The following is a 57671-nucleotide window of genomic DNA, read 5'->3' as shown; positions in this document are numbered from 1 at the left end:
TTGTTTGACACCACCGAACGGTGCTACTTCATTTGAAATCAATCCTGTGTTAATGCCGACCATACCGTATTCCAATTGTTCAGCAACTTTATAAATACGACCGATATCGCGGCTGTAGAAGTACGATGCTAAACCAAATTCGGTGTCATTGGCCATGGCGATGACTTCATCGTCGCTGTGGAAACGGAACACCGGAGCCAAGGGACCAAAGGTTTCTTCGCGAGCCACGTTCATTGCCTGCGTTACGCCCGACAAAATAGTTGGCTCAAAGAAAGTATGACCTAAAGCATGACGCTTGCCGCCTAATTCTACTTTTGCGCCTTTAGCGACCGCGTCAGCAATATGCTCTTCCACTTTAGCGACTGCATTCTGATCAATCAAGGGACCTTGGTTGACGCCAGCAATAGAACCATCACCGACATGCAATTTCTGTACCGCGACGCGCAGCTTTTCGACAAACGCGTCATACACCTTGTCTTGCACATACAGACGATTGGCACAAACACAAGTTTGACCAGAATTACGGAATTTGGAGGCCATCGCACCTTCCACGGCGGCATCTAAATCGGCGTCATCAAACACGATGAATGGCGCATTGCCGCCTAATTCGAGCGAGAGCTTTTTGACTGTATCGGCCGATTGGCGCATCAATAGTTGACCAATTTGGGTCGAGCCAGTAAAGGTCAATTTACGCACGATAGGGTTGGCTGTCATTTCGCCACCAATTGCGGAAGCTTTTCCAGTGACCACGCTGAAGATACCACTTGGCACGCCAGCGCGGTGCGCTAATTCAGCTAAAGCTAATGCGGAAAACGGTGTTTGTGCCGCTGGCTTTAATACCATCGGGCAGCCGGCTGCCAAAGCTGGTCCGGCTTTGCGGGTAATCATCGCGGAAGGGAAATTCCACGGTGTGATCGCAGCGCAAACCCCGATTGGGTCTTTGGTCACCATCAAACGGCGACCATGCGCTGGCGTTGGGATGGTTTCGCCGTAAATACGTTTACCTTCTTCGGCAAACCATTCTAGGAACGAAGCCGCGTAGGTGATTTCGCCTTTGGCTTCGGTCAAGGATTTGCCTTGTTCTGCGGTCATGATGGCAGCCAGATCGTCTGAATTGGCCAGCATTAATTCAAACCATTTTTTTAGAATGGCAGAACGCTCTTTAGCCAACAAACCGCGCCACGCTTTGAATGCAGCATTGGCGCCATTAATCGCGCGACGCGCTTCTTCGGCGCCCATATTGGGGACAGTTCCTAACAATGCACCGGTGGCAGGGTTGGTGACTGGGATGGTTTCACCGTTATCCGCGTCGCACCAAAGACCGTTTACGTAGGCTTGCTGTTTTAACAGACTTGGATCTTTTAAATTCAACATGATCAACTTTAACTTTTAAAAAGAAATGAACGTATTTACTGGCTTAATTTACCAAACTCACTCGCTTAAGCAGTTTGTAGCGCGGTATCTAAAATGCCTAACGCTTCCGTCAATACGTCATCCTGAATTGTGAGCGGGAATAGGAAGCGAATTACGTTGCCATACACGCCGCAGGTCAACAACAGCAAGCCTTTTTCGAGGGCAATTGCTTGTACTTTTTTGGTGAATTCTGGGTCGGGATTGCCGGTTTCTGGATTGTGGAATTCAATCGCAATCATGGAACCGTAACCGCGCACTTCGGCAACACGTTTTTTCAAACTTGGATTTTTTTCGGCAGATGCATGCAATTGATCAGTCAAACGCTTACCCAGCGCATTAGCACGGTCGGCTAATTTCTCTTCTTCAATCACTTCTAACACAGCTAATGCCGCAGCGACTGCTAATGCGTTACCGGCATAGGTTCCGCCCAAGCCACCGGGATTGGGGCCGTCCATGATTTCTGCTTTGCCGACCACACCAGCCAAGGGCATACCGCCCGCCAAGCTTTTGGCAATCGTCATCAAATCGGGGATGACGCCGTAATGTTCCATGGCGAATAATTTACCGGTACGTGCGAAGCCGCTTTGGATTTCATCCGCGATCAATAAAATGCCGTGTTGATCGCAAATTGTGCGCAGTGCTTGCATGAACGCGACTGGCGTTACGCAGAAACCGCCTTCGCCTTGCACTGGCTCAATAATGATCGCCGCAACTCTGCTCGGCTCGATATCGGTTTTGAATAAGGTATGCAAATAATGCAGCGCGTCTTCTACCGAGACGCCATGCAATGCGTTCGGGAATGGTGCGTGATAAACATCGCCTGGGAACGGGCCGAAACCGATTTTGTACGGATCAACTTTACCGGTTAATGCCATGCCCATTGAAGTACGTCCATGGAACGCGCCGGAGAATGCCACGATGCCTGGGCGTTTGGTGTAGGAACGCGCAATTTTGACGGCGTTTTCGACCGCTTCTGCACCGGTGGTGAAGAACGCAGTTTTCTTAGCATGCGTGCCCGGCGTTAATTTATTAATTTTTTCAGCCAAATCAACGTAGATGCCGTAAGGCACGATTTGGTATGCGGTGTGTGTGAATTGCTCTAATTGCTGCTTGATCGCGGCAACAATTTTTGGGTGACGGTGACCCGTGTTCAATACAGCAATGCCACTGGCGAAATCAATGTAACGCTTGCCTTCGATATCCCATATTTCAGAATTCTCAGCACGTGCCGCATAAAAATTGCACATAACGCCAACCCCGCGTGGTGTTGCAGCGTCTTTACGGGATTTCCATTCTTGATTCGAGTTCATTGCTTTTCCTATGTGTTTGTTGAGCGCTCAACGATGTTATTTAACGGGGTTATTACAGACAGCCAGACTTGCTCTGACTAATTAGATCACCGATTGTTGCGGAGGAACTGCGGATAAATCCAACTGAAGACAAACAGAAGGTCGCTAAGAAAGCGGCATTGCTTTGCGCTTTTATTACCGCTTTCTTCCGACTGTTTGCTTTACTACTAATTACTTGTTACTAGACATTACTTAGAACTTCGCCGACAAACTTAAACCAATCTGACGCGGTGCAATGCGATAGACCAATCCACCCGCTTGTGCTTGCTCAACTGGCTTTTGAATGACTTCGTTGTTGTTCGCCAAATTCTTGATAAACAAAGTTGCTTCCCATTCTTTCCAGCTCACACCGGTGCTGATGTCAAAGGTGTGGTACGAAGGACGGTTAAAGTCAGGATTAACATTACCGTTTGGCAAAAACGCTAAGCCGCCATAACTTGTGCCAACAAAGTGCGCCGCACCGCGAACAAAGCCAAAATAGTCATCCGAAATGTCATAGCTGTAAGTGGCAGTTAAGGCTAAGTTAAAGTTCGGTACACCTGGAATCCACGCACCTTTGACCGCACCTGGGATACCACTATCTGCGCCTGTGCTGTCATCCAACGTTGCATGGGTATATCCACCAGCCACATCCAGCAAGAGACTAGAAATTGGTTTGACCTTTAGTTCAACTTCACCACCGTAAGAGGTAGCTGAGCCAACATTGACGTCATAAGCAAAACTACAAGCTAACTCTAACTCCTGCTGAATATTTTTCCATTTAACGTAAAACAACGAAGTATTCAACTGAACGGTATTGTTGAGGAACCGTGCCTTGTCACCCACCTCATAGCTCCAAAGTGAATCAGATTTATATCCTGATGGATTTGGACCCGGAAGACCACACTGGACGTAAGGTACAGCGGAGTTAGCCCCACCAAGCCGGAAACCTTCAGCGGCTGTTGCAAACACTGAGTTGGTTGGCGAAACCTCCCAAATCACAGCAAGTTTGGGGGTCGTTTTACTACCACTAACTGAGGCCGCGTTGAGGGTTGGCGAATCACCTTGATAAAACAAATCTTGAAAACTAGAAAATGTTTGTTGAGCACGCAGATACCGAAGGCCTAGAGTCGCATGTAATTCTGGCGAAAAATAATAGTTTGCCTCACCAAAGATTGACTGCTGGGAATCGTGGTATTTGTACGTACCAGTCCAAGTGTTGTCATTTGGGAAGCCTTCACTATTATTCGTCACACATGCAAACGCTGAACAATTACCCTGCGCATCAGGCACGTTCCAAACGCCAGGCAGCACAGTAGGATCGATGTTTGCGGCCTTAAATGCGCTCTGAATTCCATACACGAAATCATTTTCGTGGATCGTCGTGAACCCATTTGCGGCATACGCACCGACTAACCAAGTGAAGGGATTGCCGCCTTTTTCATAGGGCTTGGATGCGAAGCGCACCTCTTGTGAAAACTGCTTAACTTGGTTGTCCAAAGTAACGGCCGAGGGCAAACCTTCAATCGTTTGTGCTAATGGAGTAAGGCCACCCGAGGCAGCAGGCGCCATGTACCCATTTGCCATTTGCCAGCTATTAGTAAAAGTTCCATCCTGAATACGTGTAAATTCACGCTTAAAATAGCTCGCAACATAAGTTAAATCGCCCAGACCAGTGCTGTAGTTAATCGTTAAACTTGGAACAGTCAGCGCATCAGAGCCGCGCTCATTGGTCAGTTTGCTGGTTTGGAATTTCTGCAGAGGAACCGGATTGCCGTTGGTATCGGTAACGACATTCCCGCCAACGATCAAATTACCGTATGAAACATCGGTATCACCAGTTTTTACTTTTTGGCTGATGATACTTGGCAAAATCGTTAAATCTTTGGTTGGGGTCCATTTGAAACCAACTTTTACAACGCCGTTATCCTGCCAGTTAATCCCTTTGTTGACGACGTTTGCATTGGTATCGACTTGGTTAATGTAGCCACCAATATGCTCGGCTTCAACACCAACACGAATCGCTAATTCACCGGGAATCAAGGGTTTATTTAACACAACGTTACCGTTGTAATTCGGAGTGTTGGCACCTTTGGTTTGAGAAGCTTCAGTATAAAACTCGGCTGAGTCTTCCTTGGTATTAGGTTGGTTAGTGATGAATTTCACCGTACCGCCCATCGAGCTTGCACCGTACAACGTTCCCTGCGGGCCGCGCAAAACTTCAACGTGGTCAATATCAAAAAACTTTGGCTCTGGCGTACCCATGGAATACTGATTAGCCTGTGTCATGGACACATCGTCTAAGTACACACCAACGGTTGACGAACCTGCGGAGGAGGAAATACCGCGAATTTGGATATTCGACAAACCTGGACCATCGCCCGCATCGCCACCGCCACCAGCGCCGGAGAAAGAAATATTGGGGATCGAACGTGTTACGTCGGCATAATCAGTAATGTGCTGCGCAGTGAGTTCATCGCCGCCGATAACGCTCATACTAATCGCGACTTTATTCACGTCTTCTTTACGCTTGGTCGCTGTTACCACGACTTGTTGAATACCGGTTTGTTTCGACGCAGCAGACGCCGCCGCCGCGCCAGTTAGCTTGGCCTCAGGAGTAACATCGGGAGCCGCTTGTTCGGCCACTGGTGCAACTTGGGCATCCATATTTCCTGCTGGCGTTGCTGCTGGCACTGGTGGAGTAACTACTTCCTGTGCGCTAATTGCTCCGGCCATGAATGTGGATGCTACGGCGATCGCGATCGTTAATCGCTTGGTGCGAAGTTTCATATCTATTGGTCTCCTACTACGTAATGGTTGTGCTTCGAATTTGGCGTCGCTATGCAAAGCCTTGTTGTTAACTTATACATCCGCCCGGTATCTTGACTTGCCTGTTATGCGTATCGGAGAATTCTCTCCAAGCAGCTAAACAGATCGACTATTTTTTTACCAGAACCATTTTTGATGGGCACACTTCGTGTAGAAAATTGAAAAGACGCACCAGATTTTGGTGTGAATTGAACGACTTAATCAGGGTCTCTGACTGTAGCCGCCGAAGTGTTGATTTGTCTCTTCCATAATCGCCATGTCCATGTGGATCGTTTTTATTGAAACCATTCTATTCGGCAAAATTTTGCCCATAAATGTTTTGTTCTGAATGTCAAGTTACCAAATTACGCAAGTAATTAAAGGCTGCATTCTGGTCGCACAAACGCGGTTTCAACTGAGCGAAAAAGGCTGGGATAGTCGATGGTGGTGCACTAGCAAGAGGCGTTCCACTTGCAAAGAGTCCGCTTTTAAATGATGGTAGAAAATTTGTTTTATTGCACGTAAAAACGTTGCCAAAACAATGTTAACTATTCTGTGGCTAGCGGGAATTACTCAGGGAGTTCTTGAAACAACGGATTATATTTAATAGCGCATGAAGCAAGGAAAGATCGAGGCCGACTTGATGCCTCTTTGCTTGACCAAAATGGATTGATCATCAAATTGGTGCAATCGTAAAACCTGCGGCACACAATCCTTGCACCATTTTGGTATTAAATCCAATCATCCTAATCGGCAATCGGGATAGTCTGCTTCGATGCAGAGACGTTGCCATTGTCGTCCACGATAGCAAAATCGATGTCCAAACTGTTGTTTTGCGGATCGGGCAGCAGGTCTATCTCGGTCGAAAATTGCTGAAAAGGTGGGATCATTTCCACAACCTTCTGTTGAACGTTAGAGTTTTGTTTAATTTGCAATGCGCTAATTGTCGCAAAATACGGTGTTGGGTTATCGATGACTAATTGCCCGTGCTCACCACTTTTTTTAATCGAACAATACAAACTTTCAATCAATTTTGAGATTGGCAATGATAGTTTTTCAGGCCGATAAAAGACTTTCATCTGAGTGCGTATCGCCAACACTAACGACGTTGAAGCAGATTCCAACAGCGGCGAATTGGGTGGGATTTCATACAAATTGAGCCAAAATACCGATTCCCTGTCTTGCGGCAGTGATTCACCCGAATACACCAAGCGCAAGCTAAATATCTCCTTAGGCGCCATCGTAAAAACTGGGGGCATGGTAAAAATAGGTGAATCGGCCTCCTCCGGAACCCGGTCGGCATTTCCGTCATCTACCCACGCCTGCACCAATATTGGATAGGTGTTTTGATTAGATAAGCGCAACGATTGTTCGCGGTAGCCGTCTTTAAATACGACTCGGGTGCCATCGGTAAAAATGCCAGCTTCCGACGGCGCAGAACTGAGTAATAAAGAAATTAATAGCACAGCGCGCCGTATCGGGGCTTTTAAAATTAACGCCGCAAAATTCATCAATATTCCATATCGTAATTACTGGACCCGAATAATGAATTGAGCACTAGCCGAATATTTGCCCGAATTCATAACGGTTTTGCCGGGGAGTTTTTTAAACGTGGCATTAAAGTTTTGGGTGAAATATTGGTAGCCGCTGGCGTCAACGCCACCGCCAATGGCGTTAGTAGTTACTCCATACCAGCCGTCTGCGTTGCTACCAGTGTTGCTGGCCGGATTATATAAGGCGAAATTTAAAGGGGTTCCGCTCGCCGCCCAGGTAATCTGAGTCCCAACATTGGTAGCGACTGCAGAATCTGTGCCGTAACCATCCGACAGCAAATACGTTACCGCCGTTGAACTACCCGAAACGCCCAATCCTTGCGCTAACGCACTTTGCTGATTAGCGTTTTGAATGGCAAATCCCATCGCGATCTGACCCACGCCGGTTCCAGACACAAAAGCGCTTGAGCCGGCGATGGAGTTGCCTTGAAATTGGCATTTAAACGAAACACTGAACGGTTGTGTTTGGACTATGCCATTATTTAACTCGGTGACGGTAATACTCGGGAAAATGACATTGGGCGTATTGACTATCGTGCTTCCGCAAGAGCCAACGTTGGTTGAATCGCTGCCGTTACCAAGATTAAAACGCCCGACATAAGCAGGGGGGTAAGAAGTGCCATTGTTAAATACGCCATCTGCTTGGGCACCAGGCGATCCCGACCACTTAAAAACATAAACGGCATTGGCGGCGATTTTGCAGGGACTTTTAATACTCGCCCATGTAACTTCCGGCAAATAACTTCTATTATTGATCCTAAACATTTCCGCTTTAAGTGAACTAAAGTTCTTCACTTTCACCAGCACATAACCAAAGCTGTCGGTATCTAATCCTGTAAGTCGATGCGATGCCCACCTGTTCTGCACCACTTTGCCAGAATTAATATGCGTTAGCCGCAAACCCAATTCAGGTAAGCGGGTGCGGTAAGCACCTGGAACCCCTAACTGATCGCCATCCGGGTTTTGTCCAGAAAAGCCTTGGCAAGCTGTGATCACAGCTGCAGCATCCGTGGCAAAAAATTCAAAAAGTCCTTTCGCTACCTCATCAGAGGTGCAGCGAAATAAAACTTGTTCGGGCACATACGGACTAAATCCTCCGGGCGCCATTTCGGTGGAAGACCCGACACCAGCAAAGAGTAAAGTACCGAATGGTTGAAATAGGGTGGAGCTTAGGTTGTACGAAGGCGGCACTACCCCAGATGCCGTTCCGGTTCCAAGACCCGTAGGGGCCATCGTTCCTACTTCGTTTCTGCGACCATTGGTTGTAGGCTCCACATAGACCGAAGTCTTATACAGAATATTGCGGGATGCCACAGGGTTCTCAATCCTATAACAATCCGCATACACCTGGGAGGGGAAGGTTGCTGAGATTGCAACGATAACAAATAATCTTGCCAGCCAACGCAGGTAGACTTCCTTATTTTTTGCTAATACGAATGACATAACATACTCCATAGCCATTATTGAAACAAATACCGCTTAATTTACAAGCCGGGGCAGAACATCAAACAAAACATCTAAAAAATCCTACGTTCTAAACACCTCAATGATTGAACAATCAGAACGACATAGCGATGTTCATGTGGTAGTCGATCTGCTCAGACCGCGGGACTTTTCTGTGAAGATTGCTACCAGCCCGATATCAACTGGAATTGCAATCTCATTGCACGCGAATAATGAATTGTGCTGTTGCCCTATACTTGCCGCCATTAAGAACCGTTTTTCCGGGCAACTTCTTAAACTCTGTAATGAAATTTTGGGTATAAAAACGGTATCCATTCGCATCCACACCACCCGGGCTAATTTGACCAATGTCTGCATTTTGAGTCACGCCATACCATCCATCCAAATTACCGCCCGTTTTATTAGCGGGACCATATAAGGCTAGATTTATTGGCGCGACATTTGTTTCGGCGCCATACCCGTCAGATAGAAGATAGGACACAGCAGTGCTGCTGCCAGCCACAGCTAAGGATTGCGCAAATGCCGCTTTTTGGTTGGCAATTGGAATCGCAAATCCCATTGCAGTCTGCCCTGAGCCGGTTCCGGAGACAGCGGGGCTAGCATTGGCGATCGAGTTGCCTTCATATTGACACTTAAACCTAATGCTCAGTTGCTGTGTCCGCGATTCATTGTTATTGAGCTCTGTAGCCGTAATACTCGAAAAACTAATATTCGGACTACTAACCAACTCAGTCCCACATGAGCCAACGGTAGTGGCCGCAGAACGACTTTTCCCCAAATTGAAATGACCAACATAAGCCAGTATGTAAGAGCGGGCATCGGCTAGAGCACCCTCCACTTGTGTGCCCGGTGAAGTGGGCCACTTAAAAACAATCAACGCATTCATGGTATTCAAACAAGCCGTTTTTACATCATCCCAAGTCGCTTCTGAAGCGTAACTGCGGTTGTTGATACGAAACATGTCGCCGCGGAGCGGACTAAAATTTTTCACCTTAACTAAGATATAACCTCGACTATCCGTATCCAAACCGACTAATCGATGCGCCCCCCATTTGTTTTGCACGATTTTTCCCGAGTTAACATGGGTTAGCCGCAGTCCCATCTCTGGAAAATGGGTCCGGTAGGCGCCGGGCACGCCAAGCTGTTCCCCATCTGGATTAGCTCCCCCCAAAAGGCAAACAAGCAGCCTTATCAGGCGTTACATTAGTAGCGAAATATTCATATAATCCCTTCGCTTCCTCGCCCGGTTCGCAGCGCCAAAGAACGCGCTCGGGCAAATAAGGAAGCGTTCCAGGGAATGCCATCTCAAGTTGAGAACCGACGCCGCTAAAAAATAATGAACCATACGGTTGAAACAGGGGCGAACTAAGATTGAACGAAGCCGGCACGACGCCAGAACCCACGGCAATTCCTAGAGGACCTGTGGTCTGAACTGCAACACCGTTTTCTCGTCCGTTAGTTTTGGGCTCGACATATACGGTGCGCCAATATTTGGGATCGCGCGACATAACCGTTTCTTCAATCCGGTAGCATTCGGCGTGAACAACAGTCGGCAAGAGGGTTGATGCGATTAAAGCGGCCACAACGCAAGCGGTGATTTGTCGCCATTGTTGATTTCTTGTTAGTACCAAAACTGACACCTATAACTCCTATAAAAATATGACGTACAGCAAAATTTTACGTACTGGCGCGGTGAATTCGAATCAGCTTAATTCGGTGTTTCACAAACCGCAGTAATTCGAACAATGGGTTCGTCTGATTTCGGTAAATCATTCAAGTTGTAAGGAACGGAACAATGCTGTCCATTGTCTGCGCCCCATTTCACGGTCAACTTTCCCTGCTTGTTTCCAGCTCGCGCATAAATCTTCCCGCCCTGACCGACCATGCCAACATTGATGTTGTCCTCGCCAAAAACCGACGAACCAAGCGGCAATTGCGACCCGTCAGCTAAGGTGGTTTTGATCAACACGGCGCGGCCAATTTTGGTCTCAAATTTGAATTTAATAGATGCTCCAGCATAAGGTGCAGACTGTTGCTGCACACCGCTAAGTTCGGCATTGCTATTGATTCCCTGAGAATCCAGACTCACTTCGTTATAGCGATATGGAATCAAATTCGGCACAATCGCGTAGCCAAACCGATCGATACTCGCTCCCATACCGTTTCTAACCAGGGCACCTTGCGCGCCCTCGGCTTCAATTAAACCGAATGTCTCACCCAAATACGGCCCCAAAGTAACTCCCCCCGAGTGGACAACTGCGGCACCGCGCATATTTAAACCGGCTTGCCAGTAACCCTGACCGAGCGAATAACTGGCACCTATACCGGCTAACGAAAATTGTTTTTGGACGTTCATGCTCGTTGAGGTGCTATGGCTACCGTTCTGCTTAGTGACATTAGCGGACAATCCATAACTGACCGTTTTGGCTTCATCTAACGTGCCTGAGGTCGAGGTTTGATAGCTCGTATTACCACCAGTTTGACTGGTCACGGAGCTAGATAAATAGATGGGATTGCTGACAGACCCAAGCGGAATTGAGATCGATAAATTCACCATATTGGTCGCTGGCCCATCTAAGTTATTGGCGATCACGGCGCCCGAACCTAAGCCATTGTTGTGCACTAAACCGGTCTTTTGTCGAGACAAGGCGATGTTATAACTCACCGATTTGAAATTATTGCTGTAACTGAGCTGATATTGAGTATCGCGCTCTCTACCTGAGTAATACTCATTGACTCCGGCAGATACGGAGAGCTGCCCATAAGTCCCCAAACCTTGACCAATACTGAGCACATATTGATTACGTTGCTGATAGGTGGAAGAGCTCCAAGTATTGCCTTGGGCATTAGCACTGCGTGCGCCTAAGACATCTACCAAGTCGCGGTAACCATTAGTGGAATAGCGATATCCAGCCAGTGCTAACGTGGTTTGAGTAGGTTGAATCGTGTGGCTATAGGTCGCCGAAGTGCGCCAACCATCAATTCGACTGTTGTTGGCATCGCGGGCTGCTGAGTAAATAGCATTTAGGCCCAAGGCACCGACTGGACTTCCCAACACAATACCTGCTAGGGCTGATTGGTAACCAGACCCGAAGCGAAGACCGGCGTTGGCAGTTAAGGAATTGGATAAGCCGCGTTGATAAGTTCCGTCAATAAAATACGGCGAGACGCCTTCTATCTGAGTAATTTTCCCCAACGATATGCTGTATTTCGATGTACCTTCGCGGATGGACTCAGGAACAGCGGAAAAAGGTACCGTAAACGTGGAAATTCGCCCGTCCGCTTCGGCAACCTCGACTTGTAAATCGCCCTGAAAACTTGTCGGATGCAAGTCCTTAAACTCAAACGGACCGGGTGCAACAGTTGCCTGAAACAATTCGTTTTTGCCCTGCCGGATCGTCACGCGCGCGTTGGTTAATGCAACACCTCGGACGACGGGAGCGTAACCTTGCTGCGAATCGGGCAGCATGCGATCGTCGGTTCTAAGCGTAATACCTCGAAAGCCTATGCTACTAAATAATGCGCCGCTACTATGGGTATCGCCCAGCGTTAGTTCTGATTGCAACGACGTTAATGAACGCTGCGCATACGAACTAATCGTTTGCCACTTTCCGGCACTTTGTGTTTGTCCTTCTTGGTAACTGTAATTGCCAACTTGCCGCAAACGCCACATGCCGATATTAAATCCGGAATTAATTCCAAGATAGGTTGAGCCATAGTCCATTGTGCGATAGTGATTCATATCGTAATTTGCAAATAGCATCGATTCGCCGGCGTCTAAGTCGGCTTCATTCACAAATCCGGGTGGTAAATTTTTCATCAAGGCTTGCGGGATCGATAGATCAACACGCAATGTGCTGACCGTAAAATGTACCGCGGCACCCTTAATACGCCAATCAACGGGTAAGCAACGCGTCGCATCGGAGGAGCCGTCATTACCAAGCAAAGTTATGCTTGCCGGCAAAATACCAATGCCGATTAAATAGGCATCTGTCAGACATGGATAAACTTCGTTTTTGTCCGAGCTGACAAAATCAATTGTTTTGCGTGATTGAAAATTCCCGTTCAAAAAGACATCGATTGTGTATTTACCGGGGTCAATATAATTAGGTCGATTAAATCGATCAATGTTGTCCGATCCTATCGAAGTTCCCAAGAGCAAATCACTGTTGAAGTCGTAGCTAGTCGTCACTGCGGCGCTATTCGTCGCGCTGTTATTTGGTGCGTCTAATGTAATGGGGGTCGCCAGCGCCGATGACACTGAGAGCAACCATAAACTGCCGGCTAACGCATTACTCGAAATACTTTTCAGTCGTTGAGATATAGATTGTTCCAGCTCTTGTTGCAAAAAATTTCTCACTGTGCCAACCCCTACAGTCATTACTTAATCGTCGGTAAAATCTCGTACTCGACTTGTTTATTACCGCCAAAATCGTCCACATAATTCAGTTCAAGTTTTATGGGAAATTTCGGTACTTCTCCGGGGTTTTGAATCAGCCAGTTTTTTTCGGTGTAGGGCGCAATCATTTCCACGGCGATATCATGGGATTTCTCTTGCTTAACAACACCCTTGGTTAAGGTAACGAAGTAACCAGACTTATTCTTGGCCGAGATGCGCCAATCTTTGCCTTCTTGTTCAAGGCTGAATTGCAATTGCTTGATCGACTGCTCGGCTGAGCCATCGATAGTTTTGGGTCGGAAAAATAATTTAATGCGATTGCGTAACAGAATCAGCATTTTATTTTGGTCCTCCTCGCCAGAAGTGGCCGGTGGAATCTGCACCGAATTGAAATAAAAAATAGATTCGCGGTCGGTCGGTAACTCCTCCCCTGTAAATACAATCCGAACGGTTTGGCGGGATTTCGATTCGATCCGAAACATCGGTGGTGTCAGCACAAATGGGGCGTCCGCGGTCGCAGGAGTCGAACTTTCGTTACCGGTATCAACCCACACTTGCATGACACTCGGCACCTCATCAGAGTTAGTGAACTCGATACTCTTTTGAAAATCTTGCGATGGATAAATTATGCGCGTGCTACCAAGCACTACACTGCCAAAAGCTGGTACAAGCTGGGCACAAGCCAAACTTAAAACAGCAAATTTTTCTTTCCATGTTTTTTTCATTTTCTCCCCTGATGACTTAACTGGGTAATTTTTGTGTTTAGAAAATCGCCGTCAACCCGATGCCAGCTCATGAGCTCAGCGGCAGCAGTTTTATAAACGGGCAATTAAAGCTGGTGATTTATCGGCTGCGTATTTCGTTGCTGGTGTGTGCTTTGATGACTTCATCGATTGCTCCGACCCTGAGAGCGAAGCAATCGCCCTCAGAGCAGGTTCTAGCTTTTTACAACACTTAAATTACCTCAAATTATTGGTAAGAAATCGCGTACTGTACCGACGACTTAACCAATCCTTCACCCGCACTGCCACCTTCAGCAACATAACGAACACCAAACTGTGAAGTGGCTGTGCCATTAGCGATCACTACCGGTACATTGACACCTGCCGCGCTGGTCAACGCCAGAGTACCGCCGTTGTTGTATAACTGCATATTGACGTTATTGGCTTGACCTGTGGTCAACAAGTTCTTTAAGTTTCCACTTGCAGTGATTGCGGTCGGTACCAACTTAATATTGGCGGTGCTTGAGTTGTCGCAACCACTCAACGTCATCGTGAAAGGGGTTGGGATGGCAGTGGCGCCTGGCGTCGCCAAATCGGCCACCTTAGCCGGATTCAAAGCGATTTGTGGGCTTGACGTGTTGCCGTTGACTGCAACATTGCAAGTCAGGTTGGTAATTTCGCCTTCAAAATTTAATATGGGCGATGCGGATTGCGCAAAGGCGAATGCTGGAGCCAATGCGATTAATAGTGCTGAATATTTCATGGAGTTTCCTTTTCTACGCTTGATTTGATCGGGAATTGGTCAATAATTTACTGAATTCGCGCAAGTACAATCCCCGCTTTAAATTTGCAGTGGCAAATCGCTTGTAGCGATGGATCGAATTATGCGAATCGGCGCGATATGCAGGCTCTGCCTACGAAATCAGTTATAGACAAAGCTGTATGTTGCGGTACCTGCCACTTTGCCAGCTGAGGCGAGCCCCTCGGAAATGTATTGGACACCGTAGCTAACAGCCCCAGATTTATTAGCCGCTGGTCCTGTTAATGCGCCACCGAGCGCGGTATTGGTACCGGATGTAAATATAATAGGTTGCCCTTTATCTCCAGTTGGACTTACGGAAGTCAGTTGCAAGTGCACATTGTTCGATGAAGCAGTATTCTTGATGTTTTTGCCGTCGCTCAGTTGTCCTGGTGTGAATTTGGTAGCGAAATTACTATTTGAAGTCGTGCAACCAGACAAAGCCATATCAAATTTTGTCCATCCAGCCGTTGTACCGATGCTGGTAAATTCGTTTTTACCCTGGGACGGTAGTCGAATAATTGACGCACCAGAAGAACCATTGATCGTTACGTTGCATGTCGACTGTGCTACTTCACCAGTAAAAGTGATGGTGTTCGAACTTTGCGCGAAAGTACATAACGGCGCGCAAACTAATACAAGTACTGCGTATTTCATATTTTTCTCCATACATTAAGCGTGATTAAAAAATCAACCAAATTAAGGCGTCCCTTAATTTCGGGTGATTTTCGTGTAAATAAATGCAATAGTCAATTAAATTAATTAAAGGTATACATAAAAAGACAATATTAACTTTAAGAAAATTTTCTTTACGCTTATAAAATTTGACTAGTCGACACCATAACTTATTGAATTTATAGATGAATTATGATTTTTTAGCTTCACTCAATCGCTGGTTTGGCTGTGGTTTTTATACATCTAAATTGATTATTCAAGTGTTTTTAATGCAACGAAATATTGATTATTAAATCAATGGCATGAATACAATTTTGCAGTTCAGTAGCGGCGTATTAGCAGGTTATCTAGACTAAGAGTAGCCAGCAGTAAGTCAATATTTGCGAGTAATAAGCGGGAATTCGCTTAAATTGGATGGTGGGAGATTTCAGACAAATCAAGTTGGGACCCAAGCGAGACTAGCTTGGGGGCCCAAAAATTTAGAAAGTTGATGAGAAAAATTACTTTGTACAGCGATTCAAAGAGGTCAGCAGATCTAAACCGCATGACATTTTGTTGCGTATTAGCAGACCAAGTCCTCGGTGTCCGCGCTAGGCAACTTAACCTTTACGCTCAACAATGACGTAGTGTTTTTTCATAGGTTCAAGAACTTCAAATACTCCTCTAAAATTCGCGGGGATCACTAAGGACTCGCCTACTCCGGCATCACTGGCATTGCCAGCTTGATCGATAATACGGCAGCGGCCTTCGGTGACGAAAAAGAATTCATCCTCGCGTGGGCCAAATTCGATCCGCCAACTTCCTACTTCACTCGCCCAAACACCAGAGAATACTTCGCCGGTGTCGTTGGTGAAATGATTCCATGTGGTGCGCAGGGGGTTGCCTTTTTGCGCTCTCTCTGGCCGTGGGTAATCTTGCTCTGCGGGCGTAATTTGCTGAGTAAATAGGATGACTTTGGACATCATTTTTCCTTTAAATAAAAGTGGCGGCGGATCAAGTTACTACAATGACATTGGCCGATGTTGCAATTAAATAATTAAATCTATGAATTTTGTCCCGGGACAACAACAAAGAAATATTGCAATTGAGCATTTTAACTATCGGTGTTACTCTCATTATTACCTAATTATCGATGTTTAATTGCGAAATTATGAAACCAAAAAATAGACCAATGATGGGACAACTAAGCGATATGGACATTCGCTTACTGAGGATTTTCAAAAGTGTGGTGGATTGCGGCGGGATGGCCGCGTCTGAACTGGAATTAAATATCGGTACATCCAGTATTAGCCGTCACATTAAAGATTTAGAAATTCGTTTAGGTTTGACATTATGTCGACGTGGCCGGGGCGGATTTTCGATGACGGTTGAAGGCGAGCAGATTTATCAGGAAACTCTGCGCCTACTCAGTTCAACCGACCAATTTCGCAGCAGCGTGGACGATATTCATCGGCGTATGGGTGGTCAATTAACGGTCGCGGTACACGATAAAACCGCGAGTAACCCAGCGGCCAAAATTTACGAAGCCATTGCGCTATTTTCTGAACGCGCTCCCGAAGTGTCGTTGAATATGCACGTGGCGTGCAGCAATCCGATTGAACGTGGTGTATTGGATGGGCAATTCCAGATTGGGATTATTCCCGATCATCGTAGCTCGGACAGTTTAAGCTACGCCAGCTTGTTTGAAGAGACCATGTTGATGTATTGCGGAACCAAACATCCTCTGTTTAATGCGTCACAAGACAATTTAGATTGGGGCGATATTTCCACTCATAATTTTGCCTGCCTTGGCTACCATTCGCACAACATGGAGATCAGCCATCAAATGCGTTTATCACGCAAAGCAACTGGCTTTGATCAAGAGGCGATTGCGACGCTGATTTTATCGGGCCATTATTTAGGTTTCTTACCCGATCACTACGCAGAAACGTTTGTACAGCGTGGGCAAATGAAGGTGGTAAAGCCCGATCAATTTAATTACAAATGTAATTTTGTGGGCATGATGCGCCGTTCGCCGCAGCCATCGCGTGTGAGCCAGGCATTTTGGAATTGCTTGCTAGAGGCGCATGGACGGCCGACGCTGAACTAATCTCAGCTTGCCGTGCTGAACTTGGACTGCGAGCTATCGCTCACTACTTTCTTTAATGGATTTTAGCGAAAAAAAAGCACTCGATCTACACCGAGTGCCTTTCATCTTTCTACCTTATTGCAGCATTAATGTGCCACAGCACCCGCATTAAATTGATACAAAATCGCGCCGTCAAATACCGTGGTTTGAACGGGAATTTCAGCTAATTTGTCTGGTGCTGTCGTCAGCGGATTGCGTCCTAGCACGACTAAATCGGCTCGTTTGCCTACCTCAATGGAGCCAGTCGTTTTTTCTTGCTTGAGCGCTTTGGCCGCGTTGATCGTGTAGGCGGCGAGCATCGTATCAAGATCGACGCGCTCGTCGGGATTTAATACTTGACCAAAATATTTAGAATCGTGATTGGTATTTTGGCGCGTTACTGCCGCTTGAATCGCTGACAGCGGTGTGTTCGGCATGGGATTGCCGGGAGCTGCATCGACTGGCCAGTCGCTCGCGCCTGCAATGGTTGCGCCCGCTTTTTTAAGGCTACCGGCTGGATACATGTGATTGAATAATTCTGGTGCGATATAGGGTTGTACCGCTTCGATCGAATATTCTTCTGGATTGGCCCAATACAACTGCATGTCGGCGTACACATTCAACGCAGCGAAACGCGGGTAGTCGCTCGGATCGATCACCTGTAAATGGGTGATTTGATGCCGATTATCGTTTGCGCCGTTGTTGTCTTTGGCGAGTTGGAATGCGTCGAGCGCGGCGTGGGTTGTGTAGTCACCGATCGAATGCACATGCACGGTGAAACCGTCTTTGTCTAATCGCGTGACGTAGTTATTTAAGGTCTCGGTTTTAAAATAACGTCCACCATAATTGGTTGTTGGGTTGCCTTTGCCGTCTAAATACGGCGCGATCATGGCGGCGGTTTGGGTTGGGTATTCAATGACGCCATCAGAGAAAATTTTCACTGCATCCGCACGGATGAGCGGATGTCCTTCAAAGTGTGCGCGAATGGCGGCTAAACGTTGGTATTCTGCTTCGTCGTCGATAATGCTGGAACGCAATGTGGCGCGAACCCGCATGCGTAATTGGTTGGATTTTTCTAGCGCCTCATAAACTTCCATTTCTGGCGCGCCAGTCCATGCATCTTGCACCGACGTAATGCCTTTAGAGCGAATTAAATCGAGTGCTTTAATCGACAAAGCGATGCGTTGCGCTAATGGCAGTTTTGGCATGACTGCTGTGACGAACTCTTGCGCATCGTCTTTTAAGAAGCCGGTTGCGTGACCTTGCGCATCCCGCTCAATTTGTCCGCCGCTTGGATTCGGAGTGGCATCATTAATTTTGCTCAATTTCAACGCGACGCTATTAATCCAAGCGGTGTGCCCATCGGTGCCGAACAAAACGACAGGACGTTTGGCGCTAATCTTATCGAGGTCGGCAGTAGAGGCGACGAAGTTACTTGGATTGACGTTGATGACTTCAATCCACGCGGACGGTGATGGATTTTTTTCCTTGGATAGGCATTCTTTGATTACTTTGGTGGCAATCGCAGTGATGGGCTGGGCGACGTCGTCAGCCGAGCATTTGCCTAAGTTTTCTGCACCTTGAATGGGATGAATATGAGCATCGATAAAGCCCGGCATGAGCGTTTTGCCATACAAATGCACTACTTTGGTGCCGGTGCCAATATACGGCTGCACGTCCTGATTGCTACCCACCGCAACAATCGAATTCCCGCTGATGGCCACGGCGTGCGCGACCGTGCGCTTGTCGTCCATGGTCAACACATTGCCATCCATAAAAACTAGGCTGGCTGTTTCAACTGCACGCGCTGGGGGCGCAATCAAGCCGCCCACCAACGTCATACTGCTCAGAGCAAAAAGCACTGCTGCTTGCATGGGTGTCCGCATTTTATCTTCCCTTTGATCGTTATTCGATTCTTTGAAAATACGTGAAACCGGTGGGTGTGATGTTAGGCTTGTGGCGCCAAATATCGTCTTTCCCAGGCCGAAATTTCGTTCAAGAAGTTTTGGTATTCCAACTCTTTAACGGAAACAAAACCTTGTACGAAGTTAGCACCAAGCAAGCGCCGTGCCGACGCGCTGTTGGTCATTTGTGCCAGCGATGCTTGGTAACCGCGCGCTAAGTCGTGGCCGTGCTCGTAGCCGTTGCCGACGATAGGTTCGCTCGGTGTTAAACCTTCCTCCAGCCCCGCCAAGCCCGCGGCCAACGTGGCAGCGATCGCTAAATACGGATTGGCATCCGCACCAGCGATACGATTTTCCACCCGACGCGCTGCTGGGCTGCTGATTGGAATACGCAAGCCAGCTGTGCGATTGTCGACACCCCATTGCAGATTGACGGGCGCTTGGCTATTTTCGACAAAGCGGCGATAGGAGTTAATGAATGGCGCATAAATCATCATCATGTCTGGGATATACGCTTGCAAGCCGCCGATGTAGTGGCGGAATAAAGCGCTCTCAGTTCCGTCTGCGTTGCTGAAAATATTTTTGCCCGCCGCATCGACCACACTTTGATGGATGTGCATCGAGCTACCCGCTTGACCGCTAATTGGCTTGGCCATGAACACGGCATTAATCCCGTGTTTGATCGCGATTTCTTTGGCGGCATATTTGAACAAGAACGCTTGATCGGCCACGTCGACTGGGTCGCCGTGCATCAAATTGATTTCGTATTGCGATTCACCTGATTCGTGAATCCACGTGTCAGACACCACACCCAAGATATCCAAGGCGTCGCGGAATTCATCCCAGAATGGCGCGAGTTCGTTGAGCATGTTTAAGCTGTAGGCCGATTGACCCACTTCTGGGCGACCACCGCGTGATACGGGCGAGACCAAGGCTTGGTTGGGATCCACGTTGGCCGCGGTTAAATAAAATTCGATTTCTGGTGCAACCACCGGCGTTAAGCCTTTGGCCTTATAACGCTCGACGACTTGTTTCAAAATAACGCGTGGATTGAATTCGCAGGTATCGCCATTCAATTGAGTGCAGTCGTGAATCGCCATCGCACGCGGTACTGACGACCATGGCACCAATTTAATCGTTGAGTAATCCGGCACCATACGCACATCTGGATCGGCATCGGGGAACACGGGATCGTATGAATACTCGCCAGTAATCGCTTGCATATTAATCGCTTCGGCAATCCGCAATTCAGCCGCCGCGGCAAAGCTGTGTGCAGGCATTAATTTACCGCGCGGGTAGCCCGACACGTCGGCGAACAAGCATTCCACTTGCTTAATGCCGTGTTGATTAAAAAACGCGGTGAGCGCTTCTTTGCCTGGATAGGTGGTGCTGAATTTGGTACTCAAACGAATCTCCTTTGTGCCATTGAGCGCTCAATTAGGCGGACTTGCCCGATGACGTTGTTTGGCTTTGTAATTAGTGCGCGCACTAAAAGTTACTTTGATGAATGATTTTATGGGCGCAGTCCACTCCCGAAAATGTCTGTTTAGGCATGTTCAGTTGTATTTTGTGGAAAGTATGAAGGTTGCTGGCGCAAATTTAGGGCAAAAAAATAAGCGATTGCTCGCTTATTTTTTCATTGAGATCACAAACCCAGCTTTTGATTGCGTAACACACACAATAAATCGGCTGCGATATGGGCGGCTGCTAGCGCGGTAATTTCGCTCTGATCGAATGGCGGCGAGACTTCCACCACATCCATGCCAACCAAATTAACGGGCCCCATGCCACGGATAATATGCAACGCTTGCGCTGAACTGAGTCCGCCCGGCACCGGCGTACCGGTGCCCGGTGCGAAGGCGGGGTCGAGGCAATCGATGTCAAAGGTTAAATAGGTGGGATTTTTGCCAACAATCGATAGAATTTTGTCCAAGGTAGCTTGCGCGCCATGCGTGTGCACCCACGCGGCATCCACAATATTCATGCCCATAAAATCATCGTTCCACGTGCGGATACCAACTTGAACCGACGTTGCGGGATCGATTAAGCCTTCTTTGATCGCTTTATAAAACATCGTGCCGTGATTGAGCGAATCGGGCTGATCGTCTTCCCACGTGTCGCAATGCGCGTCGAAGTGGATTAGGGATAAGGGCTTACCAAATTTTTCAACATGGGCTTTAAGCAGCGGATAGGTCACGTAATGATCGCCACCAAAGGTGAGCATCTTCGCGCCGCTTGCCAGAATCGTACGTGCGTGCTCAATAATCGATTGAGGAATAGTGAGCGGATTGTGCGCGTCGAACCAGCAATCACCGTAATCAATCACGGCCAACTCGTCGAATGGATTAAAGCCCCACGGATAGGGCGACAGTTCGGCCAATTGCACGCTCGCAGCACGCACAGCCGCTGGGCCTTGGCGCGCGCCAGAACGGAAAGTGGTGGCTAAATCGAGCGGGATTCCAGAGACCGCCACATCGACGCCGGTCAAATCACGGGTGTAATTGCGGCGCATAAAACTGGCGACACCAGCGTAGGTGTTTTCTATTGTTGAGCCGTATAAGGATTTGCGACGAATGGCGCCATCGCCTTTGATATTTTCATCCATGTATCACCAGTAAAAGTGTGTTGTGCCGCCCGCCTATTTAGTCGGGCGTGCCCTGATTTGTTTAACGGTTCTGACTTGCTTGGTAGTCACGGCATGCAGCACCGAAGGCACCAAACAATTTCATCGAATGCGGGTTGGAGGTAATTTGCCATTCGGGATGCCATTGCATTGCCAAGGTAAAGCCCGGTGCCGTTGCAACGCTGTAGGCCTCGACCAAACCATCGTCCGCCACCGCCTCCACCTGCAGACCCTCGGCCAATTTATCAATGCCTTGGCCGTGGACGGAATTCACCATCATCTCGGATACACCTTCCAAAATGTGCGCGATGCGGCCATTGGGAATAATGTTGATGCTGTGGGCTGGCGCGTATTGCACTTCGATCGGCGCGGTTTTATCTTCGCGGTGGTCCATAAAACCTTCGACTTCATGCACCGCTTGATGCAAGGTTCCACCTAGCGCTACATTGACTTCTTGTGTGCCGCGACAAACCGCAATTAACGGAATCCCTTTTTGAATCGCCATGCGAATCAACGGCAAGGTCGTTGCATCGCGTGCAGGGTCAAGCGGCAACGACGGATCTAACACCGACTGGCCAAAAAAATCCGGATGCACATTGGACGGCGAACCGGTCAACATCACGCCATCGGCAATCTGCAGCACCGTTTCCCAATCAATCTCGTCACCCAAGGCGGGCAACACCAGCGGCACACAATCCGCCCCGCGCACCACCGCGTCAACATATTTCATCTGCGCGACATGATAAGGATGCGCCCCAATTTGTCGGGTGCACGCAGGAATGAGTACGATAGGTTTAGTCATGATGGCGATATAAATAACTGCTTACTTTTTTACAAACTCGACGATCAAAAGCAAATGACCTGAATCAGGTCATTTTTTGTCGTCCCCAACGAACTTGATTAGCCCGTTTATAAAATCAACACATACGGTAGTGGCCGCAATGCACGGGTGTTGCTGTCGCTCTTGAGCCAACGAGCCGCCGCGCTAGCGCCGGCCCGAGCTCACCGATTACAACATCTCTTTTAACTGGTAATACCACATACCTAACACCTGAGCCGCCGTGCGCATGAACTGTCCACTAGGGAAATTGTGATGCTTAATCTTGCCAAAGGCATCAAACCGTTCCGATTGGCCCGCAATCGACTCCGCTACCACCTTACCTGCGATGCCGGTCAGGATTAAACCATGACCTGAGAATCCTTGCAGGTAATAGATATTATTTTCCACGCGTCCAAAGTCCGGGGCGCGGTTCATCGAGATATCCACAAATCCACCCCAGGCATACGGCACTTTTAAGTCGGACAATTGCGGGAATACATCCAACATCCGCGCGCGCATGCTTCCGACTAAATTGATCGGTGTAGCGGTGCTGTAACTAACGCGACCACCAAACAACATCCGGTTATCCGCTGTGGGACGGTAGTAATCCAACACAAAGTTCGTGTCACAAACGGCTGCCCGATTTTTGATTAAAGCGTCGCAGCGCGCTTTGTCCATCGGCTCAGTCGCAACGATGTAAGTACCGACCGACATAATGCGTTTATCCAACTCTGGCGCAACCGCGTCACCGTATTCATTCAAATACACGTTACCGGCCAAGACAACGAAGTTACAACGCACACTGCCTTTGGCCGTTTTTACTACTGGCGCCGCGCCGCGCTGCATACTCACGACCGGTGAATTTTCAAAAATTTGTACGCCAGCAGCTTTGGCGGCAGCGGCAATACCTAGCGTGTATTTAAGCGGGTGGGCGTGACCTGAATTGGCGTCGTAAGCACCGCCTTTATAACGATCACTTTGAATCCACTGACCGATTTGATTTTTGTCGATATGTTGCATCGAATAGTTATAGCGCTGCTCCAAACTATTGACCCATTCCGCTAATTCGCGCGCTTTTTTGTCGGTCACGCCTACGCTTAAATAACCGGGCGTAAAATCACAATCGATATTGTATTTAGCAATGCGGTCGCGCATTAATTGCATCGCTTCGACCGTCATCTGCCACAAACGCTGGCCTTCTTCTAAAGGCAGTTGCTGCTCGATGGCCTCGTCACTCGAAAAGCCGACCAAGGCTTGTCCACCATTGCGACCAGAAGCGCCCCAGCCGACTAATTGCGCTTCCAAGACCGCGACCGAATAACCGCGCTCAGCCAATTCTAAGGCCGAAGACAAGCCAGCCAAACCGCCACCGACCACGCACACGTCCACCGAGATATCCACATCCAAAGCGGGTAAAGGCGCATTGCGCGTGACGCTGGCTTCGTAAAAGGAATCTTTGGTGAGGCGGGTTTCTTTATGCTTATGTTTCATGGTCGTCGTTAGGGTAAAAGGTTAAAAAAATTAAGCTAGGTTAATCCAAGTGGTTTTTAACTCGGTGTATTTGTCGAGTGCGTGTAAGGACTTGTCACGGCCATTTCCGGATTGCTTGTAACCACCGAATGGCACGGTCATGTCGTCGTTATCGTACTGATTCACATGCACCGTACCAGCGCGCAGGGAGCGAGCGGCGTGATGCGCTTTGCGAATGTCGGAGGTCCACACACCGGCTTGCAAACCGTAGGCGGTGTTATTGGCTTCGCGAATTGCGTGGTCTAAATGAGTGAAGGTCATAATCGATAAAACGGGTCCGAAAATCTCTTCGCGCACAATCTTCATCGATGGGTTGACGTCCGCAAAAATCGTTGGCTCAACGTAGTAGCCACCCGATTCAGTACGAGATTGATGACCACCAGCCAACAGCGTTGCGCCTTCGGCTTTGCCGGAATCAATAAAGCCCATCACGGAATTGAGTTGAATATGATCGACAATCGCGCCCATGACGGTGTTTGGATCCAATGGATCGCCCGGCACGAAAGACGGAATTAACGCCAAGGCTTTAGCGATAAACTCATCTTTGATCGATTCTTCGATGAATAAACGTGAAGGCGCGTTGCAGCTTTCGCCTTGGTTGAAATAGATCGAGCCAATGGCGGATTCAACCGCTTCATCCAAATTCGGGCAATCGGCGCACACGATGTTAGGCGACTTGCCACCTAATTCGGTCCAGACACGTTTTAGGTTAGATTGACCTGCGTATTCCATGATCTTTTTGCCGATGCGAGTGGAACCGGTAAAGCCGATGCAATCCACGTCGTTATGCAAAGCCAAAGCGCTACCTGCTTCATGACCGAAGCCGGGCAAGACGTTAAATACGCCGGCAGGAATGCCCGCTTCTAAGGCGATTTCAGCTAGGCGCAATGCGGTTAATGGTGATTTTTCGGATGGTTTTAAAATCACGCTGTTACCCATTGCCAAGGCTGGGGCAATCTTCCATGACGCCATAATCATGGGGTAATTCCACGGCACAATAGCCGCCACAACGCCGACAGGTTCGCGTGTAATTAAGGCCAATGTTTGATCGTTGGTTGGTGCGATTTCGTCGTACACCTTGTCAATCGCTTCGGCATACCATTGCACGCAACGGGCGGTGGACGGGACATCAACCGACAAACTGTATTTGATTGGTTTGCCCATATCGAGAGTTTCGAGCAAGGCTAATTCGTCGCCATGAACGCGGATCAATTCGGCAAATTTGAGCATGACTTTTTTACGCTCGGAAGGAGATTTACCGGCCCAACGTCTGTCGTCAAACGCAGCGCGCGCAATTAAGACTGTGGCATCCACGTCGGCGCTATCGCAACGGGCGGTGTCGCCAATTTTTTTGCCATTGACCGGTGAGATATTGTCAAACGTTGCGCCCGATTTGGCAGGTACGCGTTCGCCGTTGATAAAGGCGCGGCCATCAATCTTGATTGTTGCTGCACGTTCGTGCCAGATTCCGTTGCTCATAGTTGTTCCTTTGTTGCGTAAATAGATGCTCAGTAAAACGACGATTTGAAGCTGCTGTTAATTGGTACTCAGGTAGCACAGAGAGAAAGGGCAACCATTTGGCTGCCCCACTACTTCACTTACTACCAACTGGGATTGATGCAACCCCGATAAAACTGTATTGAATTTAGTGCTTGAACGCGGCCGAGATTTCTTTCTGACGCAATCGTTCTTTACGCGCCATGTGCAGGCTCGACAACACCACCGCAATCGTCACCACCAAAATAGTCAGCGCCGCAACGGTATTAACCCGTGGGTCCAATCCCAAGCGAGCGCGCGAGAAAATCACGATAGGCATGGTGGAATAACCCGGACCAGTCAAGAAGGCCGACACCACCACGTCATCTAAGGACAAGGTGAAAGTCAACAACCAAGCCGATACCAATGCTTGCGAAATATTAGGCAACGTAACCAAACCAAATACTTGATAAGGCTTGCAGCCCAAATCCATCGCTGCTTCAGACAAGGATTTACTGATTTCACGTAAGCGCGATTCGATCACCACAGCGGAATAAGCCACGCCCAACACGGTGTGTCCAAAAACCAAGGTTGGCAAGCCGCGCTGCGGAAATCCAAAGGCGTTTTCACAGCCAACCAACATTAACAACAAGGACAAACCGATAATCACTTCTGGCATCACCAACGGTGCGCTGGCCATACCTTTAAACAAAGCGCGACCATTAAACTTGCGGTAGTTGTTCAACACAAACGCGGTGAACGTTCCCAACAATACCGAGAATGAAGCTGACAATGCAGCGACCTTAAACGACAAGACAAAACCAGAAATAATTTCGTGGTCATCCATCAACGCTTCGTACCAATGCAGGGTAAAACCCTTCCACATCATGTCTTGCGCTGAATTGTTAAACGAATACACGATCAACATAATGATCGGGATATACAAGAACAAATATCCCAACGAGAGCCATGTCCGGCCAAACCAACGATATGCGTTCATTAGCGCCCCTGTTCTTCTTCAGATTGATATTTGTTGAGAATAACCATCGGCACCAAGATCAGCAAAATCACCACCACGGTAACCGCTGACGCCATAGGCCAATCGTTATTACTAAAGAATTCGTCCCACATCACGTGACCAATCATCGGCGTGCCAGGACCACCCAACAAATCAGGAATCACAAATTCACCCACACAAGGAATAAACACCAACATCGAACCGGCAATAATGCCCGACTTAGACAGCGGAACGGTCACGCGCCAGAAGGTGTTCCACGGCGTCGAACCAAGATCAGCCGCCGCTTCGATAAAGCGCACATCCATTTTGGATAAGTTGGTAAACAACGGCAAAATCATAAACGGCAGATAGGAATACACCATCCCGATCAACAACGAGAACGGTGTGTTCATCATATGCAATGGCGCATCAATCGCACCAATCGACATCAAGAAATTATTGATCACACCGTTGTTGGACAACATGCCTTTCCACGCATAGATACGCAGCAAAAACGAAGTCCAAAATGGCAGCATCACCATCATCATTAAGGTTGCGCGGGCCGATGAACTGGCGCGGGCCATAAAGTAAGCAAACGGATAGCCAACTAATAAACACAGCACCGTGGTAATCGCGGCGAACTTAATCGAATTCAGATAAGTGATGATGTACAAATCATCTTGGGCCAAAAATAAGTAATTGGTCAGCTTAACTTTAATATCAATCACACCATCAACGTAGGTAAATAAAGTACCTAACGGATCGCTGATTTCCATCTCGGCAAAACTGATCTTCATGACGATCAAGAATGGCACCAACGAGCACAGGGCTAACCAGAAATACGGTACGCCAATGACGGCGGTGCGTCCGGAGAACCATTTTGGTTTGGAGAATTTTTTCACGGTCAAGTCATCCTTAGCGAGTCAACACTACCATCGCATCGTCACTCCAGAAGGCGTACAGCTTATCGCCCCATTTTGGATGGAATGCGCCATGGCGCGCCGAGTTGCTGACGTTGGCCTTAATTACGGTGCCGCTGGCTAGCTTGATGTGGTACACGGTGTAGCTACCTAAATAGGCCAGCTCAACCACTTCGCCATGTACGTAGTTGTGCTCTTGATCTGGCTTCTCAGCGCTGACCGAAATTTTTTCAGGGCGAATCGCTACCGACACCGACATACCTAATGTGCCGGTAATACCGTGACCGACGTAGTGGCGGCATTCTGGTGTTTTGATGATGACGTGATCGGGTTCATCGACTTCGACGCTACCATTGAACATATTGACGCTGCCGATAAAGTCAGCGACGAAGCGGCAGTTTGGCGTTTCGTACACATCGTTAGGCTTACCGGTTTGCAGGATCACGCCTTCGCTCATCACCGCAATGCGTGACGCCATCGTCATCGCTTCTTCTTGATCGTGGGTCACCATGACGCACGTCACGCCGACTTGTTCAATAATGTTGACCAGTTCTAACTGCGTGCGCTCGCGCAGTTTTTTATCTAACGCGGCTAATGGTTCATCGAGCAATAACAACTGCGGACGTTTGGCCAAGCTACGTGCCAATGCCACGCGCTGCTGTTGACCACCGGACAATTGATGCGGCTTGCGCTTGCCGAACGATTGCAACTGCACCAAGGCCAGCATCTTTTCTACGCGATCAGCGATTTCTTCTTTCGCTACACCTTCGCGACGCAAACCGAAAGCGATGTTATCCCACACAGTTAAGTGCGGAAACAAAGCATACGATTGAAACATCATGTTGATGGGGCGGTGGTACGGCGCATCGGCCACGATGTTTTTGCCGTCTAATAAAATCTCGCCAGAAGTTGGTGTCTCAAACCCCGCCAACATGCGCAAGAGTGTTGATTTGCCGCAGCCCGAGCTACCAAGCAAGGCGAAAATTTCGCCTTTATTGATGCCGACCGAAACATTATTGACCACGCGATTATCGCCAAAGTCTTTGATCAAATTATTGATCACCAAAAACGGTTTGCCCGTTCCAGATGCTGGTGCAGATGCCGCGCCTGACGTTGAAGTATCAACAGAAGTTACTGATGCCATAAATGCCCTGTGAAGTTTGCTTGCGCACTGTGCTGCGCTTAGTCCAAATATATTTTTTAATTTAACTGCTAAGGAACAGCTTTTCTGGCGCTGATTGGAGCTCGCCAGAAAAGCGTTTTACTTCAAGTTACAGCCCGGTTTTGAATTGGGTAAAAGTACGCGCTTCCACTTTACGAATCAGGCCACTAACTGGTTCTGGTGGCGTCATGCGTTTTTTATCTTCTTCGGTCAAGAACACCGTTTTATTCTCCACAACCTCTTTGGTTACATACTTAAGGCTGTTGATATTCGGATTGGCGTAAAACACTTTATTGGTCAAACTAGCGTGCACTTCTGGGCGCATGATGTAGTTCATCCAGATCAACGCATTATTTGGGTGCGGCGCATCGGTTGGAATTGCCATCGAATCAAAGAACAATACCGCGGTGGTGCTTGGGATTAAGGCTTGAATATCGTTGCCGTTTTTCGCAGCAATAGCACGATGCCGCGCAATATTAATATCGCCCGACCAACCCATGACCGCGCACAGACCACCGTTGGCTAAATCATTGATGTAGCTTGATGAGCTAAATAAGCGAATATAAGGACGCACTTTTTGCAGCATCGCGCCGGCTTCTTTAAAGTCGGCTGGATTTTGTGTGTAGGCTTTTTTGCCGACATACACTAAGGCAGCAGGCAGTACTTCGTTACCGGAATCCATGAATGAAATGCCACAGCTGGCCAATTTCGAGGCGTACTTCGGATCAAAAATCAAATCCCACGCATTTTTTGGCATCGGCATGTCGCCCAAAGCGGCTTTGACTTTTTTGGTGTTGATACCCACCGTGGTGTAACCCCACAGCCAGTTTACTAAATGATCATTGTTTGGATCGAGCTTGCTCAGCGCGGATTGGACGATCGGATCCATGTTGACCAAGTTTGGCAATTTGCTCTTGTCGAGCTTCATGAACAAGCCGCCTTGGATTTGCAAGCCAGCGAAAGTGTCGGATGGCACGACGATGTCGTAACCGGTTTTGCGTGCGACTAATTTGGCGTGCAGAATTTCGTTCGTGTCAAACACATCGTAACGGACTTTGATGCCGGTTTCTTTTTCAAAATTTTTGATCGTGTCTTCAGAAATATAGTCCGACCAGTTATAGACGTTGAGGACTTTTTCTTCTGGCGCTTGGGCAGCGGCGGAACCGGATAAGGCCAAACTAACGACGGAAAGACCCAGCATTGCGGCTAGCATTTTAGAAATTTTTTGAGGAAATTTCGTCTTGATGCGCGCACTCAGGCATCGTGATAATTTTTGTACTTTCACACTTGTCTCCAATCGACTCAAAATTAAAATGAACAATGATCTTACCTTAAGCAATTCGTGTGCCTAGCTGGCTTTCACGGCGCTGTTATTGTAAGGCTGTTCCTGCATAGTGCCAAACCCAATCTAGTCGCGAATCGGCCATTTTGAGGGTCGATTTCGATAGACTAGTTCAATTTATTTAACACCTGTGCGCTATTTCAATTTTGCGTCATTATTTAGGTGGGAGCCGATAAAGCTCGTCGCTTGCGCAAATAACCTAAAATCATCCATCGTGGCTGGCTATAATCTGTTTTAATTTGATGGGCGCCGCCCGTGGACTTTCCGTTGAATACAACGTAAGTTTCTATACTGAAATGATTCTGAGTCGATTCTAAGCGGGGCACAAACTCCCATGAATGACTAATTAAGAATGTTTAGTTGTCGAATTCCGAAAGAAACTTGTCCGCGTCGCTGCCCCTTTTCTTGCGATAAATTCATGACTATTTTAACGACCGAGCGCCTGCGTTTAGAGCCGTATCAGGACAGGCATCTGGAGGGATTATTTCGGCTCAATAGTGACCCGGCTGTGATGCGCTATATCACTGGTAAGCCGCTTAGCTTGGAAGAAACCGAGCAAACATTGGCAAAAATAAAGCAACGCTGGAACGATTTTGGTTTCTCTTGGTGGGCGTTTATCGAACTCAGTAGCAACGAAGTAATCGGTGCTGGTTGTATTCAACACTTAGCGCAAGCGCGCGAAAACCCGTTGGAAGTTGGTTGGCGTTTGCGGCCCGACAAATGGCATCAAGGCTTTGCCACCGAAGCCGCCCGCGCGATGCTGGAGTTTGCCTTCTCCACGCTAAATGCGCCGCTGCTGTACGCCGTTTGCCACACCGAAAACCCAGCCTCGGCCAAAGTCATGGAGCGCTTGGGGATGCAATACCGCGGTATTGAACGATGGTATGACATGGATACGTTGGCCTATCAACTCACCTTTGAGCAGTTTCAATTAACAAAAGCGCGCGCTGCTAAAAGCTAACTAACACGACGTCCTAATTTTTGCGATCAAACTAGAATGAATTTCTTTGTTTCATTTTCTATATTAAACCCGCAAAATAACAATCTTTGACCTTTTGTTCGGCAACCACAACAATGGTACTGTCCGCACTCAGTAACAAATCTTAGCAACCACTATTAAACATGTGCCAACTTCTCGGAATGAATTGCAATACCCCGACTGACATTGTGTTCAGTTTTACTGGTTTCGCCTTGCGTGGCGGGCTAACAGACGAACACCAAGATGGCTGGGGCATCGCGTTCTTTGAAGGCGCAGGCGTGCGGCACTTGGTTGACTATCAAGCCGCAATTCGCTCGCCGCTGGCCGAACTCATCAAAGCGCATCCGATCAAATCGAAAAACGTCATTGCCCACATCCGCAAAGCAACCCAAGGCAGCATCGCTCTAGAAAACTGCCACCCATTCGTGCGCGAATGCTGGGGAATTAATTGGGTTTTTGCTCACAATGGCGACGTACCGAACTTTTTACCCGAATTGACCGGGGCGTATCTGCCGATTGGTAACACCGACAGCGAACGGGCGTTTTGCTACATCTTGCAAGAATGCCGGCATCATTTTGGTGCAAAAGCGCCCACTTTGGCGCAGCTCGCCCCGTTCCTAGAACAACTGTGTCATCAGATCGCCCAGTTCGGCACATTTAATATCATGCTCTCCAACGGTCATGCATTATTCGTGCATTGTTCAACCAAATTGCATTACATTATTCGGCAATTCCCTTTTAATACGGCGCAATTATCCGATCAAGATATGAGCATTAATTTTGCCGAAGTCACCACGCCCAAAGATCGCGTGGCGGTGATTGCGACCCAACCGCTAACGACTAACGAAACCTGGGCGGCATTTGCTAAAGATGAATTTAAAGTCTTTGTAGATGGAGCGGTGATGCCGCGCTCAAATCTGGATCAAACCGCATTGAGTGTGAGTTAATCCCGCCAACGCATGATTAAATCTGACCTCCCTCAACTGCTGGCAAGCGAAACCGGCGCGAATCCGCGAAGAGTCGCTGTTACCGGTTGCTGGCAAGTGCATGCCTTAGCCCACGAAGCGGTGATGAAGGGTTTAACAACAGAGTTAGACCAATTTAAGGCGCAACCTCCTTCCCAATGGGATTTGTCCCAAGTCATCGCGCTGGACCACATTGGCGCGCAACTGCTTTGGAATTGCTGGGGCAAACAGCGACCGCCAAATCTCATCCTCTTGCCGCGCCAAGAAGCGTTTTTTAATCGGCTCGAACAGGCCAACCAACTCAATATCCCCAAACCGCCCAAATCGCGCTTAACGCGCGTGATGCAATTGGGTACGGTGATGTTGGACTTTTTGTCGCATCTATTTGCTGCCACCGCCCTGCTCGGTCAATTAGTGATTGATCTAGGGACGGTGATCCGCCAGCCGCGCAAAATGCCGTGGAAAGAAATCTCCGCGAATATTTTTAACATGGGTTTTCGGGCGCTCGGCATCACAGCCTTGGTCGGCATTCTCATCGGCGTGGTGCTGTCCTATTTGTCGGCGCAGCAACTACGCACCTTTGGCGGCGACATTTATCTGGTCAATATTTTAGGCATGAGTATCATCCGCGAGCTTGGTCCGATGTTGGCCGCGATTTTGGTTGCCGGTCGGTCTGGTTCGGCGATCACTGCGCAGTTGGGCGTGATGCGCGTGACCGAAGAATTGGATGCCATGCTGGTGATGGGCATCCCGCATGGTCTGCGTTTGATTTTTCCCAAGGTGATTGCGTTGGCGATTGCGATGCCGCTAATCGTGATTTGGACTGATGCGATGGCGCTCATTGGTGGAATGATTTCCGCAAATTTTATTCTAGGTATGTCGCCGCATTTTTTCCTACAAAAACTGCCCGATGTGGTCGCCTTATCGAACTACTTTATTGGTTTGGGCAAAGGGGTGGTTTTTGGTGCAGCGATTGCGCTGGTGGCTTGCCATTTCGGCTTACGCATCAAACCCAATACCGAAAGTTTGGGCCAAGGCACGACCACTTCCGTGGTTAGCGCAATTACGGTGGTGATTATTTTGGATGCGGTGTTTGCGATTGTATTTAGCAAAGTGGGGTATTTTTAATGCCCAATGAAGTCATTATCCGGGTCGAACATCTGCGTACCCAATTTGGCCGCACGGTGATTCATAATCACCTTAATTTAGATATTTATCGCGGTGAAGTATTGTCGATTGTGGGCGGATCGGGTACCGGTAAAACCGTATTGCTGCGCCAAATGTTGCGACTCGAAAAGCCCAAGCAAGGCAACATCACGATTTTTGGTGTTGATATTAATCATGCCAACTCCGAGCAAGTGGCTTATTTCCGCAGTCGCTCAGGGATGTTGTTTCAACACGGCGCGCTGTATTCGGCTTTGTCGGTGTTTGATAACGTCGCGCAACCGATGCGTGAATTGGGTGTACTGTCCGAGCAATTGATTAAAGATGCGGTGTACCTAAAGTTAGACATGGCCGGCATCGCACCAGAACACGCGCAAAAAATGCCCTCGTCGTTATCCGGCGGCATGGTCAAACGTGTGGCATTGGCTAGGGCATTGGCGTTGGAGCCAGACATTTTATTTTTGGATGAACCAACCGCGGGGCTTGATCCCGATTCGTCCGAGACCTTTGTGCGCTTGATCAAATCGTTACATCGCGAGTTGGGATTAACCGTTGTGATGGTGACGCATGATTTGGATACCTTATTCGCGCTGTCTTCCCGTATCGCGGTTTTGGCCGATAAGCAGGTCATCGCATTGGGAACAACCGCCGAAGTGATTGAGCATCAACATCCCTTTATACAAGAATTTTTCTTGGGTGCGCGTGGCTTGCGGGCCTTGTCCGCGGTCATCGCGCAACCGACACCGAGTTGAAGTTAACACGAAACCAAGCAGAGAATTATGGAAAATAGATCACATGCCTTATGGGCCGGATTTTTCACCATCACGATGATATGTGCGACGATTTTTGCCGGCATTTGGTTTAACCGCGACAAAACTCAGCGCGACGATTATCAAATCGTGACCAATTCCGCCATCTCAGGATTAAATCCTCAGGCAATGGTGCGCTATCGCGGCTTGGCGGTTGGGCGGGTGGACAGCATCGAATTTGATTCCAAAACAGCCGGACAAATTAATATCAACATCAGCGTTGATCCCGATACGCCCATGACCCAATCCACTTTCGCCACGCTCGGCTACCAGGGCGTGACGGGAATCGCGTTTATCCAATTGGATGACGACGGTAGTAATCCGATTAAATTTAATTACGCCGATCATCCGGTGCCGCGCATTCCTTTGCATCCGAGTTTGCTGGAAAAATTAGAGCGCAATAGCAGCGTGATTTTAGCTAATGCAGAAAAAGTCACAGCTGAACTCGGCACCTTCTTGTCGCCAGAAAATCAAAAAGTAATCCTCGGCGCGTTTGCCAACACCTCGGCGGCAACTCAACGTTGGGCCAATGTCGCAGAAAATTTGCAGCCAACGATTCAACTTCTGCCTGATATGGCGCGTCAAGCAAATCAAACCATGGCAAGCGCGCAAGACTTAATGGCCAGCGCGAATAAATTAAGCACTCAGCTCACCGGATTGAGCAATCAACTACAAGACCCGCAAGGGCCGCTTAATCGCACGTTAACGTCGTTTAGCGATTTAACCGATAGCGTGCAGTTAGAGACGCTGCCAAAAATCACATCCTTATCGAACGACACCAGCAACTCCATGCGTACCTTGAACAAAACGCTGGATCAATTAAAAGAGCACCCACAAAGTCTTGTTTTTGGCAAACCGTCACCTGCTCCCGGTCCGGGGGAAGCGGGTTTTGTAGAACCTAAAAAATAAAGCGCCGATCATGCAAACCAAACCATTTTCATTTTTCCCAACTGTGTTTTTATGCTGTGCTGGCGCAATGTTGCTAGCCGCTTGCAGCACCACTCAAGCTCCGGTGGCGCGCTACGATTTTGGTGTGACTAGCGGCGCGACCGCCAAGTTAGCCTGCACTCTGCCACCGATTAATTTAGTCGAGATCACCACCACCTCGGCGTTGGACAGCGATTTGATGTTGTACCGACTTAACTATGCTAACGACCAGCAAACTCAAGCCTATGCAGCACATCGCTGGAGCATGCCACCGACGCAATTACTAAGCCAACGCATCAAAGCACAGTTGGCGGATCAAGGAGTAACCTTGCTCGATCCCGGCATGGTGCTGCCGAACGCGGTGCAACTGCGTTTGGAGTTAAACGATTTCGGGCAGTATTTTAGCGATTCCGCCCACAGCACCGCGCAGGTCAAAGTGCGCGCCTCGTTATTACGCGGCCATGCGTTAATTGCACAGACTAATTTGCTGCAACAAACGCCCACCAATGCGCCCGATGCGCCCGCTGGCGCGCAAGCCATGCGAGTCGCTAGCGATGCGCTGATTTCCGATTTAACGGTTTGGTTATGCAAGCAGACTCAGCCGTAAATCCACACCCAATCAAACATGAATCGTCGCCACTAGTTCGCGTGGCGCTGCTGGCGTATACGTTTTTGATCGTGTACGCCAGTTGGTTTCCCTTCACCGGTTGGCGCGATTTGGGTGCATCCCCATTGGCGTATCTGAGTGCCCCGCTGCCACGCTACTGGACGTTGTTTGACGTCAGCATCAACGTAATTGGCTATGTGCCGCTTGGAATTTTATTGGTGTTAGCTGGCTATCCTTGGCTAGCGCGTTTTTGGGCGGCTACTTTCGCGCTGGTGATCGGCGTGTTCGTCTCGGGCAGCATGGAAGCGGTGCAAACGTATTTGCCGACTCGGGTCGCATCAAATCTGGATTTCATCACCAACTGCGCGGGTGTGGCAATCGGCATTATCGTGGGCTGCGTGCTCACGCCTTGGTTGCTGGAGCGCGACCTATTAGAAAAAATCCGCGTGCGGTGGTTTGTGCCCAATATCAGCAATGGCTTAATCATCGTGGCCTTGTGGCCGTTGGCACAAATCTATCCGCAAGCCTATATGCTCGGATTAGGACAAATCGTGCCAACGCTGTCGAACTGGCTCAACGATTATTTCGATATTCCAATTGATTTGGGTGCGTTGATTCGCCAGGGCACAGAGCTGACCATCGAGCAATATTGGCTCTCGGAGACCATGATTACCTGCTGCGGCTTAATCGGCGCGGTGCTCATCCTGCTGTGTTTGTTGCAAGCTAAAGCACCTAAAGCGCGCTTAATTACTTTTTTGATTTTTGTTAATTTGGCGGTGAAAAGTTTAGCCGCCGCTTTATTGTTTTCACCCGAAAATGCCTATGCATGGGTAACGCCCGGCGCGCAGGCGGGATTGTTGCTAGGTTGTTTAATGTTATATGGCTTAGCCTTCACGACGCCGCGCGCCCAACGTCATCTGGCGATTTTGATGTTAGGTATTAGCTTGGTCGTGGTCAATTTTGTGCCAAGCAATCCGTACTTTACCGACACTTTATCGACTTGGGTGCAAGGTAAATTCTTAAACTTCAATGGCGCGGCGCAGTTTTTATGTTTGGCGTGGCCGTGGATTGCCATTTGGTTTTTGCTCCATTACACACCCGCCAAAACATCATCACGTCAATAATTTAGTTCTCGCTGGTTTCTTGGTGAGCGAATAATTCGACTGCCGTTTTAATTTAAATACCATTAACGCTTCCATCAACGTAGTGGCTTGTTGCTCTAAACTTGCCGTCGCTGCCGCCGCTTGCTCGACCAAAGCGGCGTTTTGCTGCGTCACTTGATCCATTTGCGTCACCGCTTGATTCACTTGGCTAATGCCCGTGCTTTGCTCGTGCGAGGCTTGCGAAATTTCTCCCATGATGCCGGTCACCTTATCGACTGATGCGATGATGTCGTGCATGGTCGAACCAGCGCTGTTTGCCAACACCGTTCCTGCATCGACGCGCTCAACCGAGGTGCCGATCAACTCTTTAATTTCACGCGCCGCGGTAGCGGAACGCTGCGCCAAACTACGCACTTCACTGGCCACCACGGCAAAACCTCGCCCCTGCTCCCCCGCGCGCGCGGCTTCCACGGCAGCGTTCAAGGCCAAGATATTGGTTTGAAACGCGATGCCATCAATGATGCCGATGATGTCCACGATTTTTTGCGAGGAGTGATTGATCTCGCCTATCGTGGCAATGACTTTGTCCACAATTTGCCCGCCCGATTGCGCCACGGATGATGCATTGCTCGCCATCGCGTTCGCATCGATTGCGTGACGGGCGTTGTTTTCCACGGTGGCGGCGAGTTGCTCCATGCTGGAGGCGGTTTCTTCTAACGAGGCGGCTTGCGCTTCCGTCCGGCCCGATAAATCCATATTGCCTTCCGCAATTTCGCGGGTCGCAGTGCGCATCAATTCAAAATTATCTCGCACATCGCCAATAACGCCGTGCAAATTGATGTTCAATTGACGCAAGGCACGCAAAAAATGTCCCATATCGTCGGTACGGTCGGTCTCTAATTTACCGGTCAAATCACCGCCCGTCATGGTTTGAGTGGCGGTCAAGGCTTGTCTTAAAGGATTGATGATTCCGTTTTCGAGGAAATACCAAAACCACAGCGTGAGCCCAATCGCGGCAGCAGCCACGATATTTAATCCAGTGGAAAGCGCTGGACTTAAACCGCTAGAAAACCAACTTGCCAGTGCCATCAAGACAACCGCTAATAACAACCCTGAGCACGCGCCACGCACGCGCTGCTTCAAGCTCAACTGAGACAATTGCGACAGCTTACCGCGCCAGCCACCTCGAATTAAATTGCCTTCGCGCAGCGCATAATTATTCGGATTTCCGGCGTTGATTTCCTTATACAGCGCGTCCATGGCAGCGATTTGATCGCGGGTCGGCTTGGTTCGGACCGACATGTAACCTACCGGCTGACCGTTCTCAATGACCGGTGTCACATTAGCAACCACCCAATAAAAACCGCCATCTTTGCGCCGATTTTTGACCACGCCGTTCCAAACATGACCCGATTGAATCGTGGCCCACATGTCCCGGAACCCTTCGGCCGGCATATCGGGATGGCGCAAAATATTGTGCGGCGCGCCGATCAATTCTGCGGCGGTGTAGCCGCTGACCTCGATGAAATACGGATTGGCGTAAGTAATCATCCCTTTTAAGTCGGTAATCGAGACTATCGACTGATGTTCACTTAACTGATATTCCTCGTTAGTAACGGGCGTATTAATGCGCATGGCTTGGCCTTGTTGGTGAATTAGTTGCCAAAACGACTTGGTCAATCAATGAGGTAGATAATCGAAACTTAACCCTTGTGTAATGAATATAGTAAGGAGGCGGTCACATTTCAATGTGAAATCAAGGCATCACCTTGATCGTCATCAACAGACCAATACAGCGCCAATAAAAAAGGCGCCCATCAAGGACGCCTTCACATAACCGTGTTGCTAGCCGAAGAAATCGGCCAGAGCGAATTCTTACTAGTTAACCTGCCCGGCTCAACGAGGCGGTTTTTACCCAACCTGCTGAACTAGCCAAATGCACATCTTCACCGTCAATTTTTACTGTTGGAATCGGATTGAATAACTTGGTTTTGAGCTCAATCGTGACGTCGAATCCAGCATCATTGTGTACAGAATAACCACCGTTACCACGAACGAGCTGCACACCGTTTAAAAATACCTTGGGCGAAAACAGCAGGCCAGCTGTGCGAATAACAAGCAGTTGGGTTTTAAAGTCGCGGTGAAAAACAGTGATATCCATAACGGTCTCAATTATCAGTTTGGTCAAAAAGGATTTAGGTCGTTTTCTAGATCGTTAGTTAGAATCTGGCGGAACCCAAATTTACTTGGTTTATCGTATAACGATAATCGCATTGATTTGGATGACAGCTTTAACTGTTATTTTTGTTAAGTTCACCTCGAACAAAGTAAAACTCACTCTTCAATTCTAGTAGCTAATCTCAAAAAGTCATCCCCAATCATCGTGCGCAGCTTTTCACTGGCTTCTTCACGCAACACAACTTCTTGGCTGCGCCAACGCAGGCCAACGACCTGATAGACACTGGGATCATTTTCAATACGGAAATTTTTGCCCAAAAGGCTGGGGATAACGATGTCGGTGGATTCGAGTAAATCTGTCACTTTGCGATTTCTTTTCTTAATCATATATGCCTCTAAAAATAGAATTAGCCGGCTGGTCAAAACGCATCATTTATGGAACTTGATGTGCAAGCTAGGGTAAATAGTGATCAAAAAATCGACTGCCCATGTGATAACTTCTGCGTCCTACATGTGCAAAGAATACAGAGTCGAGTCGGTAGATTCAATGCCCTAAATAGGGCATTTTGAGGGGTTGGCGGGTGGGGAGTTGGTATAAAAACGACAGATTAGGGCGAATATGATGACACCATTGAATCATTGGGTAATTCACAATTCTTTATGTAATTACAGTGCGATCGATAAGCTAACTTCGGTGCCGGGTGTTAAAGAGGAAATGGTTAATTCGGCGCCTATTTTTTGAGCACGGGTGCGCATATTGCCAACGCCGCGCCCGTTCGATTGCGGCTTAATCTCAAAACCAACGCCGTCATCGGCCACGCGAATACGCAAGGAAGTCGGGGTCGAAACCAACTCGACGACCACGTTTTTGGCCTGTGCATGTTTCAAAATATTGGTCAACGCTTCCTGCAAAATCCGCAACACTTGCAAACCAACGTTGGGTTCCATGTTGAGCGCATCGGGAATATTGCGGTGATGCCATTCCAAGTTCAACCCAATCGCGCGGAAACGCGCTTCCATCCTAAAACGGAAATTACCCAAGACCGGCAGCAAGTCGCTTTCGTCTGGCGACAAGGAATCAATCACCAAACGCATATCGTCCAAACATTCTTGCAACATGCCAACCAAAGTTGGCTGGGATAATTGCGCGCTTTGCGCCATCAATAGGGTCGAAAACAATTGCGAACCGACCCCGTCGTGCATGTCTTGCATGATGCGCTGACGCTCTTCGGTGGCAGCATTTACACGCTCGAGCTTGCGAACTTGTTCGTAGGTGTATTTGAGTTCTTGTTCTCTCAGATTGACGCGCCGCTCGAGTTGCTCATTGACGTTTTCCACCAATGCCAAGGAATCCAAAAAGCGATCCAACAAAATTCCGATCATCACCAGCAAAAATGCCGGTATGCCCAAATGCATGAGATAAATCTCGGGCCAAGAAACCCAAGCTTCTTGCACCGCCAAATCGTGCAACGACAAACCCAGCGCAAACACAATCGCTAAGCCCATCGCCAGCGCATTATGCGTGCGTTGCCGCGCGGCATAATTGAGCACATGCGCTACCGCGTACAAGTTAAATGGGATTAAACCCGTCAACCAATAGGTTTCGATAAAATGGCGCGCTTGGAAGCCGAAGATCAAAAACGCGGCCGTGCCGGCGAGCCAATAGGCGATTAAAATTTTGGTAAAGATCGGCTTGGAGGTTTCGCTAAAACTCAACAAAAAGGTCGAAATCAACACGATAAATCCAGCGGTAGCAAAGTAATAGCCGCAGCGCCAGTACAGCAAAATATCGGTAGAAACAATCGGTTCACGCAGCAAATACGTGCGGATTCCCCAGAACAAAACGCATAGGCCAAACAGACCGTAGAGCTTTTCTTTCGGTCTCCTAATCCACACGATGATAATGATGGAGCCAGCGATTAAACACAGTGCGGTGGAAATATCGGCGCTGGTATCTTCCCAAAACAGCAGTTGATCGTAGGTGGCGCGTTGCAGCTTTTCGGGGCCAATATCAATTTCACCGAAACTAGTAAACGGTTCACGAATAGCAAATCGGACTTCAATTTCATTGCTGCCAGGGTGCAAGGCCGAGGGAGGGATCAGCCACAATTCCGGTAAATACCAACGTACCTGGATCTTTTCATTGGCCGAAGGTGTTTCGCCAATCAGAGCGCCGTTGACATACACTTCACCGCCGCTGACGAGCTGCTGAAACAATACCCATTCATCTTGCTTTGCATCGGCCACATCAAAGCTGGCTTTGTACCAATAACCAATCAACTCGCGTTCGGTCGGTTTAGGCGCGTGATGCGGCAAAGTAATCGGCTGCCATTTGGCGTCCGGTGGCGGCAAGGTTGCGGAGTCAGAAATAATGTATTGCGCGGTCTTGATGCGGGCAACTTGGGTGGAATCGGCGTTGGCTTGGCAAGATACAACCACTAAACAACACAACAAAAAGCGAAAAATTTTATTCACTGAGGATGCCCAGTTTGGTGGCTTCATAGACAGCTTCACCGCGCGAATGCACGGCTAAAACTCGGTAGATTTTCTTAACATGCCGCGCCACGGTGTGGCTGGAGATATGGTGGGAAGTGGCGATTTCTTTAAAACTTAAGCCTTTGGAGAGCGCATGCAAGACCTGAAATTCGCGCTCCGACAAAATGCTTTTTTGTTTACCATTCGCCACCACCTCGGCGGTGCCTGCGCCAGTCGGTTGAAACCGCTGCAAAATTCGACGCGCAATCATCGGACTAATTGGCGAACCACCGTCGCGCAGCGTCCGTATGCACTCCGTAATATCCAAGCTGGAACTGTCTTTTAAAATATACCCGGTCGCGCCTGCTTCAATACTTTGAATGACATGCGCATCGTCGGCAAACATGGTGATGACCATGACATCGCAATCGACATGGGTTTTGACGGCCAATTTAATGAGCTCAATGCCGCTCATATCAGGCAAACCCAAATCAATCAAATACGCATCCGCTGCGGGACCGTTGATTAAGGCCATGCCATCGGCGCCGTTGGTAGCAATGCCGATGAGCGAGAAATCCGGATCGGATTCAATGACGCTCTTAAAACGCGCAAGAAATTCAGCGTTGTCTTCAACAATAATGACTTTGGTGACCATGTTATTTTTCTATTCCCTGTTTGGGTAAATAAGCCATATTTAACATTTACTTACACATTGCTGACGGGCATTGTCGCACCATTTTATCGATGATTGTTGCACAATCATTTCACCAACGTAACAAAACAACAGAATAAAAAAAGGAGCCTTAAATTAGGCTCCTTTTTTGTAAAATTTGTCGGCGATTAAGACGTACTTAAGCTAACTTTTAAGGGTATCAATCGCGTTGTAATTCATTTTTGTTGCGCTCAATGGTTAACCGTTTTCCTCAGTGCTTGGCACTACTTCTGCCGGCTTTTCTGCTGGGCGGTATTCCAAGATATCACCGGGTTGGCAATTAAGACGCTCGCAGATTTTCTCTAAGGTATCGAAGCGCACTCCTTTTACTTTTCCCGACTTTAATAAAGACAAATTCTGCTCGGTAATATCAACAAAGGCGGCCAGCTCTTTGGACTTCACTTTATTCTTGGCCAACATGACATCCAGATTAATAAATATAGGCATTAGATGAACTCGCTATTCTCTTCGGCTAAACGTCGGCCTTCTTCCATGATGCGGGCGATGACATAAAACAAGCCACACAACAACAATTCATCAAACGAATCGGTTAAATGCAACACCAATAATTGATTACTTTGCAATTTTAATAGATCAAAGACGAAATATCGAATAATTGGTTCAAACATGGAATACAGCACGTAAATAAACATCGCGCCGCAAAAGCCTCTGAGCAACAGAATACTTGGCATGATGAAGTACTCTTTTCGCTCAAAGTAACGCATCAATTTGATGAGGCGAATCAGGGCAAAGCTCAAGAAAATCAGTGCGGGCACAGAAATTAAAATAGTCGCCAATCGTTCCGATGGGGCTAATTCTGACAGCGCTTTCGTATCGAGATCACCGATGTGAATTAGGAAGGTAAAGACACCTAATTTAACATCTTCCAAATTGAGCCAAATCCACAAATGGGCGGCTAAAGTGGTCAACAATATGGCGCAAACACCATACCGAATCACGCGACACAGCGCGCTTAACGTAAAGATTGGACTAGACATGGATATTTTTGTGCTTCCGAAGCAACTATAATTTATTTTTAAACATTAATAAAAACATTAATGTTTTATGGTAGCAATAGTAGCGTAGAAATTATTCCTTGGGGAAATTTTAGCTCCCGCAAGCCATCGAAAAGATGTTGCCGCCCAACACTTTTAACAATTACCGTGTCATAGTTTTATCCTTTAGGAAAACTCCGTAATATTTCCACAAGAAAAGGTTACGCCGCCCGTTTTGAAGCGAAACTTCATCATCGTTTTCAATAAATCATGTTCAACAAAACAACAATAGGAGCTACCCCATGCGACTTCCTCAACTAAAAAAATCCATCGCCGCCATCTCGATTCCCTTGTTATTGGCACTCCCAGCAAGTGCGTTGCTGGCGCATGCCATTGACATCGACACCACATCCGAATCAAGCAAGCAGGCCGATAACGGCATGGATAAATCGGTTGCGCCGGGCGATGATTTTTATCGTTACATCAACGGTGGCTGGGCAGCGAGCGCCGTGATTCCCAATGACAAATCCGCCGTCGGTGTCACCTCCACGTTGCGCGATCAGTCCGACGCCGCCGTGTTGCAAATCATCGAACAATCCGCCCAAGCACCAGCAGGCAGCCCAGCGCGCAAAGTGGGGGATTATTACGCCGCGTATTTAAATACCGACGCGATTAATCAGCGCGGATTAGATCCGATCAAACCGCAGCTTGCGGCGATCGACAATTTGCACGACAAAGCTGGCTTAGCCACCTACCTTGGGCAGCATTTACGCGCTGACGTCGATCCGCTCAACGCGACCAATTTTTTTACGGAAAATTTATTCGGCCTGTGGGTAGCACAAGGCTTCCATGATCACAGCAAATACACCGGCTATTTATTGCAAGGCGGCTTAGGTTTGCCCGATCGCGAATACTATTTATCCAGCAGCCCCAAAATGGACAATATTCGCGTGCAATACATAGCGCATATCACCGCATTGTTTAAGTTAGCCAACGTTGCCAATCCCGACCAAGCAGCCAAGCGCGTATTTGATTTAGAAATGCAGATCGCGCAAGGTCACGTCAAACGCGCTGATTCCGCCGACATGGACAAGGCCGACAATACTTGGCGCAAAGCCGATTTCGCCAAAAAAGCGCCAGGTTTAAATTGGAACGCTTATTTCGCTGGCGCAGGTTTAGCCAAGCAAAGCAGCTTCATCGTGTGGCACCCAAGCGCGTTTAAAAATACCTCCGCGCTGGTTGCCTCAACACCGCTCACCACATGGAAAGAATACCTACAATTCCACGCGTTAAACCAACACACCAACGTGTTGCCGCAAGCATTCTTCGATCAAAAATTTAAATTCAGCCAAACCTTAACCGGCGCCAAAGCCCCGTTACCACGCTGGAAATATGCAGTAAGTGCCACCAATGGCGCGTTGGGCGAAGAAGTCGGCAAGCTCTACGTCGCACAACATTTTTCACCTGAGGCCAAAGCCAAGATTAACAGCATGGTCGCCAATTTATTAGCCGCCTTTAAAGAGCGCGTGCGCAATATCGCGTGGATGTCGCCCAGCACTAAAAAAGAAGCATTGGCAAAAATTGGCTCGTTTTATGTCGGCGTCGGCTACCCCGATAAATGGCACGATTATTCGGGCTTAGCAGTTCACGCCGACGATGCATTTGGCAACGTCGAGCGCGCGCAACAATTCGCCTACCAGCAAGCAATCGGCAAATTCGGCAAACCAGTCGATGTCACCGAATGGTGCATGACACCGCAAACCGTCAACGCCGTTAACATGCCTATGCAAAACGCGATCAACTTCCCCGCCGCGTATTTACAAGCACCAAACTTCGGCCTCAACGCTAGCGACGCCGCCAACTACGGCGCAATTGGCTCAACCATCGGCCACGAAATCAGCCACAGCTTCGACCATACCGGCGCAATGATTGATGCCAAAGGTGAATTGCGTAATTGGTGGACCAAAGACGATTTGCTACATTTCCAAACGTCCGCCAAAGCGTTGGCCGAACAATTTTCCACCTACAAACCATTCCCTGATTTAGCAGTGAACGGCGAACAGACCTTGGACGAAAACATCGCCGACCTAACCGGGTTAACCGCAGCGTTGGAAGCCTTCCACCTAGCGCAAAAACAGCAAGGCAAAACGCCAAGTAAAGAAGCAGACCAAGAATTCTTCGCCGCCAATGCCTACAAATACCGCTCCAAAATGCGCGACGAAGTCCTACGCTCGGCCATCATCGGCGATGGCCACGCCCCAGCGCAATACCGTGCGTTGACGGCACGCAATCTAGATGCTTGGTATGACGCATTTGATGTGCAACCAACGCAAAAACTGTATTTAGCGCCCAATGCGCGGGTGAATATTTGGTAATGCTGAAAAGCATTGGGGCGTCCCTAGTGGGCGCCCTTGGTTGATGCATGTTGGAAGTTTATAAAGCATCGCTTATTTCGAATCAATGGAAGTCAGTTTTTCCAATGCGTTCCAAATTTATCTAAGCAGAATCACGACTTAAATTTCATATGTTTATTTCAATCAGCTTCTGAGGTTTGGGCAGCCGCGGGGGAATCAGCATACACTGGCTTTGGTGGTATCGATGGCGAATCCGGTGGAAGTTGATCGTGATCGATAAAGGTGATGCGCTCAAAAATATCGTAGGTATATTGGTATGTGTCTGATTTTCTTTGAGGCTTAAACGGAAAATTCCAAGCATCTGCATTGCACTAGGCCTGAGGCGTTTTGGTAGTGGTACTGAATAGGCAAAATTCGGTATATTGTCCTGGAAATTCGAAGTCAACGATATTTTTGACGTTTCCAATGCCTTGCCATGTTATTCGTTTAAAAAGTCTAACTCCGACTTTTATCTGATTTTCCTCACCCCATTGACGATGCGTTTCCGACATTCCATAACTGCCATCAGGACGGGTGAAATCTTTTTTTATTCTTTCTAAACTACCGCCGGTGTAGCATCCTAGACCTAAATTCAAAGTGTAATCTCTCGGTTTCTTTTCTACTGCATGGATGAGCATAAGGCCACCGCTTTTATGATACGTATAGTGAACATATTCATTGCTGAGTAAGCTCACTTTAATTGAGCATTTAATTAAATCTAAGTAGGCAATTCCAGGGCCAAAGTATCGCCCACCCAATTCTTTTCTCAATGGGTCATCAAACTCCCATTTGGCTAATTTTTCATCAGCGTGCGCGCATAATGTGGTTAAAAGTAAAAATAAAATTATCAGAGTACGGATCATGTTGATTTCCTTAAAGTGATGCCCTCGGGTAGAGGATAATTTTTCCCGTCGGCATGGGCGAATTCAGGTGTATCAAAAAGCACGACTTGCGCGACCGAATATGCTTGAAAGCGTGCTTGAACACCGTTAATACTGCTGTAGTTCGTAACTGGTCGGCCTACATTGACGGTCGCTGCCACGCTCCCGAAGCCCTCGTGGTTGCAGTAAGTCAGACTCTCTTTTTTATCGGTGGTAATGGTCGTGCGAACATTCTCGCTCGTGGTGTCGGCATATTGAGCGGCTTTGCACCATGACCAATATGCATTGCCGCGAGACATATAGTTAAACCCCATGAGGTCTATTCAGACTGGACGGAATCGGCGGGCACGGCAGGAGAAGGCTCCACTGGCTTTGGTGGTATCGCTGGCGAATCCGGTGGAAGTTGATCGTGATCGATAAAGGTGATGCGCTCAAAAATGTCGGTAACGTATTTGAAGGTGTCTGCTTTAGTTTTTGGTTTAAACGGCAGGCCTAATCGGTCGTAGCATAGGGCTTGCGGTAACTTTGTTGCGGTACTGAAAAGACACACAAATATGTAACGCGCAGGGTATTCTCCGGTAGTGATATCCTGAACGTTGCCGACCCCTTGCCATGTCGCCCCTTTGAAAAGCTTCACTCCGACCTTAACCTCATTTTCCTCACCCCATTGCCGATGCATTTCCGACATTCCATAACTGCCATCAGGGCGGGTGAATTCTTTTTTAATGTCGGCAAGGTCTACACCTGTATAACAGCCTAGGCCTAAATTTTTACTATAGTTTTCAGACTTTGTCTTTATTTGATGGATAAGCATCAGACCACCGCTCCTTTGGTAGGTATAAATAATTTGCTCGTTGCTGAGCAGATTAATCTTTATCGAACATTTGATTAAATCCAAATAGGCGATCCCTGGACCGGTATACCGACCTCCTAGTTCTTTATTATTTCCGTCAGAGAAATTCCACCTCGCCATTTTTTCAATAGAGTGCGCACTTGCCACGCTAAAAAACAAAGCTAACATTATTAATATGCGTTTCATCATGGCTTCCTTATAGTAATGCCTTCGGGTAAAGGATAGGATTTACCGTCGGCGTGGGCGAATTCGGGAGTGTCAAAGAGAACCACTTGCGCGACCGAATATGCTTGGAATCGGGCTTGAACACCGTTGATACTGCTGTAGCTTGTAACTGGTCGGCCTACATTGACGGTCGCTGCCACGCTCCCGAAGCCCTCGTGGTTGCAGTAAGTCAGACTCTCTTTTTTATCGGTGGTAATGGTCGTGCGAACATTCTCGCTCGTGGTGTCGGCATATTGAGCGGCTTTGCACCATGACCAATATGCATTGCCGCGAGACATATAGTTAAACCCCATGAGGTCTATTCAGACTGGACGGAATCGGCGGGCACGGCAGGAGAAGGCTCCACTGGCTTTGGTGGTATCGCTGGCGAATCCGGTGGAAGTTGATCGTGATCGATAAAGGTGATGCGCTCAAAAATGTCGGTAATGTACTTAAATGTATCCGATTTAAATTTAGGTTTGAAGGTGAAATTCCATGGACCTGCATTGCATAAAGCCTGAGGGGGCTTTGTGCTGTCGCTAAACAGACAAAGGTCAATGTATTGACCCGGATGATCACTAGTGTATAGATATTCCACGTTACCAACACCCTGCCAATTTACCCCTTTAAAAAATTTAACTGCGATTTTTGCCGTATTCTCTTCTCCCCATTTTTTAAAGGTTTCTGATAATCCGTAACTACCATCTGCAAGAGTGAAGTCCTTTTTAATATCATCAAGGTCTTTACCTGTATAGCAACCCAGCCCTAGATTTTTGGTGTAATTTTCTGCCTTTGTTTTGATTCGGTGAATAAGCATTAGTCCGCCACTTTTGCCAAACGTATAGTGAACATATTCATTGGTAAGTAGGTTCACTTTGATCGAGCACTTGATTAAATCTAAGTAGATAGTCCCTGTGCCGAAGTAGCGTCCTCCCAATTCTTTTCTCGCTGGGTCATCAAACTCCCATTTGGCTAACTTTTCGTCAGCGTACGCACATGATGTGGTTAAAATCAAAAATAAAATTATCAGAGTACGGTTCATGTTGATTTCCTTAAAGTGACGCCTTCGGGTAGCGGATAGCTTTTTCCATCGGCATGGGGGAATTCGGGAGTGTCAAAGAGAACCACTTGCGCGACCGAATATGCCTGAAAGCGTGCTTGAACACCGTTAATACTGCTGTAGTTCGTAACTGGTCGACCTACATTGACGGTCGCTGCCACACCGCCAAAACCCTCGTGGGTGTAGTAAGTCAGACTCTCTTTTTTATCGGTGGTAATGGTCGTGCGAACATTCTCGCTCGTGGTGTCGGCATATTGAGACGCTTTGCTCCAAGCCCAATATGTTCCCGAAGTTAGAGCTAAGTCGGTAGGATTATCTTCAGGAGGGATTTTAACGATACCATCACGAAGATCTCGAAATTCTTTATCAATGGTCACACTTCCCCCTTTGTCATCTTTTAAGTTCGTATCATGTAATTTATCTTTTGTATTTTTATTTTTGAGATCATCTACAGCCGCTTTGTGGGCCCGAACTAATGTCGCCTCATCTTCCTTAGTAATTACATTGCCTCGAAATCTAAAATACTTGATATAGTTTGCTGGCCAAGTAAGTTGAAGATAACCGCGCCCATCCCAAGGAAAATAACTTGCGGACTCGTTACCTTTTTGATCGCTGGTTTCGCGCATTAAAAAAAGCCACCCAGTTTCTTGCAATGCGTTAGCAAAGAATGCTGCTAACCTCCGCGGTGTATTTATGCCGAATTGACGATTTGAGCGATTAAGTTCACGCAAACGATCTGTCCATAGTTTGCTGGCTGTTATACGCAATCCAACCGTTTCACTCACCCATTCCGATTTAGCTTTACGCACCGCTTTCTCAGGAATCAATTGCACAATCTCACTGCGACTCAGCCATCCGCATTGGCGGAAGTGGCGGATAAATTCGCGTGGATCAAAATGCCATTGCGCGTCTAAATACGCCTTCGGTAAGCCATCGCAGCAGACTGCTTGGGCGTGGGCTTTGAATAATTCCCACGATTCGGGGTTGTCTTTTAATCCGGGTAATTCTTTCACAAAACCGTAGCGGTTCAGAATGCTTGCTTTGTCCCATTCGGTCGGAAACTTGGCAATCAAACGCCGTGCTTTGGCGCGTTTGGCGTCGGTATTGAGTTTGATAGTGGCGCCGGTCGGGTCGTCTTTGTCGGCTAGCCATTTGCGCAGTTGCGGCGAATCGCAGCGTTGGTCGTCAGGGCTTGGGTCGTCGTTGATGCAGTTCCATCCAAAGAGTGGCAGAAAGTCAGCATCACTGAACGCATAACATCCGCTATAGGCCAGATCAACCCATGCTTCAGAGTTGGCGCTGGTCTTGATCTTGCGCCAATGGGCGGCATCGGCAGGTAATTTGTCGCCGCTCAGATTACGGCCAAAGCGCAGTAGGCTGTACCACCCGTTGGGACTGCTTTGCGCCTGTGCCGTGTCAGTTAGCGTGTTATGCCTGTCGACGGAAATATCGAACATAGTAAGGTGATGGATTGTGTCGCGTTGCTCCATGACCAATAGGCACCGGATGCAGCGCCGCGAGGCATATAGTTCAACCCCCACAAAGTCTATTCAGACTGAACGGAATTGGCTTGGTCGGCGGGAGAAGGATCCACTGGCTTTGGTGGTATTGCTGGCGAATCGGGTGGGAGCTGATCGTGATCGATGAAGGTAATGCGTTTAAAAATATCGTAGGTATATTGGTACGTGTCTGATTTTCTTTGGGGTTTAAACGGAAAATTCCAAGCGTCCCCATTACATAGTGCCTGCGGCGTTTTAGTTGTCGCACTGAAGATGCAGAATTCGGTATAACGTCCGGGAAAGTCAGTTGTGTAAAGGTACTCAACATTACCAACACCTTTCCAGTTTGCGCCATCAAAAAGTTTCACTGCGATTTTCGCCGTATTGTCTTCGCCCCATTTTCTAAAACTTTCTGAAAGTCCATAACGACCATCGGGCAAAGTAAAATTCCTTTTAATGTCATCAAGGTCTTTTCCTGCATAACAGCCTAGACCTAGGTTCATAGTGTAATCCTTAGGTTTTTTTCCTAGCGCATGGATGAGCATAAGTCCACCGCTCCTTTGGTAGGTATAAATAATGTACTCGTTGCTGAGCAGATTAATCTTTATCGAACATTTGATTAAATCTAAATATGCAATCCCTGGGCCGGTATACCTACCTCCTAGTTCTTTATTATTTCCGTCAGAGAAATTCCACTTCGCCATTTTTTCAATGGAGTGCGCACTTGCCACACTGAAAAACAAAGCTAACATTATTAATATGCGTTTCATCATGGCTTCCTTATAGTAATGCCTTCGGGTAAAGGATAGGATTTACCGTCGGCGTGGGCGAATTCGGGAGTGTCAAAAAGGACCGCTTGCGCGACCGAATATGCTTGGAATCGGGCTTGAACACCGTTGATACTGCTGTAGTTCGTAACTGGTCGGCCTACATTGACGGTCGCTGCTACACTGCCAAAACCCTCGTTGATGTAGTAAGTCAGACTCGCTTTTTTGTCGGTGATAATAGTCGTGCGAACATTCTCGCTCGTGGTGTCGGCATATTGAGCGGCTTTGCTCCATGACCAATATGCATTGCCGCGAGACATATAGTTAAACCCCATGAGGTCTATTCAGACTGGACGGAATCGGCGGGCACGGCAGGAGAAGGCTCCACTGGCTTTGGTGGTATCGCTGGCGAATCCGGTGGAAGTTGATCGTGATCGATAAAGGTGATGCGCTCAAAAATGTCGGTAACGTATTTGAAGGTGTCTGCTTTAGTTTTTGGTTTAAACGGCAGGCCTAATCGGTCGTAGCATAGGGCTTGCGGTAACTTTGTTGCGGTACTGAAAAGACACACAAATATGTAACGCGCAGGGTATTCTCCGGTAGTGATATCCTGAACGTTGCCGACCCCTTGCCATGTCGCCCCTTTGAAAAGCTTCACTCCAACCTTAACCTCATTTTCCTCACCCCATTGCCGATGCATTTCCGACATTCCATAACTACCATCAGGGCGGGTGAACTCTTTTTTAATGTCGGCAAGGTCTACACCTGTATAACAGCCTAGGCCTAAATTTTTACTATAGTTTTCATACTTTGTCTTTATTTGATGGATGAGCATCAGACCACCGCTCCTTTGGTAGGTATAAATAATTTGCTCGTTGCTGAGCAGATTAATCTTTATCGAACATTTGATTAAATCCAAATAGGCGATCCCTGGACCGGTATACCGACCTCCTAGTTCTTTATTATTTCCGTCAGAGAAATTCCACCTCGCCATTTTTTCAATAGAGTGCGCACTTGCCACGCTAAAAAACAAAGCTAACATTATTAATATGCGTTTCATGATGGTTTCCTTATAGTAATGCCTTCAGGTAAAGGGTGGGATTTACCGTCGGAGTGGGGGAATTCAGGTGTATCAAACAGCACGACTTGCGCGACCGAATATGCCTGGAAGCGCGCTTGAATCCCGTTGATTCTGCTGTAATCAGTAACTGGTCGGCCCACATTGACAGTAGCTGCCACGCTGCCAAAGCCCTCATGGGTGTAGTAAGTCAGACTCTCTTTTTTATCGGTGGTAATAGTCGTGCGAACATTCTCGCTCGTGGTGTCGGCATATTGCGCGGCTTTGCTCCATGACCAATAGGCGCCGGATGCAGCGCCGCGAGGCATATAGTTCAACCCCCACAAGGTCTATTCAGACTGAACGGAATTGGCTGGGTCGGCGGGAGAAGGCGCCACTGGCTTTGGTGGTATCGCTGGCGAATCGGGTGGGAGCTGATCGCGATCGATGAAGGTGATGCGCTCAAAAATGTCGGTAACATACTTAAATGTATCCGATTTAAATTTAGGTTTAAACGCGAAACTTAATCGGTCAGAACATAGCGCTTGCGGTACCCTTGTTGCTGTACTGAAAAGGCACACAAATATGTCACGTGCAGGATATTCTCCGGTAGTGATATCCTGAACATTGCCAACCCCTTGCCATGTCGCCCCTTTAAAAAGCTTCACTCCGACCTTAACCTCATTTTCCTCACCCCATTGCCGATGCATTTCCGACATTCCATAACTGCCATCAGGGCGGGTGAATTCTTTTTTAATGTCTGCAAGATCTTTACCGGTATAGCATCCTAGACCTAGGTTCATAATCGTCCCTTTAGGATCTTTTCCGTAGCCGTGATCGATTCGTATTCCGCTTATCCTGCCATACACATAAGGGGTTGTTTCATTGTCGAGCAACTTAATTTTTACAGCACAGTTTCCTAAATTCATGTACACAACGCCGGGTCCGCTAAAAATCCCACCTTCGAGATTACTTCTGAATTGCTCCCATGTTGCTAGTTTCTCTTCTGCATGAGCAATAATTTCAGTGAAAAGTAAAAATACAATTACTAATATTTGCTTCATAATATTTTCCTTAAAGTAATTCCTTCTGGCAGTGCGTAATTTTTTCCATCCGCATGAGGGAATTCAGGGGCATCGAACAAGATAACTTGTGCAACGGAATAAGCCTGGAATCGGGCTTGAACACCGTTGATACTGCTGTAGTTCGTAACTGGTCGGCCTACATTAACGGTCGCTGCCACACTGCCAAAACCCTCATGGGTGTAGTAAGTCAGACTCTCTTTTTTATCAGTGGTAATAGTCGTGCGAACATTGTCGCTAATGGTATCGGCATATTATGCGGCTTTGCTCCGCGCCCAATATGCAGCGCCACGATACATATAGTTTAACCCCATAAGGTCTATTCAGACTGGACGGAATCGGCGGGCACGGCAGGAGAAGGCTCCACTGGCTTTGGTGGTATCGCTGGCGAATCCGGTGGAAGTTGATCGTGATCGATAAAGGTGATGCGCTCAAAAATGTCGGTAACGTATTTGAAGGTGTCTGCTTTAGTTTTTGGTTTAAACGGCAGGCCTAATCGGTCGTAGCATAGGGCTTGCGGTAACTTTGTTGCGGTACTGAAAAGACACACAAATATGTAACGCGCGGGGTATTCTCCGGTCGTGATATCCTGAACATTGCCGACCCCTTGCCATGTCGCCCCGTTGAAAAGCTTCACTCCGACCTTAACCTCATTTTCCTCACCCCATTGCCGATGCATTTCCGACATTCCATAACTACCATCAGGGCGGGTGAACTCTTTTTTAATGTCGGCAAGGTCTACACCTGTATAACAGCCTAGGCCTAAATTCAAAGTGTAATCTCTCGGTTTCTTTCCTACTGCATGGATGAGCATAAGGCCACCGCTCCTTTGGTAGGTATAAATAATGTACTCATTGCTGAGCAGCTCCAATTTTACCGAACAGTTAATCAAATCCAGATAGGCAATCCCTGGACCGGTATACCTTCCACCTCTTTCTTTATAATCTTCGTTGTAAAATTCCCAGGTTGCCATCTTCTCCTGAGCAAAAACATTCATACTAATTAGAAGTAAAAATAAAATTATTAGCACACGATTCATGTTGATTTCCTTAAAGTGATGCCCTCGGGTAGAGGATAAGATTTACCGTCGGAGTGGGGGAATTCAGGTGTATCAAACAGAACGACTTGCGCGACCGAATATGCTTGAAAGCGTGCTTGAACACCGTTGATTCTGCTGTAATCAGTAACTGGTCGGCCTACATTGACTGTAGCTGCCACGCTGCCGAAGCCCTCGTGGGTGTAGTAAGTCAGACTCTCTTTTTTATCGGTGGTAATGGTCGTGCGGACATTCTCGCTCGTGGTGTCGGCATATTGCGCCGCTTTGCTCCACGCCCAATATGCAGTGCCGCGAGACATATAGTTAAACCCCATAAGGTCTATTCAGACTGGACGGAATCGGCGGGCACGGCAGGAGAAGGCTCCACTGGCTTTGGTGGTATCGCTGGCGAATCCGGTGGAAGTTGATCGTGATCGATAAAGGTGATGCGCTCAAAAATGTCGGTAACGTATTTGAAGGTGTCTGCTTTAGTTTTTGGTTTAAACGGCAGGCCTAATCGGTAGTAGCATAGGGCTTGCGGTAACTTTGTTGCGGTACTGAAAAGACACACAAATATATAACGCGCAGGGTATTCTCCGGTAGTGATATCCTGAACGTTGCCGACCCCTTGCCATGTCGCCCCTTTGAAAAGCTTCACTCCAACCTTAACCTCATTTTCCTCACCCCATTGACGATGCGTTTCCGACATTCCATAGGTGCCATCAGGACGGGTGAAATCTTTTTTTATTCTTTCTAAACTTTTACCTACATAACAACCTAAGCCTAAATTTTTACTATAGTTTTCAGACTTTGTCTTTATTTGATGGATAAGCATCAGACCACCGCTCCTTTGGTAGGTATAAATAATGTACTCATTGCTGAGCAGCTCCAATTTTACCGAACAGTTAATCAAATCCAGATAGGCAATCCCTGGACCGGTATACCTTCCACCTCTTTCTTTATAATCTTCGTTGTAAAATTCCCAGGTTGCCATCTTCTCCTGAGCAAAAACATTCATACTAATTAGAAGTAAAAATAAAATTATTAGCACACGATTCATGTTGATTTCCTTAAAGTGATGCCCTCGGGTAGAGGATAAAATTTACCGTCGGAGTGGGGGAATTCAGGTGTATCAAACAGAACGACTTGCGCGACCGAATATGCTTGAAAGCGTGCTTGAACACCGTTGATTCTGCTGTAATCAGTAACTGGTCGGCCTACATTGACTGTAGCTGCCACGCTGCCGAAGCCCTCGTGGGTGTAGTAAGTCAGACTCTCTTTTTTATCGGTGGTAATGGTCGTGCGAACATTCTCGCTCGTGATGTCGGCATATTGAGACGCTTTGCTCCAAGCCCAATATGTTCCCGAAGTTAGAGCTAAGTCGGTAGGATTATCTTCAGGAGGGATTTTAACGATACCATCACGAAGATCTCGAAATTCTTTATCAATGGTCACACTTCCCCCTTTGTCATCTTTTAAGTTCGTATCATGTAATTTATCTTTTGTATTTTTATCTTTGAGATCATCTCGCGCCGCTTTATGGGCTCGGGCCAAAGTAGCTTCATCTACCTTAGAAATCACATTGCCTCGAAACCTAAAATATTTGATGTAGTTTGATGGCCAAGTGAGTTGAAGATAACCGCGACCATCCCAAGGAAAGTAATATGCAGCTTTGTTACCATCTGAATCGCTGTTCTCACGCATTACCACCAGCCATCCAGTTTCTTGCAATGCGTTAGCAAAGAACGCTGCTAAACGTCGAGGTGTGTTAATGCCGAACTGCCGATTGGAACGATTAAGTTCACGCAAACGATTCGCCCATAGTTCTGTCGCGATTAGGTTCATCGGTACCTTTTCACTCACCCATTCCGATTTAGCTTTACGCACCGCTTTCTCAGGAATCAATTGCACAATCTCACTGCGACTCAGCCATCCGCATTGGCGGAAGTGGCGGATAAATTCGCGTGGATCGAAATGCCATTGCGCGTCTAAATAGGCCTTGGGTAAGCCGTCGCAGCAGACTGCTAGCGCGTGGGCTTTGAATAATTCCCACGATTCGGGGTTGTCTTTCAATCCGGGTAATTCTTTCACAAAACCGTAGCGGTTTAGAATGCTTGCTTTGTCCCATTCGGTCGGAAACTTGCTAATCAAACGCCGTGCTTTGGCGCGTTTGGCGTCGGTGTTGAGTTTGATATTGGCGCCAGTCGGGTCGTCTTTGTCGGCTAGCCATTTGCGCAGTTGCGGCGAATCGCAGCGTTGGTCGTCAGGGCTTGGGTCGTCGTTGATGCAGTTCCATCCAAAGAGTGGCAGAAAGTCAGCATCACTGAACGCGTAGCATCCGCTGTAGGCCAGATCAACCCAAGCCTCAGAGGTAGCGCTGGTGTTGATCTTGCGCCAATGGGCGGCATCGGCAGGTAATTTGTCGCCGCTCAGATTACGGCCAAAGCGCAGCAGGCTATACCAACCGTTGGGACTGCTTTGCGCCTGTGCCGTGTCAGTTAGCGTGTTATGTCTATCGACGGAAATATCGAACATAGTAAGGTCATGGATTGTGTCGCTGCGCTGCCCAAGTAGTGTGCCAACGTCGTCGTAGGTGCGTAGCGTGCAGCTACGTTGCTGGTAGTGGATTTCTACCCAGATCGGCTTGCCGATGGTGCTAGTTGGGTTGTTGATTCGGGTGACGGATTTTGGTTCTGTTGTGTCCATCGGGGCGGTGGCGGGCACGTAAATATATGTGCTGCCAAAGACGGCATCGGTGCGGCCGTGCGCGGTGGGTGCTTTGGTGGGTGATTGCCACGCGGGGTCACGGCCGATGATTTTTTTAAGATTCGTCTCGTCGCAGCAAATTTCTAGGTGTATCTGCCGATGTCCTTCGACTAATCCTACTTCGCCCAACGGATCTTTGCGGCGAATCTTGTCACCTACGTTGAGTAGCCGTGTGCTGGCGGCTTGGGCTTTGCTGGTTTTGGTCGCGGCGACCGCTGGTACGTCAATGTGTTGAATCGTGCTCAGGTGCATCACAACGCTGTAATAGGTGATGCTGGTCGCTTCGGTGTCGCTGCTGCCGATCTCGGTTGTGTGTTGAATAATCACCATCCCGGTATCGGTCCAGCTAGGATGATCGCTAGTTGAATTGTAGTTCAGCGGATCGTCTTTATTGGTATTGCTCGGCGTTGGTTCTCGGACAAAGATCAATTCGCCATCAGCGACCGCGCAGGCAGTTTTAAACGCGCCAATGCTCGTCGATGATAGGTGGATGCCGTTGTGCCATAGCATGAGGTTACCAATTGGGTAACTGCCTTCGGGTACATCCAGCGAGTTAAAGGAAATCGGCAGGGGCATTGCGGAGGCTAACCACGCCTCTTCCGTTAGGTTGCCTGTGGCGGGTAAAAATGGTGGGCTAATAATCATGGGTTACCTTACTAGATCAATAATGTCACGCGAAAGTCGCTCACTTGGATAGACCGACGCGCTGCCCGATTTGTTCTGGTGAGATGGATTTGCGCGGTAATTCTGGCAACTCCACAGGCCTACTCAACGGCCCCAGCGACGTGTGTGCCGCGGCATGTTCTGTCCACGTTCCTTTGGTTCCGCTTTTGATTCCGTTGGCACTCCATTCGGTGAAGCTGCCGCCGCCGTTGACCAGAACGTTGTTTTTGGCGGTGATGTGGATATTTGAGGCTTGAGGCGAGTTAAGTTGAATTTACCGATTCAACTTAATCACTTATCCATGTCCAATTAAAAGCATGTCCGTTTGTAACCGATTACCCACCATAAATACTAAATGATCAAGTAACTCCATGCAAATCCGATCGCAGCGGATTTGCGGCAAAGTGTTGTTTCCATAGTCTTGGCGTAAGTTCATGAACCTTTGACGCCGGAT

At 48.0% G+C, this 57671-nt stretch carries 54 protein-coding genes (1 of these 54 running past the window's edge); 9 read left to right on the top strand and 45 right to left on the bottom strand.

What is annotated here, in order from left to right:
- The 12 genes from gabD to E2I14_RS15660 form a co-directional block, all read right to left on the bottom strand.
- Window positions 1–1374, bottom strand: the 5' portion of a protein-coding gene (gene gabD / locus E2I14_RS15715) for an NADP-dependent succinate-semialdehyde dehydrogenase (RefSeq protein ID WP_133330267.1). It extends 81 nt beyond the left edge of the window; only the first 1374 of its 1455 coding nucleotides appear in the window; its start codon is at window positions 1372–1374; its stop codon lies beyond the left edge, outside the window.
- Window positions 1375–1439: 65 nt separating this feature from the next.
- Window positions 1440–2723 (bottom strand): 4-aminobutyrate--2-oxoglutarate transaminase, encoded by a 1284-nt coding sequence (gene gabT, locus E2I14_RS15710; RefSeq protein ID WP_133330265.1) that lies wholly within the window; start codon window positions 2721–2723, stop codon window positions 1440–1442.
- Between the two features lie 231 nt (window positions 2724–2954).
- Window positions 2955–5531 carry a TonB-dependent receptor gene (locus E2I14_RS15705; RefSeq protein ID WP_133330263.1) on the bottom strand — a complete coding sequence of 859 codons (2577 nt, stop codon included), beginning with the start codon at window positions 5529–5531 and terminating at the stop codon, window positions 2955–2957.
- 764 nt (window positions 5532–6295) lie between these two features.
- Window positions 6296–7060, bottom strand: coding sequence for a fimbrial biogenesis chaperone (locus E2I14_RS15700; RefSeq protein WP_133330261.1), 765 nt, complete (start codon window positions 7058–7060; stop codon window positions 6296–6298).
- Window positions 7061–7078: 18 nt separating this feature from the next.
- Window positions 7079–8545: a fimbrial protein gene (locus E2I14_RS15695; RefSeq protein WP_165967868.1), complete on the bottom strand. Its 1467-nt coding sequence runs from the start codon at window positions 8543–8545 to the stop codon at window positions 7079–7081.
- Window positions 8546–8762: 217 nt separating this feature from the next.
- Complete coding sequence (locus E2I14_RS15690) at window positions 8763–9629, bottom strand: fimbrial protein (protein ID WP_165967867.1); 867 nt, start codon at window positions 9627–9629, stop codon at window positions 8763–8765.
- 94 nt (window positions 9630–9723) lie between these two features.
- On the bottom strand, window positions 9724–10206 hold the full coding sequence (locus tag E2I14_RS15685; protein ID WP_133330255.1) for a hypothetical protein: 483 nt from the start codon (window positions 10204–10206) through the stop codon (window positions 9724–9726).
- Between the two features lie 68 nt (window positions 10207–10274).
- Window positions 10275–12947 (bottom strand): fimbria/pilus outer membrane usher protein, encoded by a 2673-nt coding sequence (locus tag E2I14_RS15680; protein WP_133330253.1) that lies wholly within the window; start codon window positions 12945–12947, stop codon window positions 10275–10277.
- A complete protein-coding gene (locus tag E2I14_RS15675; RefSeq protein WP_133330251.1) occupies window positions 12947–13690 on the bottom strand; it encodes a fimbrial biogenesis chaperone in 744 nt (247 codons plus the stop codon). Before E2I14_RS15675 ends, E2I14_RS15680 begins: the two co-directional genes overlap by 1 nt.
- 244 nt (window positions 13691–13934) lie before the next feature.
- Window positions 13935–14450 carry a fimbrial protein gene (locus tag E2I14_RS15670; RefSeq protein ID WP_133330249.1) on the bottom strand — a complete coding sequence of 172 codons (516 nt, stop codon included), beginning with the start codon at window positions 14448–14450 and terminating at the stop codon, window positions 13935–13937.
- A 159-nt stretch (window positions 14451–14609) separates the two neighbouring features.
- Window positions 14610–15143 (bottom strand): fimbrial protein, encoded by a 534-nt coding sequence (locus E2I14_RS15665; protein ID WP_133330247.1) that lies wholly within the window; start codon window positions 15141–15143, stop codon window positions 14610–14612.
- A gap of 617 nt (window positions 15144–15760) precedes the next feature.
- Window positions 15761–16123: a cupin domain-containing protein gene (locus E2I14_RS15660; RefSeq protein ID WP_319945937.1), complete on the bottom strand. Its 363-nt coding sequence runs from the start codon at window positions 16121–16123 to the stop codon at window positions 15761–15763.
- Between the two features lie 209 nt (window positions 16124–16332).
- Here E2I14_RS15660 and E2I14_RS15655 point away from each other — a divergent pair, with 209 nt between their 5' ends.
- Entirely contained in the window at window positions 16333–17250 is a 918-nt protein-coding gene (locus E2I14_RS15655) for a LysR family transcriptional regulator (protein ID WP_133330243.1), read from the top strand.
- Between the two features lie 125 nt (window positions 17251–17375).
- Here E2I14_RS15655 and E2I14_RS15650 read toward each other — a convergent pair whose 3' ends face one another.
- From E2I14_RS15650 to E2I14_RS15605, 10 genes are all read right to left on the bottom strand, one after another.
- Window positions 17376–19154: an amidohydrolase gene (locus tag E2I14_RS15650; protein ID WP_133330241.1), complete on the bottom strand. Its 1779-nt coding sequence runs from the start codon at window positions 19152–19154 to the stop codon at window positions 17376–17378.
- A gap of 62 nt (window positions 19155–19216) precedes the next feature.
- Window positions 19217–20578: a glutamine synthetase family protein gene (locus E2I14_RS15645; protein ID WP_206105658.1), complete on the bottom strand. Its 1362-nt coding sequence runs from the start codon at window positions 20576–20578 to the stop codon at window positions 19217–19219.
- Between the two features lie 239 nt (window positions 20579–20817).
- On the bottom strand, window positions 20818–21777 hold the full coding sequence (gene speB, locus E2I14_RS15640; RefSeq protein ID WP_133330239.1) for an agmatinase: 960 nt from the start codon (window positions 21775–21777) through the stop codon (window positions 20818–20820).
- A 61-nt stretch (window positions 21778–21838) separates the two neighbouring features.
- Window positions 21839–22597, bottom strand: a complete 759-nt coding sequence (locus tag E2I14_RS15635) for a gamma-glutamyl-gamma-aminobutyrate hydrolase family protein (protein ID WP_133330237.1) — start codon at window positions 22595–22597, stop codon at window positions 21839–21841.
- A 207-nt stretch (window positions 22598–22804) separates the two neighbouring features.
- Complete coding sequence (locus E2I14_RS15630; protein WP_133330235.1) at window positions 22805–24106, bottom strand: NAD(P)/FAD-dependent oxidoreductase; 1302 nt, start codon at window positions 24104–24106, stop codon at window positions 22805–22807.
- A gap of 30 nt (window positions 24107–24136) precedes the next feature.
- Entirely contained in the window at window positions 24137–25624 is a 1488-nt protein-coding gene (locus E2I14_RS15625; protein WP_133330233.1) for an aldehyde dehydrogenase, read from the bottom strand.
- 166 nt (window positions 25625–25790) lie between these two features.
- Entirely contained in the window at window positions 25791–26621 is an 831-nt protein-coding gene (locus E2I14_RS15620; protein WP_133330231.1) for an ABC transporter permease, read from the bottom strand.
- Window positions 26621–27520, bottom strand: a complete 900-nt coding sequence (locus tag E2I14_RS15615; protein ID WP_227544764.1) for an ABC transporter permease subunit — start codon at window positions 27518–27520, stop codon at window positions 26621–26623. Before E2I14_RS15615 ends, E2I14_RS15620 begins: the two co-directional genes overlap by 1 nt.
- A 13-nt stretch (window positions 27521–27533) precedes the next feature.
- Window positions 27534–28682, bottom strand: a complete 1149-nt coding sequence (locus tag E2I14_RS15610; protein ID WP_133330229.1) for an ABC transporter ATP-binding protein — start codon at window positions 28680–28682, stop codon at window positions 27534–27536.
- 127 nt (window positions 28683–28809) lie between these two features.
- On the bottom strand, window positions 28810–29901 hold the full coding sequence (locus E2I14_RS15605) for a polyamine ABC transporter substrate-binding protein (protein ID WP_227544763.1): 1092 nt from the start codon (window positions 29899–29901) through the stop codon (window positions 28810–28812).
- A gap of 559 nt (window positions 29902–30460) precedes the next feature.
- Here E2I14_RS15605 and E2I14_RS15600 point away from each other — a divergent pair.
- From E2I14_RS15600 to E2I14_RS15570, 7 genes are all read left to right on the top strand, one after another.
- Complete coding sequence (locus E2I14_RS15600) at window positions 30461–31003, top strand: GNAT family N-acetyltransferase (protein WP_133330225.1); 543 nt, start codon at window positions 30461–30463, stop codon at window positions 31001–31003.
- A 161-nt stretch (window positions 31004–31164) separates the two neighbouring features.
- Window positions 31165–31968 carry a class II glutamine amidotransferase gene (locus E2I14_RS15595; RefSeq protein ID WP_133330223.1) on the top strand — a complete coding sequence of 268 codons (804 nt, stop codon included), beginning with the start codon at window positions 31165–31167 and terminating at the stop codon, window positions 31966–31968.
- 12 nt (window positions 31969–31980) lie between these two features.
- Window positions 31981–33114, top strand: coding sequence for an MlaE family ABC transporter permease (locus E2I14_RS15590; RefSeq protein WP_165967866.1), 1134 nt, complete (start codon window positions 31981–31983; stop codon window positions 33112–33114).
- The gene (locus E2I14_RS15585; RefSeq protein WP_133330221.1) at window positions 33114–33902 is read left to right on the top strand and encodes an ABC transporter ATP-binding protein; all 789 of its coding nucleotides are present in this window, start codon (window positions 33114–33116) and stop codon (window positions 33900–33902) included. Before E2I14_RS15590 ends, E2I14_RS15585 begins: the two co-directional genes overlap by 1 nt.
- 27 nt (window positions 33903–33929) lie before the next feature.
- On the top strand, window positions 33930–34868 hold the full coding sequence (locus E2I14_RS15580; protein WP_133330219.1) for an MlaD family protein: 939 nt from the start codon (window positions 33930–33932) through the stop codon (window positions 34866–34868).
- Between the two features lie 10 nt (window positions 34869–34878).
- Window positions 34879–35493: an ABC-type transport auxiliary lipoprotein family protein gene (locus E2I14_RS15575; RefSeq protein ID WP_133330215.1), complete on the top strand. Its 615-nt coding sequence runs from the start codon at window positions 34879–34881 to the stop codon at window positions 35491–35493.
- Window positions 35472–36617 (top strand): VanZ family protein, encoded by a 1146-nt coding sequence (locus tag E2I14_RS15570; protein ID WP_133330213.1) that lies wholly within the window; start codon window positions 35472–35474, stop codon window positions 36615–36617. The genes E2I14_RS15575 and E2I14_RS15570 overlap by 22 nt, the downstream gene beginning before the upstream one ends.
- On the opposite strand, the gene E2I14_RS15565 is transcribed toward E2I14_RS15570, so the two are convergent.
- The 7 genes from E2I14_RS15565 to E2I14_RS15535 form a co-directional block, all read right to left on the bottom strand.
- On the bottom strand, window positions 36606–38231 hold the full coding sequence (locus E2I14_RS15565; RefSeq protein WP_133330211.1) for a methyl-accepting chemotaxis protein: 1626 nt from the start codon (window positions 38229–38231) through the stop codon (window positions 36606–36608). The two genes, E2I14_RS15570 and E2I14_RS15565, sit on opposite strands and share 12 nt — an antisense overlap.
- A gap of 247 nt (window positions 38232–38478) precedes the next feature.
- Window positions 38479–38757, bottom strand: a complete 279-nt coding sequence (locus tag E2I14_RS15560) for a hypothetical protein (protein WP_133330209.1) — start codon at window positions 38755–38757, stop codon at window positions 38479–38481.
- Window positions 38758–38930: 173 nt separating this feature from the next.
- Window positions 38931–39161 carry a hypothetical protein gene (locus tag E2I14_RS15555; protein WP_133330207.1) on the bottom strand — a complete coding sequence of 77 codons (231 nt, stop codon included), beginning with the start codon at window positions 39159–39161 and terminating at the stop codon, window positions 38931–38933.
- 279 nt (window positions 39162–39440) lie between these two features.
- Window positions 39441–41249 (bottom strand): sensor histidine kinase, encoded by a 1809-nt coding sequence (locus E2I14_RS15550; RefSeq protein WP_165967865.1) that lies wholly within the window; start codon window positions 41247–41249, stop codon window positions 39441–39443.
- Window positions 41242–41904, bottom strand: a complete 663-nt coding sequence (locus tag E2I14_RS15545) for a response regulator transcription factor (protein ID WP_133330203.1) — start codon at window positions 41902–41904, stop codon at window positions 41242–41244. Before E2I14_RS15545 ends, E2I14_RS15550 begins: the two co-directional genes overlap by 8 nt.
- A gap of 255 nt (window positions 41905–42159) precedes the next feature.
- Window positions 42160–42408 carry a helix-turn-helix domain-containing protein gene (locus tag E2I14_RS15540; protein ID WP_133330201.1) on the bottom strand — a complete coding sequence of 83 codons (249 nt, stop codon included), beginning with the start codon at window positions 42406–42408 and terminating at the stop codon, window positions 42160–42162.
- A complete protein-coding gene (locus E2I14_RS15535) occupies window positions 42408–42959 on the bottom strand; it encodes a DUF2975 domain-containing protein (protein WP_133330199.1) in 552 nt (183 codons plus the stop codon). The genes E2I14_RS15540 and E2I14_RS15535 overlap by 1 nt, the downstream gene beginning before the upstream one ends.
- A 299-nt stretch (window positions 42960–43258) precedes the next feature.
- Between E2I14_RS15535 and E2I14_RS15530 the strand changes: the two genes are divergently transcribed.
- A complete protein-coding gene (locus E2I14_RS15530) occupies window positions 43259–45331 on the top strand; it encodes a M13 family metallopeptidase (RefSeq protein WP_133330197.1) in 2073 nt (690 codons plus the stop codon).
- Window positions 45332–45681: 350 nt separating this feature from the next.
- Here E2I14_RS15530 and E2I14_RS15525 read toward each other — a convergent pair whose 3' ends face one another.
- From E2I14_RS15525 to E2I14_RS19985, 16 genes are all read right to left on the bottom strand, one after another.
- The gene (locus tag E2I14_RS15525) at window positions 45682–46212 is read right to left on the bottom strand and encodes a hypothetical protein (RefSeq protein WP_133330195.1); all 531 of its coding nucleotides are present in this window, start codon (window positions 46210–46212) and stop codon (window positions 45682–45684) included.
- Window positions 46209–46529, bottom strand: coding sequence for a hypothetical protein (locus tag E2I14_RS15520; RefSeq protein WP_133330193.1), 321 nt, complete (start codon window positions 46527–46529; stop codon window positions 46209–46211). The genes E2I14_RS15525 and E2I14_RS15520 overlap by 4 nt, the downstream gene beginning before the upstream one ends.
- A gap of 20 nt (window positions 46530–46549) precedes the next feature.
- The gene (locus E2I14_RS15515; protein ID WP_165967864.1) at window positions 46550–47272 is read right to left on the bottom strand and encodes a hypothetical protein; all 723 of its coding nucleotides are present in this window, start codon (window positions 47270–47272) and stop codon (window positions 46550–46552) included.
- A complete protein-coding gene (locus tag E2I14_RS15510; protein WP_133330189.1) occupies window positions 47269–47586 on the bottom strand; it encodes a hypothetical protein in 318 nt (105 codons plus the stop codon). Before E2I14_RS15510 ends, E2I14_RS15515 begins: the two co-directional genes overlap by 4 nt.
- Before the next feature lie 20 nt (window positions 47587–47606).
- Complete coding sequence (locus tag E2I14_RS15505) at window positions 47607–48329, bottom strand: hypothetical protein (RefSeq protein ID WP_133330187.1); 723 nt, start codon at window positions 48327–48329, stop codon at window positions 47607–47609.
- Window positions 48326–49804, bottom strand: a complete 1479-nt coding sequence (locus E2I14_RS15500) for a lysozyme family protein (protein ID WP_133330185.1) — start codon at window positions 49802–49804, stop codon at window positions 48326–48328. Before E2I14_RS15500 ends, E2I14_RS15505 begins: the two co-directional genes overlap by 4 nt.
- An 89-nt stretch (window positions 49805–49893) precedes the next feature.
- Window positions 49894–50619, bottom strand: a complete 726-nt coding sequence (locus E2I14_RS15495; RefSeq protein WP_165967863.1) for a hypothetical protein — start codon at window positions 50617–50619, stop codon at window positions 49894–49896.
- Entirely contained in the window at window positions 50616–50933 is a 318-nt protein-coding gene (locus E2I14_RS15490; protein ID WP_133330181.1) for a hypothetical protein, read from the bottom strand. The genes E2I14_RS15495 and E2I14_RS15490 overlap by 4 nt, the downstream gene beginning before the upstream one ends.
- A 20-nt stretch (window positions 50934–50953) precedes the next feature.
- Window positions 50954–51673, bottom strand: a complete 720-nt coding sequence (locus E2I14_RS15485; protein ID WP_133330179.1) for a hypothetical protein — start codon at window positions 51671–51673, stop codon at window positions 50954–50956.
- On the bottom strand, window positions 51670–51999 hold the full coding sequence (locus E2I14_RS15480) for a hypothetical protein (protein ID WP_133330177.1): 330 nt from the start codon (window positions 51997–51999) through the stop codon (window positions 51670–51672). The genes E2I14_RS15485 and E2I14_RS15480 overlap by 4 nt, the downstream gene beginning before the upstream one ends.
- Before the next feature lie 21 nt (window positions 52000–52020).
- On the bottom strand, window positions 52021–52734 hold the full coding sequence (locus tag E2I14_RS15475) for a hypothetical protein (protein ID WP_133330175.1): 714 nt from the start codon (window positions 52732–52734) through the stop codon (window positions 52021–52023).
- 337 nt (window positions 52735–53071) lie between these two features.
- Entirely contained in the window at window positions 53072–53791 is a 720-nt protein-coding gene (locus tag E2I14_RS15470) for a hypothetical protein (protein ID WP_133330173.1), read from the bottom strand.
- Entirely contained in the window at window positions 53788–54108 is a 321-nt protein-coding gene (locus E2I14_RS15465) for a hypothetical protein (protein ID WP_133330171.1), read from the bottom strand. The genes E2I14_RS15470 and E2I14_RS15465 overlap by 4 nt, the downstream gene beginning before the upstream one ends.
- A gap of 20 nt (window positions 54109–54128) precedes the next feature.
- A complete protein-coding gene (locus tag E2I14_RS15460; RefSeq protein ID WP_133330169.1) occupies window positions 54129–54848 on the bottom strand; it encodes a hypothetical protein in 720 nt (239 codons plus the stop codon).
- Complete coding sequence (locus tag E2I14_RS15455; protein ID WP_133330167.1) at window positions 54845–57199, bottom strand: lysozyme family protein; 2355 nt, start codon at window positions 57197–57199, stop codon at window positions 54845–54847. The genes E2I14_RS15460 and E2I14_RS15455 overlap by 4 nt, the downstream gene beginning before the upstream one ends.
- A gap of 40 nt (window positions 57200–57239) precedes the next feature.
- Window positions 57240–57434: a hypothetical protein gene (locus E2I14_RS19985; protein WP_406675716.1), complete on the bottom strand. Its 195-nt coding sequence runs from the start codon at window positions 57432–57434 to the stop codon at window positions 57240–57242.
- Between the last annotated feature and the right edge of the window lie 237 nt (window positions 57435–57671).

Source organism: Sapientia aquatica, from assembly GCF_004358105.1.
Taxonomy (GTDB): Bacteria; Pseudomonadota; Gammaproteobacteria; order Burkholderiales; family Burkholderiaceae_D; genus Solimicrobium; species Solimicrobium aquaticum.
This window is presented reverse-complemented; position numbering and strand designations above follow the sequence as displayed.

Coding starts and splice junctions, on each gene's coding strand:
- gabT (WP_133330265.1), bottom strand. CDS start 2,723: ATGAACTCGAATCAAGAATGGAAATCCCGTAAAGACGCTGCAACACCA.
- E2I14_RS15705 (WP_133330263.1), bottom strand. CDS start 5,531: ATGAAACTTCGCACCAAGCGATTAACGATCGCGATCGCCGTAGCATCC.
- E2I14_RS15700 (WP_133330261.1), bottom strand. CDS start 7,060: ATGAATTTTGCGGCGTTAATTTTAAAAGCCCCGATACGGCGCGCTGTG.
- E2I14_RS15695 (WP_165967868.1), bottom strand. CDS start 8,545: ATGTCATTCGTATTAGCAAAAAATAAGGAAGTCTACCTGCGTTGGCTG.
- E2I14_RS15680 (WP_133330253.1), bottom strand. CDS start 12,947: ATGACTGTAGGGGTTGGCACAGTGAGAAATTTTTTGCAACAAGAGCTG.
- E2I14_RS15675 (WP_133330251.1), bottom strand. CDS start 13,690: ATGAAAAAAACATGGAAAGAAAAATTTGCTGTTTTAAGTTTGGCTTGT.
- E2I14_RS15670 (WP_133330249.1), bottom strand. CDS start 14,450: ATGAAATATTCAGCACTATTAATCGCATTGGCTCCAGCATTCGCCTTT.
- E2I14_RS15665 (WP_133330247.1), bottom strand. CDS start 15,143: ATGAAATACGCAGTACTTGTATTAGTTTGCGCGCCGTTATGTACTTTC.
- E2I14_RS15660 (WP_319945937.1), bottom strand. CDS start 16,123: ATGTCCAAAGTCATCCTATTTACTCAGCAAATTACGCCCGCAGAGCAA.
- E2I14_RS15655 (WP_133330243.1), top strand. CDS start 16,333: ATGATGGGACAACTAAGCGATATGGACATTCGCTTACTGAGGATTTTC.
- E2I14_RS15650 (WP_133330241.1), bottom strand. CDS start 19,154: ATGCGGACACCCATGCAAGCAGCAGTGCTTTTTGCTCTGAGCAGTATG.
- speB (WP_133330239.1), bottom strand. CDS start 21,777: ATGGATGAAAATATCAAAGGCGATGGCGCCATTCGTCGCAAATCCTTA.
- E2I14_RS15635 (WP_133330237.1), bottom strand. CDS start 22,597: ATGACTAAACCTATCGTACTCATTCCTGCGTGCACCCGACAAATTGGG.
- E2I14_RS15630 (WP_133330235.1), bottom strand. CDS start 24,106: ATGAAACATAAGCATAAAGAAACCCGCCTCACCAAAGATTCCTTTTAC.
- E2I14_RS15625 (WP_133330233.1), bottom strand. CDS start 25,624: ATGAGCAACGGAATCTGGCACGAACGTGCAGCAACAATCAAGATTGAT.
- E2I14_RS15620 (WP_133330231.1), bottom strand. CDS start 26,621: ATGAACGCATATCGTTGGTTTGGCCGGACATGGCTCTCGTTGGGATAT.
- E2I14_RS15610 (WP_133330229.1), bottom strand. CDS start 28,682: ATGGCATCAGTAACTTCTGTTGATACTTCAACGTCAGGCGCGGCATCT.
- E2I14_RS15605 (WP_227544763.1), bottom strand. CDS start 29,901: ATGCTGGGTCTTTCCGTCGTTAGTTTGGCCTTATCCGGTTCCGCCGCT.
- E2I14_RS15600 (WP_133330225.1), top strand. CDS start 30,461: ATGACTATTTTAACGACCGAGCGCCTGCGTTTAGAGCCGTATCAGGAC.
- E2I14_RS15595 (WP_133330223.1), top strand. CDS start 31,165: ATGTGCCAACTTCTCGGAATGAATTGCAATACCCCGACTGACATTGTG.
- E2I14_RS15590 (WP_165967866.1), top strand. CDS start 31,981: ATGATTAAATCTGACCTCCCTCAACTGCTGGCAAGCGAAACCGGCGCG.
- E2I14_RS15585 (WP_133330221.1), top strand. CDS start 33,114: ATGCCCAATGAAGTCATTATCCGGGTCGAACATCTGCGTACCCAATTT.
- E2I14_RS15580 (WP_133330219.1), top strand. CDS start 33,930: ATGGAAAATAGATCACATGCCTTATGGGCCGGATTTTTCACCATCACG.
- E2I14_RS15575 (WP_133330215.1), top strand. CDS start 34,879: ATGCAAACCAAACCATTTTCATTTTTCCCAACTGTGTTTTTATGCTGT.
- E2I14_RS15570 (WP_133330213.1), top strand. CDS start 35,472: ATGCAAGCAGACTCAGCCGTAAATCCACACCCAATCAAACATGAATCG.
- E2I14_RS15565 (WP_133330211.1), bottom strand. CDS start 38,231: ATGCGCATTAATACGCCCGTTACTAACGAGGAATATCAGTTAAGTGAA.
- E2I14_RS15560 (WP_133330209.1), bottom strand. CDS start 38,757: ATGGATATCACTGTTTTTCACCGCGACTTTAAAACCCAACTGCTTGTT.
- E2I14_RS15555 (WP_133330207.1), bottom strand. CDS start 39,161: ATGATTAAGAAAAGAAATCGCAAAGTGACAGATTTACTCGAATCCACC.
- E2I14_RS15545 (WP_133330203.1), bottom strand. CDS start 41,904: ATGGTCACCAAAGTCATTATTGTTGAAGACAACGCTGAATTTCTTGCG.
- E2I14_RS15540 (WP_133330201.1), bottom strand. CDS start 42,408: ATGCCTATATTTATTAATCTGGATGTCATGTTGGCCAAGAATAAAGTG.
- E2I14_RS15535 (WP_133330199.1), bottom strand. CDS start 42,959: ATGTCTAGTCCAATCTTTACGTTAAGCGCGCTGTGTCGCGTGATTCGG.
- E2I14_RS15530 (WP_133330197.1), top strand. CDS start 43,259: ATGCGACTTCCTCAACTAAAAAAATCCATCGCCGCCATCTCGATTCCC.
- E2I14_RS15525 (WP_133330195.1), bottom strand. CDS start 46,212: ATGATCCGTACTCTGATAATTTTATTTTTACTTTTAACCACATTATGC.
- E2I14_RS15520 (WP_133330193.1), bottom strand. CDS start 46,529: ATGTCTCGCGGCAATGCATATTGGTCATGGTGCAAAGCCGCTCAATAT.
- E2I14_RS15515 (WP_165967864.1), bottom strand. CDS start 47,272: ATGATGAAACGCATATTAATAATGTTAGCTTTGTTTTTTAGCGTGGCA.
- E2I14_RS15510 (WP_133330189.1), bottom strand. CDS start 47,586: ATGTCTCGCGGCAATGCATATTGGTCATGGTGCAAAGCCGCTCAATAT.
- E2I14_RS15505 (WP_133330187.1), bottom strand. CDS start 48,329: ATGAACCGTACTCTGATAATTTTATTTTTGATTTTAACCACATCATGT.
- E2I14_RS15500 (WP_133330185.1), bottom strand. CDS start 49,804: ATGTTCGATATTTCCGTCGACAGGCATAACACGCTAACTGACACGGCA.
- E2I14_RS15495 (WP_165967863.1), bottom strand. CDS start 50,619: ATGATGAAACGCATATTAATAATGTTAGCTTTGTTTTTCAGTGTGGCA.
- E2I14_RS15490 (WP_133330181.1), bottom strand. CDS start 50,933: ATGTCTCGCGGCAATGCATATTGGTCATGGAGCAAAGCCGCTCAATAT.
- E2I14_RS15485 (WP_133330179.1), bottom strand. CDS start 51,673: ATGAAACGCATATTAATAATGTTAGCTTTGTTTTTTAGCGTGGCAAGT.
- E2I14_RS15480 (WP_133330177.1), bottom strand. CDS start 51,999: ATGCCTCGCGGCGCTGCATCCGGCGCCTATTGGTCATGGAGCAAAGCC.
- E2I14_RS15475 (WP_133330175.1), bottom strand. CDS start 52,734: ATGAAGCAAATATTAGTAATTGTATTTTTACTTTTCACTGAAATTATT.
- E2I14_RS15470 (WP_133330173.1), bottom strand. CDS start 53,791: ATGAATCGTGTGCTAATAATTTTATTTTTACTTCTAATTAGTATGAAT.
- E2I14_RS15465 (WP_133330171.1), bottom strand. CDS start 54,108: ATGTCTCGCGGCACTGCATATTGGGCGTGGAGCAAAGCGGCGCAATAT.
- E2I14_RS15460 (WP_133330169.1), bottom strand. CDS start 54,848: ATGAATCGTGTGCTAATAATTTTATTTTTACTTCTAATTAGTATGAAT.
- E2I14_RS15455 (WP_133330167.1), bottom strand. CDS start 57,199: ATGATTATTAGCCCACCATTTTTACCCGCCACAGGCAACCTAACGGAA.